Genomic DNA, 57,671 nt, shown 5'->3' on the forward strand with positions numbered 1-57,671 from the left:
AAAAGTCGCCAATATTCAAAACTTAATGGCGCAGCGCCTCAATATTTCTAAAGAGATCACCGCTCTCATTACAGAAATTGATTCTGCACGCCAAACCGACCGCGATTTTTCTTTAGCCATCAGTGAAGAAGCGAAAAGTATCTACGCTCAGGAAGTCATTTATCTGCTACAAAAAGCATTACACCGAATAGAAATTATTGCGAGTTTGCTGATAGAAAATGATGAAAAACAATTGTTCAAACAGCTTTCACCTGTACTAAAAATGTATTTGGATGATTTCCATCGGGTACAAACGGTTTCCAATCAAACAGACAGTATCGCCAAGCGAATGGTGGAGTCCGCCGTTGAGATTGATGGGGCTATTCTCGATATTCGAAATCGACGCTTTAGTGAAATGTCGCAAGCCAGAGATCTTTCCGCCTACATTTCATATGGCGCGATATTATTCGTTCTCGCCTTAATGATGCTCGGGTATCTCATTCGACGTTCTCATACCGAATTACAAGGTGTCGCACAGGTGTTAGAGCAAGCCAATGACGTGGCACAAAACGCCAACCAAGCTAAATCGGACTTTCTCGCGACAATGAGCCATGAAATTCGCACGCCAATGAATGCCATTATTGGCATGAGCCACCTTGCTTTAGAAACTGAGCTCAATAAAAAGCAGCGCAACTACATCACGAAAGTTCACAGTTCCGCAAAGTCTTTATTAGGGGTGATCAACGACATTCTCGACTTTTCCAAAGTAGAAGCTGGCAAGATTGAACTAGAGTCACTTGAATTCTCTCTTGATGAAGTAATTGAAGACTTTATCAACCTCACCGGAGATCGTGCTCGAGATAAAAACCTCGACCTACTCATCGATATTGACCCCAATGTTCCGACAGTAATGATGGGCGATGCATTACGCTTAAAACAAGTGTTAATCAACCTAGGTACCAATGCTGTTAAATTCACCGAGCAAGGAGAGATCCGAGTTCAAATCCGAACCCTTTCCTACACCAACGGTCACTACACCCTACAGTTCAAAATCATTGACGACGGTATAGGGATGACAGAAAAACAGATCAAAAAACTGTTTCAGTCCTTTAGCCAAGCTGATAGTTCAACAACCCGAAAATATGGTGGTACCGGTCTAGGTCTCGCTATTACCAAAAAACTCGTCACACTCATGGGCGGTGACATCTCTGTTGAGAGTCAACCTAACCAAGGCTCAACTTTTACCTTTACAGCGCAATTCGGCGAAATAATCAAAACTAGCAAAGCCCTCTACCCTTCAGTATTGAGTAGTAAGAAGATTCTACTCGTCGATGACTCGAAAGAAGCGTCTAGAATCATCAATGCCCAACTGCAACGTATGCAATGTGAAGTGCATTGCTTCAGCAACTTATCCGAACTCGCCACGGCGATGCAAGACAAAGCGATTGAAGCTGACCTTGTTCTTTATGACTGGCGCTTCGACAACTTCAACAACATCGACGAAATCTATAAGCTGCGTGAACAGTTCTCTGAATTACTCGTCAGTAAATTGGTCATCTTATCTTCCAAGGGATCGGATGGCATTTCAGAGGCACTTCAAGACACCGATATTATGGTGGCCGATATCCTAGAGAAGCCATTTACTAACTCCTCTTTGGTTGACTTACTTATGAATACTCTGATCTCTAAACAACGCTCCCCTCATCGTCGGAAGCGGGATATTCAAATGAGTAAGGATATTGAAAGTTTAAAAGGGGCCAAGATCCTTCTTGTTGAAGACAATGAGATAAACCAAGAGGTTGCCTGTGAAATACTCGAAATGAACGGCATGTCCGTAGAGATTGCTAGTAACGGTGAAAGTGCTCTGAAAAAACTCGCTACCCATCACTACGACGGCGTGTTAATGGACTGTCAAATGCCAGTGCTTGATGGCTACAAAGCCACAAAACGCGCCCGACAGGAGCTGGGACTTAACAAGTTACCCATTATCGCGCTAACTGCCAATGTTATGGTTGGAGACAAAGAAAAAGTACTCGCAAGTGGCATGAATGATCTCATCGGAAAACCACTTCTGATTGATGAGATGTTTCGAATCATGGCGAAATGGATAACCGTGAATAAAGACGGCACGCCAATCATACCTCCACAACACCGTTCGGTAGAATCGTCTCGTAGTGATGAGCGTCGACAACTGCTGTCTGACTTACAAGCCATTGAAGGGCTACAGTGTCAAAATGGGCTAAAAGCCGCCAGTGAAAACACCGTGCTCTATCTCAAACTATTAAATCAATTTTGTCAGCAATATAGAGGGACAACATTCTCCCTCACGCAGCAAACGCCCAAAAGCTACCAACTGGATATTCACACTTTAAAAGGCGTCTCCGGAAATTTAGGAATGGTGACAATCACAACATTATGCAGTGACATTGAAGCATTATTGTCGAATGTAGGCTCGAGCAACCTTGACTCACTAGAAACAGAGCTTAATGACTGTATTCAAACAATGGTCGAGCAATTAACACCGCTACTGCCGTTTTCCGCCCACACATACTCAACACAGCAAACAACAAGTGATACAGCCAAATCCGTGCCTAACACTCCAACGACAGATAACAGCCAGTTAGAAATGATTATTCAATATGCCGCTGATTTTGATATGAAAGCGATATCTTTACTCGATAACCCTGCTGTCATTGAATCTATTGGACTAAATGAACATCAACAAGCTCTACTGACAACAGCGATGGAACAGTACGACTTTGAAACTATCACACACATTTTAACGCAACACTTGAACCCATAAGGTGCTAGGCGTTCAACGCAATGAGTGGCGGTATAATGAGTGAATGTCACACACCAAATATTCACCACAATGAGACGCTCATTGCCAAAATAAAATGCCCTAAGCATATCGCTCAGGGCATGAGTATTACGTCATCAACTCTCGAACGTTGACTACAGCTTTAGCTCTGCCTCCAGAGCCTGTTTCAATTGTGGGTAAGGCAAATAACCAGGAATAATCTGATCATTAATCACCAATGCTGGCGTACCACGCAAACCTAAATCGGCAAAGAACTGATAATTTCTGTCTAGCACTTCATCAGAGACTTTTGATTTGACTAACTGGCGTTGTGTGCCCGTTTTTTCCGCAATTGCTTTCAACGTGCGCTCATTGTGCAAACGAGGATTAGCCACCAGAAAATCATGTACTTGCTGGTATTTATCTGGCATTTCCCTCCACACATTTAATGCATAACTCGCGGTTGTGTATCCCAATTCATTGTTACGTTCTTTAAGTGGTAGATAAATGTTCACCACCTTAACTTGAGGGTAATCTTTCACTAATTTCTCAAGCTCTTTGTCTAACTTTTTGCAATAAGGACAATTGTAATCGGTCACATTGAGAATGGTTAACTCAGGGGCTTCTATCGCCCCAAAAGCACTATGCACTGCACTATTGGTATGAGGTTGATAGCGTTGTAGTGTTGTACTAACCCCTTGCTGCTGTGCAATAAAAGCCATCAGACTTTGATGAAGGTTATCCACCACTTCCGGATTGTCATGAAGCATTTGGGTGATGTCATTAATTTTTGTCTCTGTTTCACTAGAAACAGGACCCGCAACACTATGTACACTCATTAGACCGAGCAATAAGGCTGTGGCTATCTTTTTCATTTTATTCATTTTATTCATTTTTGTTATCCGTAAAAATAATCTAAAGCATCATCATGCGAGCAAATAAACCCATTGGGGTTGTCACCCCTGTTGTCATCGACTCGATTTTCCCATTGTTGATAATAACGATGGTAGGCGTGACACTAATACTCCAGCTATTCATTAACTCTCCTTTCGGATCGTTAATGTTTGCAAAATCCCTATCTTGGCTCGCCATAAATCGATTCACCCGAGCATCTGAACCAGAGCTAACAGAGACACCAATCACCTTATAGTGATTGCTAAACCAATCAATCGTAGGCGTGACAAACTTACACGCCGGACACCAAGTCGCCCAAAAATAGACGATAACAGGCGCTTGCTTACTTTCTTCCAGCACATCAACCCACTGACCATCTAACGTCTTGCCACTTAAGGCTGGTAAGTCAGACTGAGGCATATCACGAGTACGGTAGCTATCAATGACTATCGTCACCACCACCATAACCATGATTATTGCTGCCCACTCTCGGACATGCCGGCGCCAGCCTTTAACTGACGCCTTATTTGATTTTTTACGAGACCACATCACTGCTCACCTCGCGCCGCCGAAATAGCATTAAGCACAACATCATCAGTCAGAATGACAGGCAAAGGGATGCCTTCTGGCGCACTGGGACCAAACACGATGTTAAAGGGCACACCATATCGGCCATAAAAGCGTAAAAACGCGGTGACGTCATCACTTGGAGTAGTCCAGTCACCTTTCATCGCAATGACATCCGTTTGTTGCAGCGTGTCATAAACCGGTGGTTGGAGAATAACCCCAATTTTGTTGGCCTTGCAGGTAATACACCAATCGGCCGTCACGTCTACAAAAACCACATTGCCAGCGGCTACTTCATCGGTGATCCGAGTGGTCGATAACGACACCCAGTCAGGCTCAGGCGGCAATGGTGTCGCCCAACGTTCTGCTGTCATACTGCCAATAATTAAGCCACCCGCCAGAGCAATGATACTCACCCCACCGAGCAACAGTGCTGCCCTATCGCCATAACAGGCTTTAACACGTAAAAATAACCACACCATTGCTGCTACGGCTAAGGCTCCAATCCAAAACGCTGGTAAGTGATGGCTGAGTAACGATAACAACCAAGTAGACGTTAGCAACATCATCGCACCGAATACGATTTTCACTCGGTTCATCCACGCCCCAGGTTTGGGCAACCACGATACCAAACGCGGAAACATCGCGATGAGGATCCACGGCAACGCCATCCCTAAGCCAAGTGCCGTAAAGATGGCGAATGTCGCACCAGTGCTAGTTGCAAGCGCAAAAGCCACCGCCGTGCCTAAAAATGGCGCAGAACATGGCGTAGCCAAAAGCGTGGCAAACATACCTTGCACAAAATGACCGATATAAGAATTGTCTCCTTTTGTTGCCATCCAGGTGTTCATTGAACTCGGTAAGCGAAGCTCAAATAAACCCAGCATATTGGCACCAAATAACCCGGTGACCAGCACCATAAAAGCGATAAACCCACCACTTTGAAACTGGATGCCCCACCCAATGCTAGACCCTGACCATTTCAACACGGTAATAAATAAAGCCAGTAGCAAAAATGACGTGATTATTCCCATAGATGAGGCAACAAATTGGGCGCGTATTTGCTTTTTCTCTGCCGTTGCAGCGGAAATAACATGGCTCAATTTCATCCCTAATACCGGGAACACACATGGCATAATATTGAGTATCAAACCACCCAACAATGCAAAACCAAGCATCGATAACATAGAAGCAGACGACAAAGAGCTGGCGATGTCATTGCCTGTGATAACTCCGCTATTTACCGTTATCGCTTGCTCCGCTAGTAGGTTTTCATCAATCATCGTGACCAAGATCGAACGTGAATCCAAATCGGGGTCACCTAACCAACTCGTGACCTTAAACGTCGCCACGACTTTATCGCCATCTATATTAATTTTGGGCGATAAAAATGAATAGTCCTCAACCACATCATCCTGACTATCAATCAACAGATCCGGTTTCACCCATCCTCTCGCGTTAAGCACGGTGACTTGAAGCTCTTGACGAGATGCGTCCCAAATGGCATCGACATCATCAATCAAAGGGGACGCTTTAGGCACAAGACTCATCGCTTGCGCATATTGATACATCGCCGTTTCTGATAAGGACAGCTCACTGGGCACAAACGTCATATCAACCGGGAAGTCAGTCAATACACAAACGGTAGTACAGCTTGAAATCGTTGCTGTCGCCGACAAATTGACGGGTGCGTGAATATCGTTAACTTCGATATGCAGTGGGAAGACGACATCGTGTTTATAGCCTAACGTCTCTAAATCCAAAAGTTCGAAACGATGGGGATAAGGCCACTCCCATTTTATCGCCTTGATATTGCTTGATTGTTGCCAGTCCAGGGAAGGAGCAATGCCGCCCTCACCCGGCGATCGCCAATACGTTTTCCAATCACCCGATAAACGGACTTCTAGAAAACCCTCTACGGTTTGAGTTCGCTCATCAACTTGTCCAGTGAGGACTACGCGTGTTTCAACATGTGGATGGACTTCGCTTGTAATCCAGCCAGTCTCCGCGCCTGCCTGCTGATGTTTTATTGATTCGCCTTCGAGCGCAACGCTTGCTGCAATTGAGCTAGCAGACGCAGAAGGAGGGTTAGCTAATGCCAGAGGACTGAGTATTAACGTACTCAAAAACCAAAGGCCAAACACAAATGACGCCAGTCGCTGTACGACGGAGCGCAGGTATGCTGTTTGCTTTTTCATTGATATTCCTAAAATAAAATTACGACGTGTTAAGTTGTGTTAACAACCGAAAACGGAAATGTCTCTTATTCTGGAAGCGTTATTCTTGGAAAGTGCAGTGCCGGAGATGAATCCGATATCGACTAAAAATCGGCGGTGCAAAGGGGACAAACGACATTCTCTGAACACGATAAATACCCAGAGCGAGAAGCGTGACAATAAGGGGAATCAGCCAAAGACTATCAAGATCGAAGATATGGAAACTCAATAACTGGCTAGACAGATGACACTCTTCGCTGGCTTGCTGATTGCCGCCTTGTAGTGGTGAGCTCGTACTCTTAGAGGCTGAACTGTCTAATGACATACTCTCAAGAGCACTGGCGTTCAGCGCGGTATTTAAACCCTGCTGTAGATTTGGCTGTGCGACTACTGGCGTTGTGGCTACGTCACTCCTGTCTTTTAGCGGCGAACACACTTGCAGCACACCACTATTTTGCAACAAACACACAAACAGCACCCAAACCGTTAAGGTCAAAGCGAATTTTGCTTTTTTGTGTAAAGACTTCTCACGAAGATCAGAGAAAAAACGTTGCGTCAAAATGGTTTCGTTACCGTTAGTCAAATGCTAGAGCACGCTCAATATTAAGCGTACGCTAAGATTATGAGCGAGCGGCGACCAGTGTAGAGAACCTCAACCCTTAACTCTAGTGAATTCTTCGCCTTTTTTCATTTGTTAACAATATACACCCACCGCTTGCGGTCATCCCGTTACTCCCCTCATATTCCACTTGTCATTCTTAACGCTCAACAAACACAATAATTCATTTATTGAAATGAATTGTTCCACTTTATGTTATTTGTAGGTATATTAAACAGGCCCAATGTTCATTCTAACCACTGGAGGTCCCCTATGGCTTATTGTCTTAACCCTAACCACGAACAATATTGTCTCATCAACGTCGCGACCTCAGAGGTGATACGGGGTAGTGTTTTTGAACTCGCTCAGCAGCTTGGTTGCCGAGTAGACACGATCCAAGCTTTGCTACTTGGTGGCGAATCAAATAGCGCATACTGGGGAGATAATGGATTTTCGGGTTATCAGCGCCATTTAAGTCTTAATGACAGCTAACTCTTGATCACAGCTAAACCTTAATGACGCCTGAATCTTCATGATCACTAAGCAGGCATTACGAGCAGCCATGTAAACTCGGAGCATGGCATTTTGGGGTTCCATTGTACTGAGCTAACAGCTGAGAAACATTGCTCGGCAAATCACGCAACCAGTGTTCGACGCTGGTTTTAAATTCACTTGATGTTGCTGTCGCAGACGTTGTTGGAAATAAGTCCACACCTGACTCTTCGAGTATTCGTAAAATGGATCTTTGATACTGACTATACGCTTGGGCCTTCTTAACCTTCGCAATAACCCATTGCACTTGCGCCTTATATAAGTCTAATTCATCCATTAATTCATAGCTCAACCTTTGCTGCCTTAACTCAAATATTTCTTCAAGAGTACGCGTTCTCTGTGACTCCATAGCCAAACGCTTTTTATCCGTTTGATAGGCGATATTGGCAGCTCTAATCTGACCAACAATGGCAACAGCATTCGCCAATGAAGCCAACTGCTCAAGTGCTTGACGCTTTTCTAACTCATCAAGTTTCGCAGGTAATGTCAGTAACTCAATCACCTTTATTGCTAGATTCAGATCAACTTGAAGCCACTCACTGTTTCTCAAATTTGGATCCGAGTCATAATAGCTCGAATAACCCACTGAGAAGTTTGGCAATGCATCCAACCAAGCTCGCTTTATCTCAAGCCCTGCATTTTTAATCTGATACATAGATTCCATCAGGTCAGAGCGATGATAAAGCGCAAAACGCTCCAACACCTTAAGCTCAGTACCATCAAGCGAGAGATTAAACGTATTTTGACCTTTATGAACAATTGACACCTCCAAGCCAGGTGCACTGATCAATGTCATGAGTTCCTGTTTTGATGACAAATAATCAAGTTCTAAATCTTCCAGTTGAATACGTAACCTAAGCAATTGCTCACGATATTGAAGCAAGACTAGTGGATCCACCAAATGACTATTTTCCAGCAGCTTCACTCGAGCTAAACTGCGGTCCAATAACATTAAAATTTGCCTAGATTGTTCTATTTCTTGCTCAATGGCGGCAAGTTCAACGTACGCACTCAGTACTTCACGAACAATGCGAGTCAACACCCGCCGTTGCTGCTGCTCTTCCATCAAGGCCTCATTCCCCAACTCTTGCGCTCTCAAATAGGCTTGCCCAAGGTCGAGTGAAGACCATGATATTGTCGTCGACGAAGAATTTTTATCCCTCGCCGGAGGCAACACATCCACGGCGCCGCCATCATTATTTCTCACGTATCGATTCGAATTCGAATTAAGTTGTGGCAAATAGCCCAACACCGAATGATTAAGCGCGGTTTGCCCGACTAATACTCGATACCTTGCTTGCTCAATTTCCAAATTATGCTTTAAAGCTAGAATAACCGCGTCAGACAGGGATAGTGGCCCCGTGATTTCCATCTGGGTATTTTCAATCCATTTGCTCTGTTGCATCACTCGCAGATCTATTTGTTCTTGTGTTACTTTAACTGGAGTGACGGAGCAAGCAGACAGTATCAATGCGCTTATAATCAATAAGGTGAATCGCATCCTAAGGCTCCCTGAAGCTTTCGTTAAATGCCTTAGCAATTGGAAAAACGAGATATGAAATGAGCGTTCGCTTGTCCGTTTGAATATTAGCTTCGAGCGTCAGCCCCGGCTGTAATCGAAAATCGCTAGGCGCATCCCGAATATCATCAAGACTCGAAATATCGATCCAACCTCGGAACGTCAGCGCTTCTTTACCGTAGACATCATCAGTAAGCGCATCTTCACTCACCTGCCGCAACGAGCCGCTCATCGTGCCGTATTTAGTAAAAGGTAACGAATCCAGTTTAATTGTGACAGAATCACCAATAGAGACCTGGTTAATGTCAGAAGGGTTTAAATCAACAACGATCTCCATCGGACTATTATTTGGGACAATCTCATATAAGAACTCATTCGCTGCGACGTAACTGCCAAACGTTTTGTCCGCGACTTTTAGTATGACGCCGTCAATAGGGGCATGAATTTCAGCTAATTTTCGTCGAACGAGATACGCAGAGAGCTGCTGCTCAAGCGCAATATATTCTCTCGTCGATTTCACCAACTGATCTGAAATATCGACTTGTTGCTGACTGATGTATCGCTTTAATTCACTAAGGGTGTTTTTGGCTTCTGTTTTTAACGACGTCATGGCGCTCACCAACGACGTGTGCTTTCTCTGCATTTCTAACAACTGCTTTTGAGCATCAAGGTAAGCTTCTCGCTTAGGTCCCGTTCGACGAAATCGATCTTTTTCTTGTTGATACAACCTTTGCTTATCAGCAACGAGCTTTTTTTGTAGTTCAATTTGCTTTAGTACCACAACTTCTTCTTGCTTCATGCTCCCTAATCGCGTGTCGAGCGAGGTCAGCATGACATTTTTAGCCGTAACCGTTGCTTGATAGGCTGAGCGCCTTGCTTTAAACAAGGAAGCTTCTAATTTTTGAGAGGATCGCGGAGGACTATCCACATCATAGGCCTCATTAGCTAACTCCGCTTCCAGTCGTCGGATGCGCGCTTTCATTCGTTGCATTTGGTATCGGGTAGAACGAATGTCTGACTCTATTGGCCTCCCACCAATGATCGCAATGAGGTCTCCCTTTGATACGGCCGTTCCCGCACTACCAAAATATTGCTCAAGCAACCCTTCAGCCTGGCTCTGAATAACAATATTTTGCGCCACGGGCTTAACATGCCCTCTTGCGACGACAAAAGTATTCACTTTGAAGATGCAAGACCACGTAATTAGCGCGACAATAGCAACCAGTAATACCCACAATGACAAATACATGGGCCGGTTCGGATAAGAATGGCGAATCTGCTGCCATTTAGGGGCATGTTCTATCAACGGATCATGAGGTTCAATCTTCATCCGACGCGCTCCTGTATCGCAAACGACGCTGGGTGCTGCCGATTCCATAGTTCTTTGTACAGTGAACATCGTGACAATAGCTCGTGGTGAGAAGCAAAATCTTCCAGTTTCCCTTCGTTCATGACCAAAATACGATCCATATAAGGCATTGAAGATAAACGATGTGAAATGTTGATCAGCGTTCTACCTTGGGCAAGTTGATACAGGTTATCCAATATGTGTTGCTCACTTTCCGCATCAAGCGCACTGGTCGCCTCATCCATTAATAACACTTTAGGATCGTCGAGCAGTGCTCTAGAAAAGTTAAGTCGCTGGCGCTGACCACCTGACAGGTTGCTGCCGTTTTCTTCCAGCATCGTGTCATAGCCTTGGGGGAGCTTGTCGATAAAGGTGTCTGCGCCCGTGAGTTGAGCGACTTGTATGATCTCTTCTAGTGATTTACTGGGGCTCGACTTAGCGATATTGTCTTTTATCGAACCTCGAAATAGGAAGCTATCTTGTAAAACAATGCCAATTTTGGAACGAAGATAATTGGGCTCATATTCCCGTAGTTCGTTATTGTCAATTCGGATAGAACCTTGCGTCGGATTATAAAAACCAAGAAGAAGCCGAGTCAAAGTGCTTTTTCCGGAGCCACTCGGTCCAACTATGCCTATTTTCTCACCTCGCCCAATATCAAAACTGAGCTGGTCAATGACTGGGGCTTGATTCGGTTCATATTGAAAACTTAACTGCTTTACCGCAATATGACCCGCGATTGGTGACGTCACGCCCCCTTCTCTTACACGCTCTGGTGCGCTATTGAGCACGCGTCCCAACATATCAACACTAATCGAAGTCTGCTGAAATTTGCTGGTCAATCCCACAAGCTGCACCAACGGGCCCGCGATACGGCTCGCCATGATGTTGAACGCAATCAAGGTACCGATCGTCATTTCTCCCGCCAGAACCAATTGCGCCCCTAACCAAATGATCACCAATGACATGAGTTTTTGTAGAAAGCCACTAATTTCATTAATGTAGCCGCTCCATCGCCCTACTCTATGTTGCCTAGACACAACATCGGCAGTGACTTCTAACCATTCACGCTTTTGTCGCTCCTCTATCGCCATGCTTTTTATCGTTTCCATACCGCGCACATTTTCCACCACAATGGACTGGCGTTCGGCTTCGGCTAGATAGAGTGCCTCCAACTGTGTTCGATAAGGACGAAGAACCGCCACTAAACTCAACATAATAACGGCTGAAAAACCAATCACTAACCAAGTTAACGTTGGGCTAAAAAACCACATCACGGGGATCAGAACGACAACGGAAGTAAGTTCGATTAACGTAAAAAGTAAATTCCCAGTAATAAACTCTCGAATACTACTTGCTTCTTGCACCTGTTTCGCCAGTTTACCTGCCGCTACCTTATGAAAAAAAGCTAAAGGAAGCCTAAATAGGCGCCGACACGTTAAGTGAGCGATTTCGATATCTAACCTTGCAACAGCATGTAAAATAATAAGATTTCGAATGAAAGATAGCACGCCGCTAATCACTAAAGCGGCCGCAGCACCGATGAACAAAACATGAAGCGTGGAATAACCGGAGTAGCCAATAACCTTATCGAAGACCACCATGGAAAATAGCGGGACAACAAACGCAATAATATGGAGAAATAACGAGACTACGATAATGTTGTATAACATCGCAGGTTGTTTCAGTGCTTCATGAAAGAGCCAGCGAAAACCAAATGGCTGCTCTAACCCTAACTCCGAGCCAATGGGACGGACAAAAATGCAACAGCCTTTCCAATACGAACGAAAGGCTTTTTCTGCGATAGGCACAAGATCCATACTCGCAGCCTTGGGATCCTGAATTAATACTTCTAACTCACCGCTTGATGATGCACGTACTCCAGCTGCAACAACAAACTCATTGTTACTCAGCTGAATAATAATAGGGAACGCCGCTCCTAACCTTATAAACTGACGCCAACGCAGTGTCGTACACTGTGCTGTTAATCCAGTTTGATTAATCAAGAGCGTTAAATCCAACGCTGTCATAGGCTCATCCTTGACCCCATGATCGCGTATCAAGGTATCAGCAGAATGATATATCTGGTAATACCGAGCGATAAGAACATACGCGTCCAATGCTGTGTTCATATCCTCTCCTTTTAACTAAAGCTCGGGGCAAGATTAGCGGCTGGCTGGTCTTCAGTGACTTCAGGTTCGGTATTCGCTTGCTTTTCTGTTACTAGCCCGCGACTTTTCAGTTCTTCCAACAGTTGCGCATGAGTTTGCCAGCTGCGTAAAAACGCATCCGGAGACATCACTAAACGTAAATTATGTTCTTTTGGCGGCTCCTTACCACTTGTTTCTGGGTCAACTGCAAACGTATAAAAGTCCATTCGAATATTCCCTGCAATGATCGCGACATTTTCAATGCCATCAATATAATGTTGATCTGCCATGATTTAATTTCCTTACTAGATAAAAAAATGCCTAGCTCAATAACCGAGCTAGGCTCCCGATCACGCAAGTCCTACTGCGCTATCAATTTTTGTTTTCGAATCGTGCATATCACCAATAATGCTATCGACCATATTCGATAAACCATCATTGATGTCGCCGAAATCGACTTTTCCAGCTTCGCCATCATTGAGCCAAGCAATGGTAGCTTGTGCGCCCTCTTCAAGTGCAGACGCAGAATCAAAGGCATCAAAACCTCTTAACTGCTCTGATACCGATGCGTCCATATTGTCCCAATGCTGCTTAAGTTGACTAAAGCTAAGGTTAGCTAACCCTTCAACATTAAAGACATCGTTATCCCCCCAATTATTGAGACCAATCTCAGCGACAGACTGACCATCAAAGACAACGTCCAAGTTTGTATAATCCGTAGATAACACCAAGTTATCCAAAGAAAAAACCACGTCGTTTTGCGTCGAGTTGGAGTTGATAAACAGCGTGTCGACTTCATTAGGCGTATCCGATTCATAAATATCAAACCGGCCACTTCCCAAGGTAAATCGATAGCTATCACTCCCGGTGCCTCCTGTGACTTGAGAGCGGCCAAAGCCCGAGACAAACACATCGTTACCGGCGTTACCCAATGACACCGATTGGTCATCAAAACTAAGCAAAGAAGCGATGCTATCTTGTTTGTCACCACCAAAGGTGCTGACAACATTGCCCATAAAGTCGGTCAACCCACCCAATACTTTGTTAATAATGGTTGCACCACTAGAGGTAAGTAAGTCAAACGTCTCCCAGCCCAGATCAAGGAATACATCGTTCCCTTCGCCACCAGAAGTCACACCTGCGAGACCAATATTAAGTACCGTGTCGTTGCCTTCTCCCATCGAGACAACATTGGCTAAGCCTAGATTGATAGCAAAATCGTCACCTAAACCAGCGGTTACGGTATTAGCGCCGCCAATCGTCGCAATAACATCATTACCGCTGCCACCGCTGACCAGTGACTTACTGCCCATCGAGACCACTAAGTCATCACCGTTACCGGCTACTACGTGATTGAATAATCCACCCGCAAACAGTCCATCGTTGCCACCGCCCCCGTCAATCATGTTGCGCAATCCAGCTGCGACAATGACATCATTATCTGCACCGAACTGATCAACATCATCGCCATAGACTTTATTATCAATGCCCATCACAAATGCCACGTCTTTCCCTTTATGCAGAGAAACCGTATTTTCCACACCGATGGAAACGATATAGTCGTCTTTAAAGGTCGTCTTAACGGTATTTTTTCTACCCACAACCACGGCTGTTGTTGTGGCAAAGCCACCTTTAACGGTGTTTTCATTACCCAGTGCAAAGATGACATTTTTAGGCGTATCGCCCGGCATCCCCGGAGAGGTGTCGCCCGTAATCGTATTTTTGTTACCTATCGCCGCTATGAGATTTTCGCCAATGCCGCCTGACAGGTTATTTTCATTGCCGATTGCCACCAGCACATCATTATCAACACCACCCGCGAGCGTGTTTGTCCCGCCGATCGCCAGAGCAATATTTGCACCGTAGTCATCACGCCAAGTATTTTCTGCGCCAACCATGAGGGCAATATCATTACCTCGGCCAGTATAAACAACGTTTTCTCGGCCAACGCCAATCGCGACGTCGTCACCACGACCTCCCATCAGTCGGTTAGTATCCCCAAGCGCCAGCATGACATCCCCCCAATCTCCCGCTTCATTTTCTTGAAGTAGGTGGTAGTTATTGTCAAAAGAAGGCAGCCGTTCAGACCAATCAATCCCAATCACATTAGGAATAGAAAATGCGGGTATATTGATGGCCTGAGCAGGCAGTGTCAGCGCATCCATATCGGTGTAGTCACCCAAGCTAAAGTCAGGAACACCAAATTCTGGGATTTCAAAGTTTGGAACCTTGAAACCATAGAACTCACGCCCACTCAAGGCTGTGCCGAATAAACTAAATCCTGACAAGTCAAAACCGTTAAGATTGAATTCTGGCACTTTTATCTCAGGTAAATGCAATGTTGGAAGCTTGACCGTGGTATAGGTCGTCGAGTCGGTTCCGTTAGAACCGCCACCACCTCCAGATGTGGTCTCAGTGTGTTTAAGTTCAAAGTCATCCGGGGTAGTCCATTGCCCAACCGATGTTTCATTGATCAAGTGATTGTCTGTACCAGCTTCGGCAGGGGTGTCCTCATCGCCGTAAAGGAAATAATTGTCAGACGCCCCTTTCGTTGCTGTATCAATGTCGCCTAAATCAGCCGATTGATAGGTATACATATTTAAGAACGCACCATTATCATTAAACCTCGGCTTAAACTCGGCTTGGGAGTTAAGGATGTTCCTGCTTTGTCCGCCGCCCGACTCGTAACCAAATAGGTCACCTAGCATCGAGTCCGCTCCACTGAATATCGATGAATTCACATCTAATTCATACGTTAACTCCAAATCAAGGCTATCGACTTCCACTCCAAATCCACTCAGTGATGGCATGCAAAGTGACGGCAACGTGATACTCGGTATCTCTATTTCTGGTGTACTGATAGTAGGTAAGTGAATTTCGGGTAAGCCATAGTTACCCAGCGAACCATATTGGTATGAAGGCGCCGATTTCAATGCTGGGATAGGTGGGATATCAAAGTCGTACTGAGGAATCGTCAATGATGGGGTCTTCCAATCCGGGACACTTGGGTCGGAGAAGTCCATCTCTGGGAATAGCAAATTGAAGTTGCCACTCATTTTCATTTCAGCTTCAAAGCTTGCTGAACCCAGCGTTCCTTTTACAGGATCACCACTACGCTCACCTTTGTCATCCTTCTCTTGGAACATATTTTCAGTGCCTTTTTTAAGCTCTGTAATTTCTTCTGTTGAAAAGGTAATCTCATTGTCTGCAGCGATCATGTTGCGTTTACCAACGGCTAGAATGATATCTGCACCACCACCTGAAGCTATCCAGTTTTCCTTACCAAATGCCGCAATCGTATCGTTACCACTCCCCGATAGAACCACATTATTTTGACCAACCGAAAGCACAACGTCGTCACCGCCTTCGGTCAGTAAAATATTATGCTGTCCAACAGCAGCCACAATATCATTGCCCCATCCCGTCAAGGCGACGTTGTAACGCCCCGCTAGAATCGCGACATCATTCCCTCCGCCTGCATGAACGAAATTCGAATACCCAAAGGCATAAATAGTATCGTTACCCGAAGCAGTAGAAATGATATTTTTCGTGCCAAGCGCGGCAACCGCATCATCCTGACTGCCCGTCAGAACAATGTTGTCCATGCCTGCCACAATGACATCATTTTCACCATCACCAGCCAGCATGACATTCAGCTGTCCTAGCGCGACCATCACATCATTACCATCGCCTGCCCAGAACAGGTTTTTCATCCCAACGCCAACCATAAAGTTGTCACCATTACCCGCAAGCATAGCGTTGACATTTCCTAGACCAATAAATGCGTCGTTACCACTGGCGCCTTGGAAAATATTATTGCCGCCTACCGCAACGGCGATGTTATCGCCCCCGCCCATGACCAAAATATTGTTTGCACCAGCCACCATGACATCATCATTGCCACCAGCACCAAGGAAGACATTGTTCAATCCTATTGCTGTCATGGTGTTATTCCCGTCACCAGCAATAAAGATGTTTGAATCGCCCATCGTACATAACGTGTCGTCGCCCGAGCCGCCCCAAACAATGTTGTAAGCCCCAAGCGTGGTAATGTCATTGGTGCCATTTCCTGCAATGATCAAATTCGCATAACCAAACGCGACAATGAGATCGTTACCTGACCCCGTTTGAACTAAATTACCTCCGCCGTATACTTTCACTACGTTGTTGCCTTCGCCCGCCAGAACAATATTTCCTGCGCTTGTTACGTTGGCTAAATTTTTAAGATGATCGACCCCTGTATCCTTGCCAAAGTCATCACCATCCTCAGTGACAATTGACAGTAACCCCCCAGCTCGAATTTTGTCGTCGCCATCGCCTGACAAAATGAAATTACCGAAGCTATAAGCACGGATTTCATTGCCTGCCACTTCGCCGTGAGCAACCTGTCCAACAGAAGAAGCGCCTGAGCCGCCGCCATTACCCGTGCCAATGATATTAAAACCACCTTCCGCTCGAATGACATTTTTTCCATCGCCGGCAAAGACAATATTCAACGCGCCTGCCGCATGAATCGTATTGCGACCATTGCCTGAAAACACGAAGTTTCCACCACCAAAGGCATCAATGGTATTTCGTCCATGACCAGCTAACACCACGTTAAGGCCACCAGCACTGTGGATGGTATTGTTATCATGGGCAACCTGCACCACGTTCATCCCACCTCGTGCATCAATCGTGTTATTGCCCCATCCCGCAGAAACCACATTCACGCCACCGTAAGCTTTAATGACATCATTGCCGTTTCCTGAGTTAATCGACTGACCGCCGACCGAGAGCGAATCAATCACATCATTACCATTGCCACTGGTAATTTCAGCACCCGCCGCACTCACTAAAATAGTGTTGTTACCATGCTTAGCATCAATCTTGACACCTATCGCTTTTACTTCAATTCGGTCATCACCATCTCCAACAAAGACATTGCCTCCGGCGGCATGCAACACGGCGTGATTGTTACCTTCACCAAGATCAAGTAGCCCTACCCCCGCACCGACATAGGCATAATCATTACCATTACCTGCCGTAATACGAGCTCCCGCGGCACGTACATCAATGTGGTTATGTCCGCCCTTAGCGTCGATATTGACACCAACAGCACGGACATTAATTCGGTCATTTCCATCACCAACGCGAACTTCACCGCCAATGGCATGAAAATCCACCGTATTATTACCGTGACCTAGATTTAGCAAACCAACCGCAGCTCCGACATAAGCGTAATCGTGACCATTACCCGCGGTAATATTGGCACCCGCCGCACGAACATCGAGATGATTATTCCCTTCCCCCACATTCATACCGACACCAACAGCACGCACATTCACTCTGTCATTACCGTTGCCCACTCTGACTGTGCCACCAACCGCGTGATAATCCACTGTATTGTTGCCGTGACCTAAATCAACCAACCCAACCCCAGCACCAACGTAGGCATAATCATGACCATTGCCCGCCGTAATATTTGCGCCCGCCGCACGGATGTACAACTTGTTGTTACCACTACCAGCATGAACGGTGGCACCAACCGCATTAATGTTGATGATATCGTTACCACCTTCGGTACGAACCTTGGCGTAAATGCCTCGAGCATCAACTTCATCGTGCCCATTGCCGGTCCATACATCCGCATGAGCGCCACCAGCATAAACGTAATTATTCCCATTCCAGCCAGTATGTGCCGTTACCGACGCGCCTTTCGAGACGATCCAGTCATCACCATCACCACTGTGAATATACGAAGAAACCGCACTGGTATAGATCGTATCGTGACCACTACCGGATTTCACACTGACCCCCGCACCTTCGGCGATAATATTATTGTTCCCGCCCCACGTTTCCACTTTGCAATTAAAGGTCCCAAAGGCGTATATCGTGTCATTACCATACCCCGTGGTTACACTGGTATTCGCGGACTTAACATTAATATCACGGTCATACCACGTACCTTTTTCGACCAATGTTGCTTTAGAGCCGACATAGTTGACCGTCACGTCTTTTTCTCCGGTACCAAGCTCAATGTAAACATTGCTACCAGACGTAACTTTATAGGTATCGTTACCCGAGCTCGCATAGATATTGACGTTCACCGCGCCAACATTGACGTAATCATCACCGGCACCATCCCAGATATAAATTTGGTTCAGTGCTTTGTTATAGTTACCAATGACATCGTTACCGTCTCCGGCATAGATCCATGATTCCCAAGTTGTATGTCCAGCACTGAGATCATCATTTCCTCCCCCTCCTGAAATAATACTTTTATGCGTGGCGTGACCAGCATGAAGCCTGTCTGCGCCGTTACCACCTTGATAATTTCGCGTTCCCATTTCATTTTCCTTCTGTTGTTTTAAACACACTCGCTACTTTCTGCGTACTGACGCGTGCAGTGTCATCGGTTTCACTCCACAGCACCCGATCAATTCAAATAACTAGCACCACTATGTTCAACATGACCTTTCCGATGTTTAAATACCCTGTCGGCCTTAGTACCAGCGCCAAGGCGTCGACACCAGGCTTGATCTTTATGGCTAAACTGCTGGCTCAAACTTCTTCGAATCGCGGTGCAATTTCCAAATGGAGCAACAAAGTCCATGAACCAAAGGTAGTTACCCCTATTCCATTCCACCTCCGGTAGCCAGACATCGTCGTCAGTCAGCTTTTCATGCCACTCGCGGGTAACTTGTGCCCAAGTCACAATGCCAATGGGACCTTGCTCATCATAAAAAAATCGACATTGCCCCATTCTTATCGCATTCAAAAACCGGCTTTCCAGAACATGCAGGGGATAATCTCGATGTACTTCTGATTGCAATAGCAACCATGAGACTTCACCAATAAGCTGCATCTCTTTCTCATTCATATATGGACGCTCTAGCTTCATATACCCTCTCCGAACTTGTTTAAATATTCACCAGTCATCCCTATTGTTAGTAACTTATGCACCTATACTCAACAAATAGTTAAATTATGAGACGAATTGTTTTAATTTTAGTGATCATGATCATCAAACTAGATGTATATGAGACCGCTTGTACTGGTAAATACAGATCGAAAAGACGTTTGAAGTAAACACTCGAGAGGTGGGTAAATGGGGTTCTAAAGAGGCAGATATTGATAAAAGGCGCTAGAAGAAAGCGACAGTCGTTATATCGTTAATTTCAGCTAAAGCATGGGCATCAATCGCAAACCGACCCAATTATGCTCTTCTTGGGGGGAATATGATTGCCCGTTATCGAGACAACCTCTAATGGTGTCTCGATAACGAGCGATGTCTGGCAGTCAGCCAAGATTAACTCATCGAGTGTAATAGCCTACCGCGACCAATTTATTATCGATGACTCGATAATAAGTATGTTTGTTCTCCACTTCACTTGAGAGCGGATTAAGCCAACGATACGAGTATTCTCCTCGACCATTCTCTCGTGCTAGCTTGAGCATCTCGGTGATAATTGGCTTATTATCAGGGCTTAGTATCTCATTATGCGATAGCCCGATGAGCTCAGGTGAAGTCCCATGGGCAAGAAATTTGCCTGAGTTCATATCCAAAACAAATACATAGAGATCACCTTCGACGAAGTCCCCATCAATATCATTAAATGCCGCAATGCTTTGCTGCTCCGATTTGACCATTGCGGTCATTGCGCGAGCAAGGAGGTGCTTAGCTTCTGCCGAACTTGAACGCTCTGGGTAATAACCAACCGCGACAATGATATCCCCTACACGCTCAAAAAACGTTCGCTTTGGTTCGCCCATTCTATCGGTAGGGTTCGTCCAATGATATTCCACTTCACCAAAACCGCTGTGCACTGCCTTAGAAAGCATTTCACGAAAAAAGGGTTTACCGTAAACATCCTGCGTATCAAGTACACTGTCGCCAATAAGCACCATAGACGAGCCACCACTGGCGAGAAATTCTCCGTCGATACCTACCGCAAACACATACAGCTCCCCATCCGTAAATTGTGCATCACGTGAAAAATCTTCCACACTTTCATCACCATTAACCTGTACATGAAGCACCGCCTTTGCCAGTAGTGTTTTGGTTCTTAACTCGGCCTCGGTCGAAACATGCGGCTCACTGATCTCCAAAACATTCGTCGCCTCTTCAGCGCGAAGGTTTAGACTGACTAACACCAGCCAAAACGCAATGCTCGTCATTATAATTTGTCGTATTTTCAATGTACTATCTCCTAGTAACCTACCATCGACGGTAACCACAGGCTTATTTTCGGGAAGAAGGCGATAACAAAAACGCCGACAATAGACGCCACCACAAACGGGTGAATCTTAGCGGTAATTTGTTCCACGGTAGCCCCTCCTATCCCTGACGCCACAAAGATATTTTCCCCCAGCGGCGGGGTTGCAAAACCAATCGATAACGTGCAGACGATAACAATTCCCACATGTGTCGGATCAGCGCCCAACATGTACATAATCGGCAATAGAACAGGCACAATGATCATAATGGCGGCAAGGGTTTCCATAAACATACCGATAAACAACAGCAACATGATTGTGAGCGCCCATACCAGATACATATTATCGGTAAAGCCAAGCAAAGACTCCGCAACAATCACAGGGATCTTTTGCTCAATCAACAGACGGCCAAATACTGTTGCCGCAAACAAAATCAGCAGTACTCTACCCGTGATCCATGTTGTTGTAGAAAGCGATTTTAAGATGTTTTTAAACGACAACTCTCGGTGAATAAACACACCAACAAACAACGAGTAGAAAATAGCGACAACCGCTGACTCTGTTGGTGTAAACATGCCAGTATAAATACCACCAAGAATCAAAAACGGCGCTAATATCGACCATAACCCGCGCTTTATCGACACTTTAACTTCATCAAAGGACCAGTTTTCAGACAGCCCCCGATACCCTTCGCGCTTAGCAATCATATAATTGGTCATGACTAAGGTAGAGGCCATAATCAACCCCGGCACAACGCCCGCCACAAACAATTTCGGAATTGATAAAGAAGCAAACTGTCCGTGTAAAGCAATGGCTTCTGGTGGTGCCATCAACCCCATCGATGAAATACCGAAGATCACCAAAGGTATCGACGGTGGAATAATAATCCCAAGTCCCCCAGAGGCTGCCGTCACCGCCGATGCATAACTTCTGTCATACTCTCTCTTGACCATCGCTGGCACCATTAACATGCCAACCGCTGCTGTTGTTGCAGGGCCAGAGCCTGAAATGGCACCAAAAAATAAGCATGCCATCACCGTGGCGGCGCCTAACCCACCCGTCACTGGCCCTGCCAGACTTTCGGCAATATCCACCAACCGTTTAGAGATCCCAGCGGCTTCCATTAATGCGCCTGCCAACACGAACGCAGGCAACGCCATTAGGGGAAAATTACCAACCGACGTAAAAGCGATTTGTACCAAGGCAATGGGATTTTTATCCAGTATCAAGTAAGCGGCCATCGAAGCGCCAGCTAAAGACACCGTGATCGGTGCACCTAGGATAAGTAGGAATAAAAAGCCACCAAAAAGAATCAGAGTTAAATAAGCTTCCATAGTAATGTCTCTTCCGTTTCGTTAAGGCAGGTTTTTTTGCATGGTCATTTTTCGCAACTCTTTCGCTTCTGGGTCTTCGTTTTCAGCCCCTTTAAACAAGCGCTCATAGTTGTTCCAGATGATTCGAACCATCATTAACGAAAACGCAATCGGCAAAATCATATAGAAGTATTTCATTGGAATACCTGTAGTTTGAGACTTCCAAAAGAGATTCATTTTATTAAAAACAAAGTCATAGCTTAGATAAACAAAATAACCATTGAAAGCTAACCAGAGTAAGTCAGCAATGGTCTCACTAACGGTTTTTACGATTGGTGGGAAAAATTTGAAATGAAAACTCACTCGGTTATGCGCCGACATTTTGGCCGCAACGACGGCACCAAGGTAGGCAAACCAAACAAACATATACGTAGCGACTTCATCTCCCCAGGGAATCGAATAATCAAAGAACTGACGAGTAATAATTTGACTAAATAACAGTAAAACAAAGCTTGCTAACAATAAGCAGCATGCGTATTCCTCGGTATTATTTAGGTGTTTTTTTATTGTGTTTGCGACCGACATATAGCCTCCTTTTTATGTTCTACATGACAACCAATCGCTCTAATTTCAAAACGTTATTGAGTAGGCATGTAATCACGCTGTCTAGCAGCAGGGGACACTGCTAGACAGCGCTAGTCCTATGGTTACTTTCTACCCAACAACTCCAGAACATTATCAAGTTTGTCTTTACCACCAATGCTGGTGTAGAACTTAGGCCAAACTTTGGTTGTGACCTTTTCGATCCACTCTTTCTCACCATTCGCAGGGTCGGTAAACACCATGCCTTTCATTTCTAACTCTTTACGGATCTTACTTTCCGTTTCTTGTAGGTACGCAAAACTGTGCTCAGTCGCTTCTTGACCCGCTTCCAAAATGGTTTTTTGCATTTCAGCAGATTGTTGCTGGAAAACGGACTCACTGACAATAAGTGGCTCTAGAGAGAAGATATAGCGCACGTTCGTGACGTATTTTTGTACTTCGTTAAACTTCATTGCGTAGACCGTGATATAAGGGTTGTCTTGCCCGTCAACCACACCTTGCTGCAAGCCAGTAAAGGTTTCAGACCAAGCCATTGGCGTTGGGTTCACACCCCATGCCTGATAAGAAGCAATCATAATTTCGTTACGAGGCACTCGAATAACAAGACCTTTTAGATCTTCAGGCGACGCCACCGGTTTTTTCGAATTGGTGATGACTCTGAAACCAGAATATGCCCAACCAACCACACGTACGTTGGCATCACGAATGGTATTTTCTACCAACTCCTGACCTACCTCTCCTTGCGTCAACAGTACCGCTTCTTCGGCACTTTGAATGACGTAAGGCATTGTTAGCAAGCCAACGGTTGGAGAGAAAGGCGTCACATTGTTAATGGCGAGGATTGAAAAATCGAGTAATCCAATCGCAGCATCATTGACCGTATCTTGCTCATTACCCAATTGACCATTTGGAAATAGGTCGATCTTGACCTGCCCATCGGTTTTCTCTTCCATCAACTCAGTGAATTTCGTTCCGAGCTCCCATTGTGTACCGCCCGCGGCATCACCGATAGCCATTTTAAATGTCGCTGAGATAGCGCTGTGCGACATGAACGTCGTCGCCATAATGGCAACAGTGGCTACGAGTTTGTTCTTTGTAAATGTCATAGTCTTAACCTTTATTATGTGTACATCTATTATTCTGTACATTGCTTTTAAGGTGACCTGGTACAACAATCCTGGTCGTCGTTACTTCCCTATTGATGGAAACAAATTCTTGCTGACAGGGGATGCCCTCTATCTATTAGATGTCACCTGTCGGAGCCTAAAGCACCTCATCTTTTAACTGATACCATTGGTAAAGAAAGTGTTGCCCTACGCGTCGAAACGGCGCAAAGAACTCTGACTCAACCACTTCTTGTATATTTGGAAATGGCAGCTTGGATTCAAAAATAGGCAGGTTGAGTTCATGCCCTTCACCTCCAATCCACTGCGCCAACCTTTTGCCTGCCTGAGCAGAGTACATGACGCCATTACCGCCATAACCCAACGCATAGAAAATGGTTTCATTGGGGTTAGGCTGATAAATTCTTGGCATCATGTCATGACTCACATCGACCCAACCCCACCATGAGTAGTCAATCTGAATCCCTTTTAAAGCTGGGAATTTTTTTGCCAAATCCGCTTTTAGCATGTCTTCATATTTTTTGTTCGGCGCATCGCGGCCTGAAATAGCACTACGGGTTCCTATTTGCACACGGTTATCCGGCAATAAACGATAGTAGTGACGCAACACTCGGGTGTCGGTAATCACCTGATTGGTTTTGAAATTACAGGCCGCTATTTCGTCTTCGGTTAACGGGCGCGTCACCATTGAATTAGACAAAACAGGGAGCAGCCGATTTTTCAGTTCAGAGTGCAAACCCTGACTGGTATAACCGCCAGTACAGACACCCACATTTTTTGCAGTGACAGTGCCATTCGGGGTCTTGATATAATGCATTCCATCACGAGTTTCCCAGCCTAATACAGGGCTAGAGGGGTGAACTTTAACTCCCAATGCTCGTGCTTTTTTTAAGTAACCAAAGGCCAATTTGCCAGCATGTATTCCAATTCCCTCAGGCTCGTGCATAGCACCCGCGGCTTCTTCATCATCGACATACTCGCGCTTTACCGTCGCTGCATCGAGAATTTGCGCGTTGTAATTAAATGTCTCACGCAACAACTTAGCTTCTTTTTCCAGCGTTCGCATCACCTTAGGGCGATGAGCAATGTATAAATGTCCACCATGCTGTGCATCGCAATCAATGTCTTTAATCAGCGCCTTAAACGTCTCCATTCCGTCTAGGCATTCTTGATGCATTTTAAGCGCGGTGTCTAAACCCCAACGGGCAATCCACTGTGAGCGCTTTAATCGACCTGTTGCGCACTGTGCCTGCCCACCATTTCGAGTACTGCAACCCCAACTCGCACGGTTTGCTTCAATTACCGTTGCTTTAATGCCATACATTTCAGCAAGATGGATCGCCGTGCTTAAACCGGTATATCCAGAACCAATAATAACCACTTCCGCTTCCATATCTTTCACGATAGGTCCATCATCTTCCGGTGGCTCTCCGGCGGTATCAACCCAATAAGTAGGCGCGTATTCTTTGCCACACCCTGGGCTGTTATCTTTTAGCGGATCGTACTGTGGATCGTAATGCTCTTTGGCTTGCGTACTTGGTGACTGACGATCAATGGCGTCAGGTACAGGCTGCTCGATGACTACACTCATAACTTCACCCTCCTTGATATACTGACACGCAAGTCACACTGACAAGTAGCTCGCAAGACTGCGTGGATAGATGTGTGCATCACGAGCATCATGCTCTAGCCGCAATCACTGGCCGTGTTTTTCGAAACGCATTCTTTACACTGATCTTGCCATCTTTGAGGGTAAAGACATCCACCATTCTTGCTTCAATCACACCACCATCTGGGTTGGTCGCAGAAAATGTCGATTCTGATACCGCACGGTCACCACAAACAAAATGGCTAGGGTCTGACCAAGCGGCATCAGGAAAGTTTTGCCAAACCAATTCGAAGCTTTTTCTAACCGCTTCTCGGCCTGCTATTGTGTTGCCTAAAACGCCATCGCCCGCTACGGTATGGAACACACAGTCATCGGTAATAAAACCCATCAGTGCTTCAATGTCATGATTGTTCCAGGCATCACTGAAAGACTGTAAAAATTCGACATCTACTTGATTGCTTTCGATTTCTGGAAATGTTCCTGTTTGCATGTTCATATCCGTATTCCTTTGGTTCGCGTTATTTGTTAGTTGCCACTAGTCGCATTTAGAGCGTTCTTTGCCACCTTTGATACCTAGATTATTCAATCGAAACCACTTAATATTTACAACCCATTAACATTCACCCGACTGTAACGTCGCGCTATTTCACATTCAAACGTCAAGCTCACACATTTGAGAGTTTGTTGACCATCTAAACATAATATTTAGTCTCATATTCCTATAACTTCTAATGACTCGGCTTATATTCAAACTAGTGTTTACATTTTTATTATTTAGTCTAACTTCTTTGTAAGAAACTAATCAAAGTCGAAGTCAGCATGATATTTACGTCCATATTGCTCTAACGTATCCATCGGGTTTTCTGTACTTAAATCCTTATTTTCTAATTTACTTTCTTTAGCTTCTTCGATCTCAACCGACTTAGTCGCATTATCATCCATATCTATTCCCTCCATTAATATTGCGCTTGATGTTATTTTAGGTGCAATCAGTCCAGGTTTTACTCTGCGTATTTCAGAGCAACACTCCTCAGACAAATAAATTACTCCCAGTACTGATTCATTTTCTAACTCATCACTTAACGATAAAACTTCGTTATTATTTTTAATCGGGTGGCAGGTAAACCACTTGCAACTATCCTCTTCAGCAATATTGCAATCCATTGACTTGAAGACTGTTATTTTATCTAGTTTTTCATGGCACTGTGTAAAACACACCAAATCGTCTGAACTGACTTTTAGTATGTAAATGGCATCAACGCAATCCGAATAAGATACCGACCAAAGTGCTTTCTCTGCGTCACTTGTCCACTCTAATAGTCGTGTATCAAAACCTAGTTCCTGTGCTATGCACATTAAACGCCATTTATTTCCTCCATCAACCCCTAGTATGTTGCCACCATAAGTTAACACGGAAGATAATATATCCCTCTCTGCAGACAATATGCTTGCTTTATTTCTATTCGCAATTTCCGGAACTAGAGCATGTTCATTTGATACATTAGACCTAAATATAACCACATCATCATGGGTCGTAAAAGAACCAATTAAATGATGATATTCCTCTATAGAGCCAACGTTATATTCATTAATCATCTCACCACTCCAGCTAAATTTAATAATAATTCGCTTACATTTGAAGATAGATAACTAGCAACATATATCCCGCAATAAATACCGTATTAGAGAAGAGTAATACGATTGGCTTCCAGCCTAATGAAAACAGTTTCTCAAACGAGGTTTTAACGCCCAGTGCCGCTATGGATATCACCAAACACCATTTAGACGCATCTGACATCGTATTGACCGCAGACTCTGGAACCAGATTAAAGCTGTTGGCGACAATAAGTGCGATAAACACCAGTAAGAAAAACGGTATTATCGGCGTTGATAATGTCGATACGCTGCTTTCTGACGAACGGTTAAATCGCACCGACAGCGCCAAAATAACAATAACGGGCATCAACATCGCTACTCTGAACATTTTCGCTAATGTCGATGCATCACCAACCTCTGTCGACAGCATAAAGCCCGCCCCGACTACCTGCGCGACATCATGAATCGAGCCACCTAAGAACATCCCTGCTTCCGCTGGCGTCAAACCTAGCGAGGTCACGATCAATGGATATGTCACCATTGCTAAAGTAGAAAATGCTGCCACACCAATGGCGGTCATCAACGTAAACTGTTCGTTTTCTTTGGTTTGTGGCAGTGTTGATGAAATGGCCATCGCAGCCGAAATACCACAAATTCCAGTGGCACCTCCCGCGAGTAGCGCAAAAGGTCCCGGTACGCGTAGCAAACGAGCAAAAGTAATACTAAACAATATGGTCAGCACAACAGCGCCTGCCAAAATCCCGACCCCGTGAACCCCTATTGTCGCCACATCGCTATAAGCAATTCTTACGCCTAACAGCGCCACACCAATACGTACTAACTTCTTCGCGGCAAACTCAATACCAGCCACGCACTTACCATGTTCAGACAAAAAGTGTAGCGAGATCCCAAGTAATAATGCGTATAAAAATTTTGGCCCGCCGTAGTGATCTGACACAAATGTTGCCGCTGCCGCAATCACGATACTCAATAGCAGTCCTGGAGCAATCATCGTCGATTCGAGATACAGATTTCTTGGGATTTGTACTGATTTTGAAACCATCGCTTTGACTTCCTCATGCCCACAGTGAAACTTCCAATGTGTCCGGCCAATTCAGGCCGGACAATCTGTACTCGACTTAAACGTAATCTTTATACTTATCTAAGAAGCGTACTGGTTTGGATAAAGCATCACGACGGAACGGGTCACCCAGCTCTTGAGTACACATGATTTCAAGAATGGTGGTTTTCCCTTCGTTCATCTGCATATCAATCGCTTTTTGCAATGCCGGACCAACATCTTCCAGTTTGTCGACCGTTATACCTTCAGCGCCCATCGCTCGGGCAATTTCAGCAAAGCTTTCATTTTCAAGTTCACCAGCCACAAAACGACGGTTATAGAAATCCACTTGGTTTTTCTTCTCTGCTCCCCACTGCCTATTGTGGAAGACAACCGCCGTAACTGGGATGTTATGGCGAACTGCAGTCATGGTTTCCATTAAGCTCATCCCCCAAGCACCATCACCCGCATAGGAAATCGCAGGACGGTGAGGCGCAGCGGCCTTAGCACCAATAATGGTTGGGAAAGCGTAACCACAGTTACCAAAACTCATTGCAGCAAAGAAACTTCTTGGTTTCTCAAATCGGAGGTAACTGTTGGCAACTGAGTTAATGTTACCGATGTCCGTCGATACCATGACGTCTTCAGGCATCGCTTTTTCTAACTCTCGTAACACTTGACGTGGGTGCAGATACTCACCACCAGAAAATGGCGTTTCTTGGGCATTTTCTTCAATCATATCTAGGCTGAACGGGTCACGCTCATGAGTCCATTCATCCAGCTCTTTTTCCCACTGCGCTTTTTCTGTCGCCACGGTATCTAGTCGGATAGCTTTGTTGCCATCACAGGTAAGGTTTCTACCTTCCAATCGTTGGGTGATTGCCACGGCAGCCGCTTTCGCGTCGCCGCAAATACCCACAGAGATTTTCTTCACCAGACCTAGCATTTTATTGTCAGCGTCAATTTGAATGATCTTGGCATCTTTCGGCCAGTAATCCATACCGTGCTGAGGCAAGGTGCCAAATGGCCCTAAACGCGTACCTAATGCAATGACAACGTCAGCCTGAGACATCAGTTTCATCGCCGCTTTCGATCCTTGGTAACCAAGCGGACCACACCAAAGTGGATGACTTGCTGGGAAAGAATCATTATGCAAATAACTATTTACGACGGGTGCACCGAGTCTTTCTGCCAAAGCAGCGCACTCTTCAACCGCATCCGCCATCACGACGCCACCACCAGAAATAATGACTGGGAATTTCGCCTGTGCAATCAGGTCTGCGGCTTCATTCAGTGACTTTTCACCACCAGGCCCTCGGTCAAGTCGTGCGGGTTGTGGAATTTCTGTTTTGCTTTCTCCGTAGAAATAATCACGAGGAATGTTAAGTTGAGTTGGCCCCATTTCACTCATTGCACGGTCAAAACAACGTCCTGTGTATTCTGCCATTCTGTCAGGGTGAGTAACGTGGCCTTGATATTTTGTAAACTCTTGGAACATAGGAAGTTGGTTACATTCTTGGAACCCACCTAGCCCCATCGTTTTCGTACCGGTTTCTGGTGTCACAATAACCACAGGGCTATGTGCCCAATATGCCGCTGCTATTGCCGTCACACAATTACTAATACCCGGTCCGTTTTGACCAATAACCACACCGTGACGACCAGAAACACGAGAGTAGCCGTCTGCCATGTGAGCAGCGCCCTGTTCATGTACCACAGGAATGAGGCGTATCCCAGCAGGTGCAAAAATATCCATCGCGTCCATAAATGCAGACCCCATAATGCCAAACATGTCGGTGACATCATTTGCGACCATGGTTTCAACAAATGCTTCCGACGGTGTCATCGTAGTTATACCGGAAACAACCGTCCTTTTTTCTTGCTCGCTCATCCTTCGCTCTCCTTGACTTCTGATAATAATTTCAATTTTCGGAACAAAACGTCTCTTTTTTGACTTCACAATCACCTTAGTTGCTGTGATTTTGTTCGTCAAAATTTTTAATATAAAACGGAACATATTATTCCAATAAATAAAACCAGATCACATTATTGATAGTTTTTCGTACAAAACTTGTCGTTAATTACGCCAGTGAGTCTCTATAATCAAAACCAGAAGCCTATAGTCAGAACCACAAGCTTATTGCCAGAACCAGAAACCTATAGCCAGAACCAGAAACCACTTCGTGGTTGCGACCATTGTCATTAAGGAAGGATGATTCAGATGAGTGAAAAGCAAGTAACCCCACAAGTAGACCTATCGGTTCGTGATGTCTTTGGTATTGAAAGCGATTTAACGGTGACTGCTTTTGCCGAGCGAGGTGATTATGTCCCTGACATTGATCCCAGCTATTGCTTTGACCCTGAAGTCACACTCGCCATTTTGGCCGGCTTCACGTCAAATAGAAGAACGTTGATTCAAGGGATGCACGGTACAGGCAAGTCATCACATATAGAGCAGGTCGCAGCGCGACTGAATTGGCCATGTCTTAGAGTGAACTTGGATGGGCACTTAAGTCGGCTCGATCTCATTGGTAAAGACAGCATCGTGCTAAAAGACGGCCTACAAGTTACCGAATTTAGAGAAGGCATATTACCCAAAAGCATTCAGCAACCCATCGCACTCGTGCTCGACGAATACGATGCAGGTCGCCCTGATGTCATGTTTGTGATTCAACAAATTTTGGAGCAAGACGGGAAATACACATCACTGGAACAAAATCGCGTGATCACGCCACACCCGTACTTTCGCTTATTTGCTACCTGCAACACGGTCGGACTCGGCAATTTTTCTGGCTTGTATTCAGGTACTCAGGTACTGAATCATAGTCAGTTAGATCGATGGAATATTATCGCCACCCTAAACTATCTCGACCCAAGCCATGAAGCTGATATCGTGTTGTCGCGCGTCCCTGTATTACAAAATGAACTTGGTAGACTGACGGTCGATAAAATGATCGCCACCGCAGGACTGACGAGAAAGGGCTTTGTTGCCGGCGATCTTTCAACCGTGATGTCACCACGAACTGTTATTACTTGGGCGGAAAATATCGCTATTTTTAACAGCGTAGCGACGGCCTTCAGACTCTCTTTTGTGAACCGCTGCGAAGAAGAAGAGAAGCATTTGTTGGAAGAATATTTCTATCGGTGCTTTGGTGAAGAACTCATACCAACAAACCCGTCGACCGCAGAAGGGAAATATCATCGTGTCTAACACAACCTCACAACCGATCACGCCTTTACAGAAGCGCCTTCTCGATAGTAGCGTTGCTGTCGCTCGTGCCATTAGCCATGATGCGAACCTAAACTACCGTGGTCATCGCTTATATCAAGGAAATCACCCTTGCTATTTTCTTGCTGCACACGTCAATGATTTAACCTTCCACTCTCGGCATAATCACGATGTTGATCATGCTTCTACCCGCGGTAAAATTGACTCCGCCGCCATACGGATTCTGTTTTCAGACAGAGAATTGCACCGTTCTTTGCGTCCAGATTCTGAAATTGAAAGGCTACTGTTCGATTTCTGCGAACAAGTTCGCGTGGAGTCAATCGTCCCTAATCACCTTCAGGGCGTTATCAACAGTACGCGACTCAATTTTCATCATTGGAGTCAGCTCTACCATCAAAATGGCTTTACGGAATCTAAACTTGGCATCTTATTATTTACTCTCATGCAGGTGCTCTATTCTCGCCTGCATGGTTTAGCGGTTCCTGAGGCCATTGCCGATAGCATTGAAGCCACCCGCGCCGGGATCGCTCCAGCGATCGGTCACGCCCTAAAAGCATTGCGTGAATCCAAAACCGATCAACCTAACTTTGCACAGCATTCGTTAATACTTTGCCAACTCACCTCCGAGTTGGTAAACGCAGAAATGTCTAATGAGGAGGAAGATGGTGGCGATACCATTGAAGAAGACACTAAATTACTGTCACAACTGGCGCTTTTTGTGGATGGCGACATCGAAGATAACCCTGTCGCGACCGACATCACTGGAGTCAGTCGTGTATTTCAAGAAGACCATAGCCAATATCAAATCTATACTGCTGAATTTGATAAGGTGATTCCGGCGGAATCCATGGTCAGGCTAGCACTGTTACAAGAGCTGCGCCAACAAATCACTGACGACGCCTCCCGATTACATATTAATGCTCGCCGACTTGCCGCTTTCATAAGTAATATTGTCAAAGTCTCTGAAATAAAAGGGATTCGCGATAGGCTAGAAGAAGGGATTATTGATGGAAAAACTCTGCCTAGCATTGTTACGTCACCACAAAACACGCAGGTCTTTTATCAAGCAGAGTTCAGTACAACCAATGATTGCGCTATTTCAATCCTAATGGATTGCTCAGGCTCAATGCAGCAGTACGCGCACCAACTAAGTTTAATATTCGACACACTACTCAAGTCATTGGGACTGGCCGGTATTCCCCATGAAATACTGGGATTTACTACGGGTAAATGGAATGGCGGTCAGGCCTATAAACAATGGCTAAAACAGGGGCAACCCGCACACCCTGGCCGACTCAATGAAGTTCGACATATTCTGTTTAAGGACTTCAATACACCTTGGAGGAAAGCGCGCCTCGCCATTGCTGCACTCCGCAAAGCGGATATCTACAAAGAGGGGATTGATGGTGAAGCGATTCAATTTGCCAGCCAACGACTCAAATCAAGACCAGAGAAAAGAAAAATTCTCTTCGTTTTTTCTGATGGTTGTCCGATGGATACCGCAACCAGCACCGCTAACGATCAATTCTACTTAGACAATCACTTAAAACACGTTATTGAAATCGAGCAGCAGTCCGCTGAGATAGAAATCTACGGCGTAGGAATGGGGATTGACTTAAGCACTTACTACCGAAAAAATCTCACCATTGACGTCCGAGAGAGTTGCATCTTCTCCGTTTGCAGGCACATATTTTCGGCTTTAAGGTGACCATAACTAGCTAAACACGCTAAACCTTGTTGAAACCACGGTAATTTATTAGACCGCTATGCCTTATTAAACCGCCATGCCTTGTTTAGACCAACAAGGCTCTCGCGTCCCATAACGCAGACAAGAGGAGCTGCGCACCAATAAGCATCAATACGCTAAACACTATCGACCTTAAAGTTTGGCTACTAACACTCGGTGGATAACGTCGAGCCAATCCGGTCACTAATGCCACTAAGGGTATTGCTAACACTGATAAAATGAGAATCTGCGACTCTAATGCTCCACTGGCGTAGACATATATCGTCCGAGAAGCGGAAGTACACGCAAATACCATGAGTAAGATGCTACGTACCACTTCAATCGTAAACGGTTGTCGATACAGATGAAAAACAATAGGCGGGCCAGCCATGCCAAACAAGCCACCAGCAAACCCAGAACCAAAGCCAGACAATAAAAACGAGGCTGGCATGGATCGGTGAGCGAGGGTGCTGGGCTTAAACATAAAATTAAGACCTGCTAGCATAATCATCGCCCCCAGTAAGCCACGCAATACGTTCGTCGACGACTCACTCAATTCGCCCAACAAAAAAACGCCAACCACGACCCCAGGAATGACCCCTATGACTAAAGCGGTCATGATCTTCCCTTCACCAGTAAAGGGCTTGCCGGCGAGCGCAACGAAGCAATTAAAAAAGGTGACAATACTCACAACCGCTGCAATGACAGGGAGCGACGTTAAATTGAAGGTCACACAAATGCCAATAACAATGATGCCAAGACCGAATCCTGTCACCGTTTGAAAATAGGTACCCAACACAATCGTGGCTAAAATTGCAGCCAGTAACACAACGTCCATCGCGACCCTTTATTTCATACACCAGTAGGTTATCGTTTAATTTGTAATGATTACGAAATCAAGAAACGCTAAGTTCTGGTTCAAATAGTTCAGCACCAGCAGACTCCTGGGCCTGCACTGCGGTCACCGCAATCACGTGCATAATATCCGTCACACTGCATCCACGAGATAAGTCATTGGCTGGTTTGTTGAGCCCTTGCAACAATGGGCCAATCGCCACCGCACCGCCCAATCGTTCGGCCAATTTATAGCCAATATTGCCAGCTTCCAAATTAGGGAATATCAAAACGTTCGAGCGACCTTTCACGGTGGAATCTGGCACTTTTCGCTCCGCAATTTCAGTAACAATTGCCGCATCGAGCTGCACGTCTTCGTCGATAGCCAACTGGGGATGTTGACGTTTAACAAGGCGGGCTGCCTCACGAACTTTATCAACCGATTCGTGCTGGGCACTGCCGTTAGTGGAGAAGGACAACATCGCAACTTTTGGCTCTTCCATCAAGAGTCCTCTTGCACTGTCTGAGGCCGCAATGGCGATCGCTGCCAACTGCTCTGCGTCTGGATTTATCACCAAGCCACAGTCACTGAAAATAAGGCCGCCTTTTAAATTGTGAAATGCCTCGCAAAGCATCATTAAAAAAAAACTCGATACCAATGGTGATTTGGCCTCAGTACCGATAATTTGTATCGCCGCTCTCACCACATCTGATGTGGTATACACCGCGCCATTCACCGTGCCATCCGCGAGCCCTTCTCTTACCATTAAATTGGCAAAGGTCAGTGGGTCGTCCACTTTTTCTAGTGCTTGAGAGTAAGACATCCCCTTCAATTTTCGCAATAAGTACAAACGCTCAGCCAAAACCTCCCTTAACGGCGAGCTCTGGGGAGAGACAATGTGGATACCTTCTAAACTTACATGACACTGCTCAGCAGCCTGCTCAACCTGCAGCTCATTACCGATTAACGTGATATGCGCAATTTGATTATCCACTACCTGGCGGGCCGCCTGCAGTACTCTTGGATCGGTTGCCTCTGCAAGGACCACTCTTTTACGATCTTTCTGTGCTTTATTGATAATCCGTTCAATCGCCTTCATGACAAAACCCTACATAGTGGAATAAATCGTTCCATAATTTAGAATTACTATAAATGCAGTGCCATTAAAGATCAAACTCTATTCGGAAAATGGATATAGATATAACAGAATTTCAGAGGTACAATCTGAGTCATAGCTCTATTGCAAGGATGAACATATATGCCAAAAGAACCCGCTCAACTCCAAGGTGACACCCCTACTCTGAGACTTTTTTCTCTTTTAGAAGTGATGGCACAAAAAGACGAATTCATTTCACTGCAAGGTCTTGTTGAAGAAACGGGATTACCGAAACCAACCCTTCATCGTATGTTACAACAGCTGGAATCTGCTGGAATCATTCAAAAAGATGGTGACGAGAAACATTACAGTTCCGGTGTTCGGTTAAGAAAATTGGCGGAAAACCTATTGCTCAACAGTACGATGCACAGTGCACGTCGTGCCATACTCGAGAACTTAAAAGCAGAAGTGGGCGAAAGCTGTAATCTGACTGCATTATCTGGCGGGGAAATCATCTATATTGACCGTGCGGAAACGGAAGCTCCATTACGATTCCACTTACATCCAGGTTCCCGCGTACCCGTTCACTGCTCTGCGAGTGGTAAGTTATTTTTAGCGCATATGTCTAAATCTCAGCGCAGAAGGCTGATTGAGAACGTACCGCTAACCCAATACACCATTAAAACGATCACCGATCACGGTGAATTAGAAAAAGACATCGATGATGCCAAAATCCAAGGCTACGCGATCGATAACGAAGAGTTTCTTCCCGGTTTAATCTGCATTGCAGTTCTCGTCCCCTCCCCATCTGGACAATCCAATATGGGTTTAGCGATTCAAGCTCCGGTTATTCGAGTCAAGCCAGATGAGGCGATTAAGTTCTTACCTGCCCTGCTAAAAGCCGCTAAAGCACTGTCTAGAATTGAAGCCGAAAGCTGGGGCAATTAAGTCTAAACAAATAGTTTGGCCAAAGCATGATTGCTATATTTGCTGCGAGGTATTGCCCTAAATTTAGTAGATATCTTGTGTAACGGCGTCATCAAACCAAGTCAACATATTGGCCAATATTGGGTTTGCTTCAGCGCCAACTTGATAAAAAAGGCTAAACGGAATTTTGATGTCGCTGGTCAATAGCGGGCTAGATAACTGGATAAGACTTGCTTGATTTGAAAGCTTCGATGCGATGTGGATGGGCAATAATGCCCAGCCTCCCGTTTCCAACATCGACATTAACAAGCTGTTACTACTGACGGTACGGCAGTGAGAAGAAAACGTCGTGATCACCCCCTTAGTCTGCAAGCTATGCTCACTCACATACTGAATTTCAAGCTGAGCATCTTCTAACGTAAATTCTTTGATCGACGCCAACGGTGATCTCGCGCCAACATAGATGCCATAACGCACATGCCCTAAATGTTTATAGTTCACTGGTGCCCCGGGACGAACACCGCCTCTGGCGGGTAAAATCGCAAAATCAATCTCGCCACTGACAATGCCCTCTAGACTGCTATCTCTTCCCCGCGCATACCAATTGATCCTAAGCTCCGGATAGCGCTGTAAAGCGCGAACTTCTATGTTGCGTACCAGTTCATGAGGTAAATCATTATCATAGACAATATTAATATTGGTCGTCGGGTAATCAAAAACTGCGTGACTAAACTGGAATAGCTTTTCATTTTGCCTCAGCACCAGCCTAACCTGTGGTAACAACGCTAGTGCTTGAACGGTAGGGTTGACGCTTCTCCCCTGTGTTTGAAACAGCCCATACCCTAAGATATCTTCATAAGCTTTAACCAATTCCCGAACAGTAGTACGGTCTTTGCCTAAAGCACGCCCAGCGCCGCTATATGACTGAGCGTCACACACCGCCACGAATGCGTTGAGTTGATCTAAGCTATGTCCCGAAGTCGCTACCATTTACCTTCCTTACCACTCTATCGTCTGCCAATTCAACGTCGGCACTATCTCGCCCACCCCCAAGCACTTGAACGTAAAACCCCATCATATGTGGTTTTCATGTTCTTAATTTCCATCACATAATAAGCCAAATTTGAACTAAAAGTAACCACTTCCAACATGAGCATTGACGTCGATTCAATGGCAAAACGTAACCGACAGGGCATATTGAGTCGGGAGCTACTAAAAAGCATTCTCGTTATTGCCATTCCTGTCACACTGCAAACCATCCTTTTTTCAAGCAAAGGATTAGTCGATCTCATTATGGTGGGTCAATTGTCAGAAACCGACATTGCTGCAGCGGGTGTTGCCAGCCGAGCACTGTTTGTTGCGACCATTTTACTATCAGGCGTAATGACGGGCGGAGCCGTTCTAACAGCGCAATACTTTGGCGCTAAACAACCACAGAGTATAACGCGCAGCATTGCACTCACTTGGCTTATGACAACCTTAGCTGCAACCATACCGTTACTTCTTTTTTGGGGGGCGGGAAACCACGTCATCGGATTATCTTCGGGCTCATCAGAGGTCATGAGCCTCGGACATGAATACCTAAAAATTACCGCACTAAGCCTATTTTTTATCGCGTTTACTGGCAGTGTTTCAGCTGGCTTGCGCTCTATCCATCAAGCTGCCGTTAGCACTTGGTTTAGCGCCATCGGCATTGCTCTCAATATGCTGCTAAATTGGGTGTTGATATTTGGCATGCTTGGCGCGCCCGCACTCGGCCTGAAAGGTGCGGCTATCGCCACCCTTATCAGCTGCGGCGTTGAAATGTTGCTGATGCTGATCTATTTACGCTATAAGCAACACTTGTTGAATTTTGGTCTCCAGGACATTATCCAAGCGTGTCAATTTTCTCATATTTCACGCTTTGCTAAACTCTCTATCCCAACCACTATTAACTTTCTAACCTGGGCGGCAGGGCTGTTTTGCTATACCGCCATAATGGGACAAACGGGCGATCAAGGGCTCGTAGCGCTGTCGGTTATCACGCCTATCGAAGCATTCTCACTGAGCTTTCTTGTGGGCATCGCCAATGCCTCTGCCGTCATCGTCGGTAATCAACTCGGTGAAAAAAATGCGTATTCGGCCTATCAACATGCGATTGCATTTACCTTCATCGCGGTAGCGGTCACTATCATCGTAGCCATTTGTCTTTGGTTACTAAAAGATCAAGTTCTTGGACTATTCTCCGTTCTGACACCTGAAACTCGCGCACTTGCAGATAAGTTTTATCTGATTTTATGTCTTGGGATTATTTTACGTTCCCTGCCAACCACTATGGTAGTCGGCGTACTGCGAGCTGGTGGAGACGTTAAGTTCTGTTTATACCAAGATTTAATGACGCAATGGCTCTTTGGTATACCGCTCGCCGCATTGGGGGCGCTATTTTTTGGATTTGAACCGGAAGTGGTATTTGCGATGTTTTTCCTAGAAACCCTATTTAAATGGTTTTTATGCGTCTATCGCTTCAGAAGTAAAAAGTGGATTAATTTTCTAACAAAAGAATAGGATTACTATGAACTTACTCAGCTTATACGAAACGTATGGTGTAACCATCGCCATACTCACCTTCTTCGCCATTTATGTGTTTATTCATATTAAATACATCCGTCATCACGCTGCGCACAAACGGTTTTTAGCGGCATTGTGGGAGCTCATGAAGAACACCATTCACGGCGAACATATCCGAACCATGGGCTATAAACACGAAAATGAACGACCACAAGCGGATAACAAAACTAAATTGCCAGAAAGCTAAATGACCAAAAAACCAAATATCCAGAAAGCTAAATAGTCAGGTAATGGTCATCGAGAATAAATAAGGCGAACTCATTGCAGTTCGCCTTAATAGACTCAATTAGAATGCGTAAATGGCGTTAAAGCCGCCGCCGTTGTCACTCACACTGCCTAGTGCTAAATCATCAACTACATTGCGTTTAAACTCAGCAGTTACCATCATTTTCGGACTGTAATGATAAGTTAAACCTAGCGCATAAACCTGTCTATCTCCCGTCACTCCAGCTTCAGAATCATCAAAATCTAGATTTGAGTAATACGCATAAGGGCGAAGGCCAATATCAAACATGTAGTGAGCATAGACATCAATACCGTTCGCATCCGCGTATTCTAAGTCAGAATGCCCGAGTAAACCGGCTTTATGTACCTTAGTACCTTTAGTGTACATGGCCGCCACTTTTATTGGGCCTTGAGCATACTGAGCACCTGCCGAAATCGCATCTTGTGTATCGCCGTCTTTTAGGTTCATCACTGGTGCGTTGCTGTCTACATACACCTTGTTTTGTAGATACGTCGCACCAATACTCACACCCGATTCGAAATCGTAACTTGCGGCTGCTGCAACGTTATAGTCACGGTCAATGTCCACGGTTTCGCTGGTACTCCCAAATCCATAATGCGCAGAAAGGTTCAATCCGCCTAACGTATTACGATACGCGACAAGATTATCGCCACGCCCTGTTGCTAAGAAGCCACCATCACGACCATCGCTGTAGATTGGTGTCGCATCTGGATCGATAATGATTAAGTTATCCATATACTTAGCCACATCATGGTATGCCGACCACTGCTTACCAACACGGACACTACCTAGTGATTCATTGTTTAACGAGATATAACCAAGACGGTTACGGAAGTTATCACCGTTCACACCATAGGAAGAAGGCGCATTGAGGAAGTTATCCCACTCCAACTTCACATCGGTAGACCAATCGTTACCTAAATCTCTTTCAAACGCTAAATTGAACGTAGAACGGCTGGTATAAAAAATGGCGTCCATATCAGAAGTTGGTTTGAAAATATCAACCACAAATGCGCCACCAATATCAAACTTGTTGACGTCATCTTCGTAAACCGTATAAGCACTGGCTTGTGCACTTAAACAAATAGCAGCAATAGTTGTCGCGAGAATATTTAATTTCATTATTATTTTCCAAATTTCAAGTACAGGGGAACGAGTCCAATATTTATTGAACGACTAGAAAAAACATATATTTCAGACACGTGACTACCTACCGTTTCAAATAAAAATTTGAATCGTTTAGATAGTGTTTAAATCTGTAAGATTGCTTTATGCTGTGTGCACAAAGCACTAACGAACGTTAGTAGGTAGGATGGTCGTGAGTAAATCGATAGTCTTCGTTATACCAAAATGATAACTGGAGGTGACTACGCAGGGCACAAAGCCCGATTTCAGATAATAAATGCGTCATTCATTGCATCTTCATGTGAGTGAGTACGACCAGTTTATATACAATTATCAATAAGAAGTAGTGATCTCCATCTTGATTTCGCATCATCATCAACAGATTTAGTCAACTTCAAGACAAGCATCACAATTACCATATCAAATACCATCTTTAGGGATAATTTAGATAACAAACAAATAACATTACAAAATATCAACGCCTTTCGCCTTACTTTATAAAATAAACCACAAGGCCGTTAACAGTGATCGTCCCTAGGAATAAAATTATGGCTAACCACCCTAAACAAATATATTTAAACACGAAAAAGTAGTTAAAATATAAATTCAACGTTTCCATTGATGGGCAGAAAATCACACTTTCACGATGGGACATAAGGAAAACTTATTAAATACCATTCCTTAAAGCCGTTTTTGTTATACGTATTGCAATCAAAAAACATTGCAATTAACATTTCAAACAATTAAACAACAAGGTAAATATAGTCGTCAGGAGGACACTATGAATATAACCAAAAAAGCAGCAGTATTAGCACTTACTATTATTAGCGCTCCAGCACTATCTAATGATGGATTCTATATTGGTGCAGAAGCATCAATTAATAATAATGTAGAATTTAAACCGTCAACAGGGGCATTGAGTGGTGATAGCGCATTAGGGTTTAATGTTAATGCGGGATATGAATTCCACCTTTCCACTCCATTCACACTTGGCGTTGAAGCGAGTTATCACAAACTTGGAGAGGCTACAATTGATCTTGCGCCAGGAATTGAAGGCAAATCAGACGTATCAGCCCTATTTATCAATGTAAAGCCTAAATATTATGTTGGCGATACGGGATTATACGTTGCTGGCACCATTGGCGCAGGTCAAGTAGATGCGACGCTTGAAGGTGTAGGTGGTAAGGGGACAGGCTATCAATACGGCGTAGAAACCGGCTATGCGTTCTCCGAAAATGTGAGCGTAGGACTAGGCTATCGTGTTCTAACAACAAGCGTATCAGACGACCAACACGGAGATATTGACGTCAGCAGTAATGGCTTTTACATCGGAACTCAGTATAAGTTCTAGAACTCAACTTAGAACCGACATATAAGCTAACCAAAGATAGTCTTTATAAAAATTGGCTTTAATTATCTACTAAATAATAAAGCCAATTATAATTATCATCCATGAGTTAACTTTGCTAACAACAGTTCATTACCAATAAACGCGAAACCCCAACCTGGTAATTTTATCATTATTATAAATAGTATCATTAATCATGTTACTACTAAGCTTGTTGCTATAGCTTAGTAGGTTACCATCTTTTATACCTGCTTCTAAGTACAAGACCGTATTAGGTGTCAACCTTGTATCCGCACCAATATAAACAAAATTAAACTCACTGTTTTCATCCGTGTACTGATCATTTTGTACGTATTCATAACCACCAAACACACTGCTCGTCTCATTAATTTGGTACTTACTTGCCGCCGTGTAAGTATATTCAATGCTTTTTTTAATACCAGAAAGATAAGTGGCATAATGTGCATTGGCACCTATGGTCAAGTCCCCTATATTATAAGCGGCTGACGCAGAATAATAGTCTGACACGAGGTCCCTAGTCTGCGTCTCTGCCGCCCCTTGAAAGTCTTCACGACCGACACCAAAATACGTCTCCAATGGTCCAACATTAAAGCCAGCATGAGCTTGGTAAAGACCCGGCATTTTACCCACCTTTTCTAGCCCTACCATGCTGTTAATAAAGAAGGTCTCTGTTTCGACAACATACTTAAATGCTGAGTTATGCGTATCATCGACGATAGGGGCGTATCGAGTACCAATACCCGCAATGTCCCACGAGTAATCGACACCGGAAGAGATATCATCTTGAGGTGTATATTGTCTTCCCCACGTAAGCTGCCCCCAATCACCTCCCAATCCCGTATAATGCAATCGAGTATACAGCGCTTGATTGTTATCTTTTAGACCAATTTCAACAAGACCGATAGCATAGAGCGTATCTGTAATATTGTAATTTGCGTCCACCCCTAATCGAGATGATCCTGCATCTAAAGAAAGCTCTTTACCTGACTCCTTGGTAAAGTTAGTTCTTAAATGTCCGTAAATACTCACTGAACCTTCAGAAGAATTATAAGCTTCAAATGCCGCGCTGTGAAAAGGGATGAGCATTGGTGCAGCGATTAATAATAGTTTAGTTTTGCGCATGGGAAAGGTTCCAAAATCTATTTTTCAGAGAAAGTCATCTATTTAATTATTATTTTCGGTTTCTAACGTTACATTATCAGACTAATCTTATTGTTTATTATTATATGTACATGTAAACCCATAAAATCAAATGAGTTAATTGTATTCAATAAATATAGGCCTCCATATCTTAAACATGAGGCCTATTATTAATATATATTCACTTAAAGATGTCTAATAAAGCTTTTTACTTTTCGGACGTAAAGAAATCGTTATAGAGCATATATAAGTGCGCCGCACTCCATGAGAAGTTCGGGGCTCCTTGTTGAGCGCCATTTAACGGGTTGTAATTCTCCCTAATTGGCCCATCTTGAACAAGACCATCGGCATGTTCAAAGAAGGTATTAGCCATTTGAACGGCATCATCACGATAGCCATATCGCTCCATCCCTTTTAAACCAAAATAGAATTGATCTACCCAAACTCGTCCACGCCAATAGATATCCGGACCAAAAGCAGGACTACTCAAAGATGCCGTGCCTAACGGCACGTAGCTATTAAACTCTTTCGGATCTTTCATGACCATAACAACCGCATCGGCATGCTGTTGAGTTGCCGCGCCATTAAAGAGTGGCGACCACCCTTCCGGCCCCTTGCCTCGCTCGACAATCGGTTTCCCGGCACAACCATTTGCCAGTGGCTTATCGTCAATACGGATGTCATAGAAGAAACCTGAGCTTTCATCAAACATGCACGTATTGATATAGTCAGATAATTGCTGAGCTTTTTCTTCAAACCTCTGCGCTTCTTGTGTTTTATTCAATAGCGTTGCCATCTGAGCAAGGTAACGATTATCGCTGTACATATAACTGGCTTGATCAACAGACTCCTGCATTAAGGAGTAGCCCAATAATGTGCCATCTTCTGCTCTATTTTGCGCGAATGACACATCCCAGTCGCTACGCTTACCGCCATTGTTTACGTATTGATCAAGCTGCTCTTTATCAATAAAACCAAACACGGCGGCATCGTCACGACCAGACTCCCAAGATGCCGCAGTTTGCGCAGGGATCTCTATATGATCCGCCTTTCCTTGTGAAAGGATTTCTTGATATTTGTCTATCCCTGCATAGGTTTGCTGCTCATCACCTATTGTTACCGTAAACAACATTTTGCCATCCACGGTATTATGAGCTTTATCTCGTGCTGCACCATATTCAGGCACACCATTGCCATTATGATCTCTATTTCTCAACCACCAGTCATGGTAAGCGACCAGCTTTGGATACATTTCCTCAATCCAAGCCACATCACCAGTGGTACGATACACTTCCCACACCGCCCACGCGGCTAAGCTAGGCTTAGTATTTCTTTCATTCCAGTTACCACCATCACCACCACGCTCCGGGCTAGTATTGTATGCGAGAAGATCTGGAATAAAGCCCTCATCCCAAGGCCTAACTGCATCATCAGCTTGGATCTGGTAAGCAAACATCGCTCGAATATTATCTTGTGCAACGGTCGGGTTAAAATGGGCCATCGCATAAGCTTGTTTCCACGTATCCCAAGGCCAGGTTTGGTTACCAGAGAACCAACGCGCCGTAACAGAAGGAGTGACGGAATCGAACTTCATCGCCCCTGCTACACCGCGCCAGTTTCCGTTTAATGTTTCTATGGCCTTAACAGCGACACGTTCTTGCGAGGCTGTCGCCGTTGGGTTCGTGAGCCCATTCGCTAAATAGCCTTCCCATCGTTGTTCAGAAGCAGTTAAATACTGAGAAGGATTGGCTAAAATAGACGTTATTATCGGTTGCTCTTGCTGATTTTCCTGCGCCGTCAATACATGAGAATAGGTAGTATAAAATGTGGTTGACCCAGTGATCGACGCTGTAGATAAGAATGTCTTTCCTTTAACGGTTGTCTCCATTGGAATCGATTTATGAACCTGATATTCCGACTCCCCTGAAGTCAGCAGATCCCAAGTTGATCGAACTTTTCCAAACGTCACTTTTAGTCCATCATCGGTAGCGACTATTTTACGCTTGTAATTTGGGTACTGTTCATCAATGGTTTGATCTGACTGAGGCACATTTTCTTTTGCATGAGTCTGAGTTAACAACTCGCCATCCCAACGAAGCGTCAACGGACCATCACTGATAATTTTGGTTTCTAGTAAAGAGGTGCGATTGGACGCAAATCTAAGTGTCAGTTCAACCGTGACATCGTCCGAAGTCAGTGTTTGAATTAACGCACCGGGCAAGCTATAAGCTTGCATAGTAAACTCAACCTTTTGCTCATCCTTATACACGGTTAGACGGTCAAAATTGGTGGCCATAAAGTTTATATATTCTTCAGTGAGTAACGCCGTTCCAGGGAACCCTCCCATACTGTCAGCATCATCAGGAAGAAGGTGTCCGTGCCACGCACCGGCATCGAAAAACGGATTGAATCGCTGATGATCATCAAAATCATAGTCTCGCATATACTCTGGAGAGCCAGTACGATCGATGACACTTTTAAAGTTTTCCGCAACCAATTCAGATTGATTCGATGCTTCGTTTTGGGTGCATCCTGAAATGGCGATAAGCGCAGAAATGGAAATGGCAATTGCTGATTTATTTAGGTTCATTGTTTAACCTTTACCAAAGCTATTATTTGTTCAAAAGAAAGGGCATCAACACTGGATGCCCTCTACACAATCGAATTACAACGTGGCAGATGACGCGCTTTGCGCACTGTTGTTCTTATTTCTTTGCTTTTTCTCGAAGCGAGAAATCCACCAGTAAGCAACGCCAGAGAACACGGCTGTCATAAACACATTGATAAAGAACGCTCTCACTAAATCAACACCTGTAGGGAACGCGGAAGCCGTCATACTCACGATAAAAATCGCGATTAATACCGACACAACACTCATACCAAATGTACGCGACCCCATACGAAAATCGCGTGGTGTTTCATCATGTTTCCAGCGGAAAACAAAGTAAGCTACCATGATAAAGATGGGCGGTAACATTGCCGTACCCGCCGTTAAGTTAATCGCGGTATTCATCATTTCTTGTACAGACTCAGAACCAAAGCCATTAACAATAAGCATGACCACAACAAAACCAAACTGCCACCACGCTGCACGGACAGGCACGCCGTGTTCATTAAGCTCTGTGGTTTTTTCACCGTAAACACCTTGAGGAATTTCAGAAAAGTGGATTTTCACTGGTGCCGCCGTCCACATCATCATCGAACCAAACATGGCAATGAACAATACGATGCCGACAAAACGACCGACAATCGACTCTGACACGTCAAAGTACTGCGCCATACCAGTAAAGATTTCCACCATACCGCCGGCGTAAGTTAACGATTCACGCGGCACAAAAACATTCACCAGCAATGAGCCTACGGCGTACATTGCACCAATTAACACACCCGCCCAAATGATAACCTTAATAAACGTTTTCTGACCGCCCTTCACATCTTTTAAGTACGCCGCTGCTGTTTCAGCACCACCTGCCGCTTGGAAAATCCAGCACATGATACCCAACGTCGCCCAGTTAATCGTCGGGCTCATCGCTTCCATGGTAATTGGCTCAGCAGGCACATGATCGCCGCTTAGTGCCATCAACGCACCTAAAACATAAATGCCAAATAGGGCAAATACGCCATATGCCACCAGCTCGGATATTTTCCCAAGCCACGAAGCGCCTTTGGTTGAAATGTGTGTTGCGGCGGCAAACAGAATAATAGAAATTAATGAGGTGACCATTGGAGAAAAGCTGTACTCATACCCCAGCATGGCGTATGACGCATACGCAATCACGTTCGGCAATAAAGATACAAACCAAAATAGATTCACAAACCAGTACAAGAATGAGCCAAGGTAAGCGGATTTCGATCCTAATGGTTTTTTCAACCAATCATACATCCCCGACTCCGAATCCTTATTCGCTGATACAAATTCGGCAATAATAAATACGAATGGAATAAAATAGACAATTGTCGCAAGTAAAAAGATAGGCGCAGAGCTTAAACCAAGCTCAATGTTATTGTTAACGATATTTCGAACGTTAAATACCGCTGCTAATGTCATAGACAACAAGGCAAACTTGCCAATGGTGCCACGTACTGATTCAGACATTTTATCCTCCAAGGAAATCACGTCGTTATATGCCAATTCATTTGGCATTGAGTAGGGTGAAGGCCAGATACTTTTGCCTGACCTTTAATAATTAATGCGTTATTTATTTAAGAAATAACCATCTTCAATCGTCACTCTAATGATGACTTTTCGAACCTGTGCGCTGCCAATGAAGCGATACGCTTCATTGTTATCAAATATCACAACCTGCCCTTCATGCACGTCACGTTTATCTCCTTCTCCAAGCAAGTATTCACGATCCGTTTCATCACTATATGGCTGGTGCGGCGTTAACGCCGACTTACTTGCAAACTCTATCGTTTCAGTACCTTGCAAATAGTAGTGCACATCAAGATAGCGGCGATGCCCTTGTAACGCAGCTTGCGCTTTAGGGATACCATCTACAATCATGTAGACGAGAGAGTCACCAATGGAGTGCATCACGCCATCTTTAATCGAATCAATATTTTCAATCGCTTCTACACATCGATTCCACTTACGGCCATCACGATAAACGCTTTTAAATTGCGTCAAATTATCCAATACGATCATGCTCTATGCCTCCAATTCTGGGTTTGTCGTGAAGACGCTATCATTGCTGAAAAAATCATGGCTAAAGTGATGCTTTGCTAACGTTTGTGCATCGCAGTTGCCCGCGTGGATTGGCAACAACGTAAAGCCATAACAGAATGTTTCCATGTAAACACGATAGGAATCGAGCACCTCACTTCCCCAGGAATTGGACCCTAGCCCCATGAGTTTATGGTCAATGTTAAGGGTAATATGTCCGCTTTTTTCCAGTTCATTCGTATGCTGCGCTTGGTGAATGTTTTCATTGGTGTAATGCCAAGCACTCACGTTTACTTCACCTTGAGGCTTAACGAGTAAACCTGCGCCACTTCGGTCAGTGAACGCCGCCCAGCGAACGTGCTGACGGTTGCCGTTATTTTGTGGAAATGGATAATTTTCAAACATCTCCTCAACGGTTGTTCGATAAACATCAATTAGGTTGGCTTGCCGACTATCTTGGTAGTTCTCTTCTGGGCCACGACCGTAGTAGTTCACTTGTTCAAAATCATTATCAATACCAAGTTCAAAACCAATCGTAGGAATAACATGGGGGTAATCACCATATCGCTCACCGCTGAGTTCAATATTCAGTTGCCCATTGGCGTCAACTTGATAGCGATAAGTACAACGCATACCAAAATCAAACACTGGTGGCGCAATAATACTCGTTGTTGTGATAGCGACACTTCCCGACGCTTCTACCACGTCGAGTGAACGAAAGTGCTCTTGCATAATCGCTAAATGAGCAGGTTCCCACAGACCATCGTGCTCTTGCTTATGGTTATCAATCATAGGCTTGAAGAAGTTAAGCTTAGGCTCTGAGACAATCAGCTCTTTCCCATCGACCACCCAAGAAGCTAACTTGCCATTGAGCTTCGAGAAAACCAGAGCAAAGTTCTGCCCCACAATTCGGTACGCTAATTGGCTCTCTTCCACATTAAGTGCGGTGGCATTGTTACAGGTAAATGCTGGCAGTTCTTCAGTACTGTCTTTCAGTTTAAACTGATAGTGAGCAATGACATGATGCGCTTCACTGTAGGACGTTCGAGAATCTTTACGTACGGTGAAAGTAATAAAAATTTCACGTGAATCTAACGGCGGTAATGCGATTTCAATCTGCCTTTCTGAATTCGCTGCAAGCTCTATCACCTTAATTGGTAATGTTGCCAACGTGTCGCCTTCTGCTCGAATATCGGCAGTGATGGTGTAGTCATCCATATCGGAGAACCACAATTTATTTTCCACCATAAACACGCCGTTCTGTGCATCCACTTCACGGATTTTGATTGGCGCAATGACCTGTTTATACTCTTTTAGGCCCGGTCCCGGTGTTTGATCTGAGTAGACGAGTCCATCCATACAGAAATTATAGTTGTTTGGGTAGTCACCATAGTCACCACCGTACTTCAGAAACTCCGTGCCATTCTCGTCTTTTGCCAAAATACCGTGATCACACCACTCCCACACATAGTGTCCTTGAATGTGGTCATGTTGATAAAACACATTTTGATACTCACTGAGTCCACCAGGGCCATTGCCCATTGCATGCGCGTATTCACAAATAATACGTGGCTTTTCATGAGGGTATTCACCAAAGGCATTCATCTGCTGAACCCGCGAATACATGGTCGAAATGATATCGACCACTTCTGCATCTCGGTCTTCTTCATAATGAACTAAACGCGTATCATCAATGGACTTCGTAGCGTCGTACATAGCGCGGATATTACACCCGTAACCAGATTCGTTTCCTAGCGACCACATAATGATAGATGGGTGATTCTTCTGTGCGTGAACGTGGCGAACCGCACGGTCAACAAACACCGCTTCCCATGCTGGATCATTAGTAATACGGCTTAGATCGCCGACATTCGCAAAACCATGAGTTTCTACATCGGTTTCAGCCATCACAAACAAGCCATAAATATCACATAGCTCATAAAAACGAGGGTCGTTGGGGTAATGCGCCGTACGAACAGAGTTGATGTTATGTTGCTTCATCAAAATCAGATCTTTCTCAACACGATCCAACCCCACTGCCCGGCCTTTAATATGGTCGTTATCGTGACGATTCACGCCATGGAGCATGACATAACGGTTGTTGATATAGAAAAGTCCATCGCGAACTTTAATGTCTCGAATACCAACACGCTGAGGAACAACCTCGACAATGTTGCCAGCGCCATCTTTTAGCGTCAGCATGAGTTGATAAAGGTGCGGATTTTCTGCTGTCCATGGAGTAGGAGAACTCAACGGGATAGACACTGTAGAGCGTAACGAAGATTCAATGTTTAAATGCGTTAAAGCCCCTTGAGATACAAGGTCGTCGCCATCGTACAATGCATAGTCCAGTGAATAGTCCAGTGAATAGTTGGCCGTGTCGATGGAGGGGTTTGTTGTATCAATAGAAGGTAAGTTTTCCATATCAACATGACAGGTGACCGTCGCGTTTTGATAATCGTCAGAAAAATCCGTACGAACCGTGACATCTTGGATATGAACCGGCGATTTCCCCACTAAGTAGACGTCTCGGAAAATACCCGCCGTCCACCACATATCTTGATCTTCAATATAAGTTGAGTCCGCCCATTGCATGACTCTCACAGCCAATAAGTTTTCGCCTTGCTGAACATAGCTGGAAACATCAAATTCTGCGGTTAAACGGCTGCCTTTGTTAAAACCCACATACTGTCCATTGATATAGACTTCAAAATAGGTTTCCACACCATCAAATTTGATGATGGTTTGCTTATCTTGCCAGTTGCTCCCCAGCGTAAAAGTACGTTGGTACGCCCCCGTAGGGTTATCAGTAGGAACAAAAGGCACGTCAATTGGGAATGGGAACCCTTCATCGGTATATTGCAGTTCACCATAGCCTTCCATTTGCCACATGCTAGGAACCGTAACGTGTGGCCACGCAGACATTGGCGTGGTGTAAAAATCATCCGGTACAAGCAACGGGTTAGTAAAGTAGTTAAACTGCCACTGGCCGCTGAGCATCATGAAGTGGCTGCTCAGTTCACGCTGGAACGTTTGCGCCTTATTAACTGAATCATAGGAGAAGAAGTATGCGCGCGGCGCCATACGATTCTCATGTAAGTGAAGGAAATTCTCCCAGTTATTCACGTCTAACCTCCGGGTCTAAAACGACCGTGCTTTCATTAATCTAAAAAGAGCCGATTTGATGCGCTCTGACTTAATCATGTAACCTGACACGGATATTAGTAAAAGTTTTAGTAAAACATAATAGGTAAAACTCCCCAATATTAACCCGATCACATTTTTATTGATGAGTGCATCAATTCTGTGAGTTAGATTGCAGAATTTTAGTAAAACATGGGATGGTAAAACGACAGGAGTGCAGGTTCTGAGGTAGAGGTAGAGGTAGAGGTAGAGGTAGAGGTAGATTAACAACGGTGTCTACGAGTGAATACGATATCTTTATTGAATAATGGATTCACTATAAAGATATCGTTAATGACTCGCCATAGACGAAGATACGGCTATTTGGTGGTATTACGCAGCTTCAGCTTACTTGGCACATACACTTGTAAAGGAAGGGTTCGACCATCTCTGGCCCGCTCCACTAAAAGGTTAGTTCCTTGAATCCCCATCATTTCTGAATGAATTCGCACCGTCGATAGTGATGGGTAGGTAAATCTTGCTGTTGGAATATCATTAATACTAATGAGTGCGATGTCATCTGGGATGGTTAAACCATGTTCATGTATTGCTCTTAAAACCCCAATAGCAATAGAATCGGATGCAATAAACAACGCACTCGGAAAAGACGGTTTGGCTAACATCTCCTTTGCAAGCTTATACCCTGAAGCACTAGAAAAATCGCCGCGATAGATGTCATCCGGCGAAACCACTCCCTTTAAACAGCCGTATTCAGCAAAGGCCTTTTCACGAATATCCGCGGTATTTGGTTGGTCTTGCCCACCAATAAAGCCAATTCGCTTGTAACCCTGTTCAATGAAGTAGTCCGCAATTTCTTTACTAATTCGCGTCAGATCGATATCTACAGAGTCGTAAGGAACACTCGAGTCACTAAAATCTACAAAGCAAATATTGTCGGTATACTTTGTTACCTTATCCAACAATGCTGCACTATTACGACCGACAACAAGTACACCTGTCACCTTCATATTTTCAGTCGGTAATTTATTGTTATAACAGTTCGTTAGCTCTATCCCCAGCTTGTTACATTGCATTTCGATCCCATGACGAATCGAGAGATAGTAAGGATCATTCACTTCTGCTTCTTGCTTGTAATTGTAGACCGCTAAAAAATGATGCTGCTGTTTTTTGCTTAACACTGATTTTTTTGAGCTACTGGTTTTGTATTCTAACTTTTCTGCGATTTCCAGTATGCGAAGCTTGGTCTCTTCTTTCACACTCAACGTGGGATCATCGTTAAGAACACGTGATACGGTAGCTAAAGACACATTCGCTTCATTAGCGATTTCTTTTAACGTTGCCATTCCTTAATACCTTTTGGCAAGGCTCACTATTTTGTGGGCGACTATTTGACTTTCATTATTGTAATCAAATCGACAAGAAATGTACGCATTTTTAGTAAAATTTGATTTCACCAGTAATGAACCTATTGAGCCACTTCCCCAAAGAACCCATCAACCAGGCATCAGGACGGCGAACCACCACAAACTTAACCCTCGCATGCAACTTGCAATATTGAGTCAAAATGATAACGTAAGTAAAACTTTACTAAAACAAGCAGGAATGACTATGAAAACGATTAAATTCTCCGATTTTTCAAAATTGGATATTAAAACCGGAACAATAACGGACGTAAAACGCCATTCGAACGCCGATAAGTTATACATCGTCCAAGTCGACGTCGGCAGTAAAACGCTACAAACGGTGACAAGTCTTGTGCCCTACTACCGCGAAGAAGAGTTAACCGGAAAATCTGTCGTCGTGCTATGTAACCTAGAAAAAATGAAGATGCGCGGTGAAGTCTCTGAATGCATGCTGCTTTGCGCTGAAACGGATGATGAATCAGAAAGTGTCCTATTAACACCAGAGCGACTAATGGGAAATGGCGTTCAAATTGTTTAAGTAAGCTTGGCAGAAAGTTATCAATAGAACACACCCCCAAGGATAATGAGTTAGAGGCTAATAGAACGGCTTGCCAAAAGCTATCGCCAAAAAACCGTAAAATCTCCGTTTTTTTGACGGGGATATACGCCTCTTAATTGTCAATATTACCGTCTCTTACTTCACAATTAATAGTCTCTATCTTCACAATCCATAATAATCAGACCATATTCATCCCCCCCCCCCAAACAACACAGATATTATTAAACATTACCGTTTTATGTCCTAATCTAAGGGGTATGCCAATGATGACAGGACAAAGGCCATTTCACCCTTTGAACTATTATCAAAAATGTCAATGCACCACCTCTTGGCTACACTTAATAACGTTTCGCCACAAACATTCGGTGCTTTTAATGAACTTTGATGACGACCAGACTCATAACAAGAATAAGCCGACAACGTTAAGCTCATTATTTCCTTACCAACACAGTTCCGTTTTTTCTAACTATGCCTACGTCAGCTTGTTAGGCCTTTATGTCGTATCAGCGTATCTCTTTTCTTTATTGAGCCCTCAAAGCCAAGTCGTGTCATTATGGCCACCAGCAGGTATCGCTCTTGCGGGGTGCCTACTATGGCAAGCCAGATTCTTACCCGCCATTGTGGCAGGCTCAGTTATTTTCAACCTTGGCATTACTGTCTTAAACAGCCATGATTTAGAATTCTCTACGATACTGTTATCCATTGGAATTGGAATGGGCTCAGCGCTTCAAGCTTGGGTTAACTATCGTTTATTAACCTACCTGTCGCTGAATATTGTTGACGCACCAGGTCTACGTAAAGTCGTCCAATTTATTGGCCTTGCTCTAGTGTGCTGTCTAATAGCGAGCTTAATCGGCAATGTATTAATTGAGGTACCATTAACAGTAACCCATCGCGAAACTTATTGGACCAACGTCGTTATTTGGTGGTTAGGGGACTTCTTAGGCGTCATCATCGTCACACCTATCATATTGGTATTGTTTCGTTCTAGAGGCGATTTCCCACACACTTTAAACCATTATCAAGCGCTTGTTTTTCCAATGTTTTTAGTGCTTATGGCTCTTATTTTCATTCAAAAATACACCGATGAATCCATAAAAGAGAATAGTATCAACCAAACCCGCATCCAGTCAGAACTCATGGAGAAAGCACTCAATCATCAGGTCGAAAATTATCTGCATTCGCTCGCCCAACTCGCCCTAAACCTCTCCGGTAACAACGACATCACCCGGGATGAGTTTCAACACATAGCGCTACCGCTCATCAATCAAACTCAAGGTCTCAAAGCTTTTTCCTGGAACCCAGTCATCGAGCAAGCTCAGATTGCCACACTTGAAGAGGATGTAAATAAACAGACTTCCGCAATATTTAAAGTACGCGGCACTCCACTGCAACCAGAGGATCCTTTTGTTGTCGTTAAATGGATTGAGCCTTTTGCCTCCAATGAAAAAGCATTTGGCTTTAACGTTTTTTCCAATGCCGCTAGACGAGAGGCTATGATTAAAGCGCAAAATCTCAACTCCCCCATTGCCACCGAAATTATTCAACTGGTTCAAGTCGATACCCAAGAGTCTGGATTTTTAATTTTTACCCCTATCAATCAAGGACCATCCCTCAACAATAATATTCTCACCCGCTCTTTCAATCTATCAGGCTTTGCGGTAGGCGTTTTTGTGGTGCATGATATTGTTACAGCTAGCCTAGCCAACACTTCCACGCACTATATGAACGTAAAAATACTGGATACTAACGCTAATGATGACGTGATTTATTTGTACAATCCTTCCCACGATACGCCAACAAAAAGTGCCATCGAGTTTTCATTTATTCAGCAGGTTGCGACACGAAATTGGAGGGTAATTCTATCAGTTTCTCCTGAAGCACTAACATTATTACAAGCCACTGACTCCGTTACCTTCCTTATCTATAAATCGGCATTCGGGGCCCTGTGTGTGTTGCTTATTATTACCTTATTCAGCAACCATAAGGTTCTGTTAACCCAAGTGAAACAACGAACAAAAGAACTGGAGACATCAAGGGATCAACTCAAAAAATATGCATTTAATGACTCGCTCACCAACCTACCTAATCGCCGTATGTTCATTGAAAAAACGACCCATGCACTGACTTTAGCCGAGCGCTCTGACAAAGTGGTTGCGATACTCTTTTTAGACTTAAATCGCTTTAAACATGTCAATGATAGTTTTGGTCATAATTTTGGTGATCGATTACTTCTCGAAGTCGCGAATATTTTTGCGACAAAACTACGGTGCGGCGACACTCTCGCTCGTTTTGGCGGTGATGAATTTACCATTCTTCTAGAAAACCTCACGAGTATAGACCAAGCGGTTACCGTCTCTAAAAAACTGATTCACGGTTTGCGTACGCCAATAAATATTGACAAGGAGTCGCTTATTATTTCCACTAGCATTGGCATCGCTATATACCCCAAAGATGGCAATAATGTCCAAGACCTTATTCGCTCGGCAGACACTGCCATGTATAAAGCCAAAGAGTCATCGGTTGGCTATTTTTGTTATTCCGACATATTAAGAAAACAAGCAAGAGCAAAATTATTTATTGAATCAGAGCTGCCTCAGGCACTGGAAAAGAACCAGTTAGAATTGTACTACCAACCGATTATAGAGCTTGCCTCTGGAAAACACATCGGCTGCGAGTGCTTACTTCGCTGGAATCACCCTCATTATGGTGTGATTTCACCAGACTCATTTATCCCTATCGCAGAACTATCGGGCGAAATCATCCCCATCGGTGCTTGGGTCATTGAAAAGGCTTGTAGAAAAATTAAAGAGTGGCGAAACCAAGGTATTTACCACCAAAAAGTGTCCGTCAACGTGTCCGTTGTACAGCTCATGTCGGGTAGGCTGATAAAGGACGTGACAACTCCCCTACAACAGTATGGTGTAGCCGCTGATTCACTCGAACTGGAAATCACCGAAAGTGTATTGATGAAAAATATACACCATGCTATTGATCTGATTACTGAATTAAAAAAGGTCGGCGTCAAAATAGCCATCGACGACTACGGGACAGGATACTCATCACTTAGTTACCTCAAACAATTACCAGTAGATAGCCTCAAAATAGACCGTATTTTCATCAATCAGCTCAGTGCCGATGACATGACGATCGTCACTTCAACACTGCAGATGGCGAATGAGTTGGGCATCAATGTCATTGCAGAAGGCATCCAAACAACCGAGCAAATGCATATTCTTCTACAACATGGTTGTCGTTGGGGGCAGGGATTTCTGTTTAGCTGGCCTCTTCCCGCTGCCAAATATAGCGAATTTTGTCAACACGATAGAAACCGCCAAATAGGTAATGTAGGGTAAATTCTATATTTAAGGCTTATCGACGTCGTTCATCGATAAGCCTTTTTTAATTCGTTCAAATAGACCATATATGAGTGAAGGTGCATCCGTGTCGCTATAAGGCAGACCTATAAAGGCCAAATACATCTTCACCAGTCAATATGCGCGGGTTGCCTCCCATACACACATCATCCATGGCTTTTTGCACCCAACCATCAATATCGGAATCCTCTATTCCAAGGCAAGCAAGTCCTGACGGGATACCAACTTCAGTCGACAGCTGCCGAATACATTCAACCGCTAATGAAGCGGCATCACTATCATTTAGCTGTGAGGTATCTCCCCCCATCGCTTCTGCTACCGATCTAAATGCACTTGGCGCGGTTTGAGCATTGAATGCACTCACCACTGGTAGCAAGATCGCATTACAAACACCATGCGCTAAGTTATGCGTCGCCGACGGCTGATGTGACAACGCGTGAACGGCACCTAACCCCGCAGAGTTAAATGACATCCCCGCTAAAAACTGCGCATCCGCAAGTGCTGCTCGTGCTTCGATGTTAGCTCCCTCCTTTACCGCAACAGGCAACCATTTCGCAATCAACTTAACCGCCTCAAGCGCCGTGGGGAGAGTTAGACGATGTGCGCCTGGCGTCACAATAGACTCGATGGCATGCGTAAGCGCATCCATGCCCGTCGCCGCAGTGACGGATGATGGCAAACCCACCATTAACGAGGGATCGTTGACCGCAACGTCTGGAATTTGCTTTGTATCCACTAAGACCATTTTAACTTGCTTCACTTCATCGGTGATCACCGAGTTAGACGTCATTTCAGCCGCGGTCCCCGCCGTTGTATTAATGGCAATAAAGAACGCCCCTTGGTTCTTAACCAAGCCGACGCCATTATAAGCGGTAATATCACCTTCATTTGATGTGACAATACGAATCGCTTTTGCGCAATCAATTGGGCTACCACCACCGACAGCAATAAAGCAATCACAGGCATGTTTGTTATAGAACTCAGCACCTTCATTTACAAGGTTAACGGTTGGATTGGGGGTGACATTATCAAAGGTTACATAGTCGAAACCTTTGTCATCGAGCGCCCGATAAAGAGAATCTAATATACCTAACTCAATCAGGTTTTTATCGGTCACTATCATCGCTTTTTTCACGGGCTGGGCGTCTAAGACAGCCACAGATTCTGCCACTGCACCTACGCCAGATAATGATAGCTTAGGTAAATTTAATGCAAACACCATAGTTATTCCTTTATGGTAAGAGCCCGACCGATCGGGCTAATCTCGATTACTTCTCAATTACTTCTCAACGCGTAAACCATACGTTTTGAATTTATCTAAAACATGGTTCATTTCTTGGGTTGGAAGAACCGGAACATTTGATTGAATCGCCGCGCATTTGAGATAGAGCTCCGCTAACACCTCCGTTTCATGAGCTAACCACAGCGCTTTTTTCAGGTTTTCGCCTACCGTGATCATGCCGTGATGCTGAAGAAGAATGGATTTACTTTGACGAATGCCACCATCTACATAGTCAGCCAACTCAGGAGAGCCAAAGGTAGCATAAGGAACACAAGGTATTTCCGTTGTGCCCGATGCTGCGACCATATAGTGGATCGCTTGGATTGGACGATTGAGTATAGAAACTGCTGTCGCGTTAATGGCATGGTTGTGAACAACGGCATGACAATCCTCTCTTGCGTTATAACATGTTAGGTGGAAAGCCCATTCACTCGATGGAATTTTACCTTCCTCAAACTCGCCTTCATTACTTACAAAAACAATATGATCCGGCGTTAACTTCTCATACTCAATCCCTGTTGGCGTGATCAGTAAGCCATTTTCAAAACGAGCGGAGACATTACCTGCGGTGCCTTGGTTCAATCCCAACTTCGTCATCTCTAAACATGTATCGATAATGTCTTGTGCTATTTCAGTTCTTGTTATTGTCATCGTATTACTTCCTTAAGCAGGCGTTACGCCTTTCTTTAAAATGATGTTTCCGTATTTGGCGGTTTCGCCCGTCAGTACAATTGCAAAGCATTTTTCGGCACGGTCGTAAAAATCAAAACGATCCATTTGCTCTAACGCGGGTCTGTCTACAGTGGTCTTTG

Annotated in this window: 42 protein-coding genes (2 of these 42 cut by a window edge); 10 read left to right on the forward strand and 32 right to left on the reverse strand. The window is 44.5% G+C overall.

Features of this window, described 5'->3' with window-relative positions:
• Window positions 1-2,782 carry the 3' portion of a response regulator gene (locus tag L4D05_RS07495; protein WP_428793494.1) on the forward strand. The gene continues 902 nt to the left of window position 1, outside the view, so 2,782 of the gene's 3,684 nt are visible here — the last part of the coding sequence; its start codon lies off the left edge, out of view; its stop codon occupies window positions 2,780-2,782.
• Window positions 2,783-2,934: 152 nt separating this feature from the next.
• Here L4D05_RS07495 and L4D05_RS07500 read toward each other — a convergent pair whose 3' ends face one another.
• The 4 genes from L4D05_RS07500 to L4D05_RS07515 form a co-directional block, all read right to left on the reverse strand.
• Window positions 2,935-3,672: a DsbA family protein gene (locus L4D05_RS07500; RefSeq protein ID WP_428793495.1), complete on the reverse strand. Its 738-nt coding sequence runs from the start codon at window positions 3,670-3,672 to the stop codon at window positions 2,935-2,937.
• Between the two features lie 22 nt (window positions 3,673-3,694).
• On the reverse strand, window positions 3,695-4,222 hold the full coding sequence (locus tag L4D05_RS07505) for a protein disulfide oxidoreductase (protein ID WP_428751640.1): 528 nt from the start codon (window positions 4,220-4,222) through the stop codon (window positions 3,695-3,697).
• Entirely contained in the window at window positions 4,222-6,438 is a 2,217-nt protein-coding gene (locus tag L4D05_RS07510; RefSeq protein ID WP_428793496.1) for a protein-disulfide reductase DsbD family protein, read from the reverse strand. The genes L4D05_RS07505 and L4D05_RS07510 overlap by 1 nt, the downstream gene beginning before the upstream one ends.
• Before the next feature lie 79 nt (window positions 6,439-6,517).
• On the reverse strand, window positions 6,518-7,015 hold the full coding sequence (locus L4D05_RS07515; protein ID WP_428793497.1) for a hypothetical protein: 498 nt from the start codon (window positions 7,013-7,015) through the stop codon (window positions 6,518-6,520).
• A 312-nt stretch (window positions 7,016-7,327) separates the two neighbouring features.
• Here L4D05_RS07515 and L4D05_RS07520 point away from each other — a divergent pair, with 312 nt between their 5' ends.
• Complete coding sequence (locus tag L4D05_RS07520; RefSeq protein ID WP_428751637.1) at window positions 7,328-7,546, forward strand: hypothetical protein; 219 nt, start codon at window positions 7,328-7,330, stop codon at window positions 7,544-7,546.
• 58 nt (window positions 7,547-7,604) lie between these two features.
• Here the strand turns inward: L4D05_RS07520 and L4D05_RS07525 are convergent, their stop codons facing one another.
• The 15 genes from L4D05_RS07525 to xsc all read right to left on the reverse strand — a co-directional run bounded on the left by L4D05_RS07525 (window position 7,605) and on the right by xsc (window position 30,018).
• Window positions 7,605-9,107: a TolC family protein gene (locus L4D05_RS07525; RefSeq protein WP_428793498.1), complete on the reverse strand. Its 1,503-nt coding sequence runs from the start codon at window positions 9,105-9,107 to the stop codon at window positions 7,605-7,607.
• A gap of 1 nt (window position 9,108) precedes the next feature.
• Window positions 9,109-10,455, reverse strand: a complete 1,347-nt coding sequence (locus tag L4D05_RS07530) for an HlyD family type I secretion periplasmic adaptor subunit (protein WP_428793499.1) — start codon at window positions 10,453-10,455, stop codon at window positions 9,109-9,111.
• The gene (locus L4D05_RS07535; protein WP_428793500.1) at window positions 10,452-12,605 is read right to left on the reverse strand and encodes a peptidase domain-containing ABC transporter; all 2,154 of its coding nucleotides are present in this window, start codon (window positions 12,603-12,605) and stop codon (window positions 10,452-10,454) included. Before L4D05_RS07535 ends, L4D05_RS07530 begins: the two co-directional genes overlap by 4 nt.
• An 11-nt stretch (window positions 12,606-12,616) precedes the next feature.
• A complete protein-coding gene (locus L4D05_RS07540) occupies window positions 12,617-12,913 on the reverse strand; it encodes a hypothetical protein (RefSeq protein WP_428751633.1) in 297 nt (98 codons plus the stop codon).
• A gap of 60 nt (window positions 12,914-12,973) precedes the next feature.
• Window positions 12,974-18,952 (reverse strand): hypothetical protein, encoded by a 5,979-nt coding sequence (locus L4D05_RS07545; RefSeq protein ID WP_428793501.1) that lies wholly within the window; start codon window positions 18,950-18,952, stop codon window positions 12,974-12,976.
• A gap of 89 nt (window positions 18,953-19,041) precedes the next feature.
• Window positions 19,042-19,506 carry a toxin-activating lysine-acyltransferase gene (locus L4D05_RS07550; RefSeq protein WP_428751631.1) on the reverse strand — a complete coding sequence of 155 codons (465 nt, stop codon included), beginning with the start codon at window positions 19,504-19,506 and terminating at the stop codon, window positions 19,042-19,044.
• A 413-nt stretch (window positions 19,507-19,919) separates the two neighbouring features.
• A complete protein-coding gene (locus tag L4D05_RS07555) occupies window positions 19,920-20,804 on the reverse strand; it encodes a cache domain-containing protein (protein ID WP_428751630.1) in 885 nt (294 codons plus the stop codon).
• A gap of 11 nt (window positions 20,805-20,815) precedes the next feature.
• Window positions 20,816-22,156: a TRAP transporter large permease gene (locus L4D05_RS07560; RefSeq protein WP_428751629.1), complete on the reverse strand. Its 1,341-nt coding sequence runs from the start codon at window positions 22,154-22,156 to the stop codon at window positions 20,816-20,818.
• A 21-nt stretch (window positions 22,157-22,177) separates the two neighbouring features.
• On the reverse strand, window positions 22,178-22,720 hold the full coding sequence (locus L4D05_RS07565; protein WP_428751628.1) for a TRAP transporter small permease: 543 nt from the start codon (window positions 22,718-22,720) through the stop codon (window positions 22,178-22,180).
• 122 nt (window positions 22,721-22,842) lie between these two features.
• The gene (locus L4D05_RS07570; protein WP_428751627.1) at window positions 22,843-23,844 is read right to left on the reverse strand and encodes a TRAP transporter substrate-binding protein; all 1,002 of its coding nucleotides are present in this window, start codon (window positions 23,842-23,844) and stop codon (window positions 22,843-22,845) included.
• Window positions 23,845-24,001: 157 nt separating this feature from the next.
• Entirely contained in the window at window positions 24,002-25,453 is a 1,452-nt protein-coding gene (locus tag L4D05_RS07575) for an NAD(P)/FAD-dependent oxidoreductase (protein ID WP_428751626.1), read from the reverse strand.
• Between the two features lie 88 nt (window positions 25,454-25,541).
• The gene (locus L4D05_RS07580) at window positions 25,542-25,967 is read right to left on the reverse strand and encodes a nuclear transport factor 2 family protein (protein ID WP_428793502.1); all 426 of its coding nucleotides are present in this window, start codon (window positions 25,965-25,967) and stop codon (window positions 25,542-25,544) included.
• A 302-nt stretch (window positions 25,968-26,269) separates the two neighbouring features.
• On the reverse strand, window positions 26,270-27,067 hold the full coding sequence (locus L4D05_RS07585) for an FRG domain-containing protein (protein WP_428793503.1): 798 nt from the start codon (window positions 27,065-27,067) through the stop codon (window positions 26,270-26,272).
• Between the two features lie 34 nt (window positions 27,068-27,101).
• Entirely contained in the window at window positions 27,102-28,130 is a 1,029-nt protein-coding gene (locus L4D05_RS07590) for a YeiH family protein (protein WP_428751623.1), read from the reverse strand.
• Between the two features lie 76 nt (window positions 28,131-28,206).
• Window positions 28,207-30,018 (reverse strand): sulfoacetaldehyde acetyltransferase, encoded by a 1,812-nt coding sequence (gene xsc / locus L4D05_RS07595; protein WP_428751622.1) that lies wholly within the window; start codon window positions 30,016-30,018, stop codon window positions 28,207-28,209.
• A gap of 330 nt (window positions 30,019-30,348) precedes the next feature.
• On the opposite strand from xsc, the gene L4D05_RS07600 reads away from it, so the two are divergent.
• Both L4D05_RS07600 and L4D05_RS07605 read left to right on the forward strand, forming a co-directional pair.
• Complete coding sequence (locus tag L4D05_RS07600) at window positions 30,349-31,338, forward strand: AAA family ATPase (protein WP_428793504.1); 990 nt, start codon at window positions 30,349-30,351, stop codon at window positions 31,336-31,338.
• The gene (locus tag L4D05_RS07605; RefSeq protein WP_428793505.1) at window positions 31,331-33,064 is read left to right on the forward strand and encodes a cobaltochelatase CobT-related protein; all 1,734 of its coding nucleotides are present in this window, start codon (window positions 31,331-31,333) and stop codon (window positions 33,062-33,064) included. The genes L4D05_RS07600 and L4D05_RS07605 overlap by 8 nt, the downstream gene beginning before the upstream one ends.
• Before the next feature lie 85 nt (window positions 33,065-33,149).
• Here the strand turns inward: L4D05_RS07605 and L4D05_RS07610 are convergent, their stop codons facing one another.
• Both L4D05_RS07610 and pta read right to left on the reverse strand, forming a co-directional pair.
• Window positions 33,150-33,920, reverse strand: coding sequence for a TSUP family transporter (locus L4D05_RS07610; RefSeq protein ID WP_428793506.1), 771 nt, complete (start codon window positions 33,918-33,920; stop codon window positions 33,150-33,152).
• Window positions 33,921-33,978: 58 nt separating this feature from the next.
• On the reverse strand, window positions 33,979-35,016 hold the full coding sequence (pta, locus tag L4D05_RS07615; RefSeq protein ID WP_428793507.1) for a phosphate acetyltransferase: 1,038 nt from the start codon (window positions 35,014-35,016) through the stop codon (window positions 33,979-33,981).
• Between the two features lie 159 nt (window positions 35,017-35,175).
• On the opposite strand from pta, the gene L4D05_RS07620 reads away from it, so the two are divergent.
• Window positions 35,176-35,961: an IclR family transcriptional regulator gene (locus L4D05_RS07620; RefSeq protein ID WP_428793508.1), complete on the forward strand. Its 786-nt coding sequence runs from the start codon at window positions 35,176-35,178 to the stop codon at window positions 35,959-35,961.
• Window positions 35,962-36,024: 63 nt separating this feature from the next.
• Here the strand turns inward: L4D05_RS07620 and L4D05_RS07625 are convergent, their stop codons facing one another.
• Complete coding sequence (locus L4D05_RS07625) at window positions 36,025-36,930, reverse strand: LysR family transcriptional regulator (protein ID WP_428793509.1); 906 nt, start codon at window positions 36,928-36,930, stop codon at window positions 36,025-36,027.
• Window positions 36,931-37,089: 159 nt separating this feature from the next.
• Here L4D05_RS07625 and L4D05_RS07630 point away from each other — a divergent pair, with 159 nt between their 5' ends.
• Together L4D05_RS07630 and L4D05_RS07635 are read left to right on the forward strand one after the other, a co-directional pair.
• Window positions 37,090-38,484, forward strand: a complete 1,395-nt coding sequence (locus L4D05_RS07630; protein ID WP_428793510.1) for an MATE family efflux transporter — start codon at window positions 37,090-37,092, stop codon at window positions 38,482-38,484.
• A gap of 7 nt (window positions 38,485-38,491) precedes the next feature.
• Entirely contained in the window at window positions 38,492-38,734 is a 243-nt protein-coding gene (locus L4D05_RS07635) for a hypothetical protein (RefSeq protein WP_428751614.1), read from the forward strand.
• A 99-nt stretch (window positions 38,735-38,833) separates the two neighbouring features.
• On the opposite strand, the gene L4D05_RS07640 is transcribed toward L4D05_RS07635, so the two are convergent.
• A complete protein-coding gene (locus L4D05_RS07640) occupies window positions 38,834-39,916 on the reverse strand; it encodes a porin (RefSeq protein ID WP_428793511.1) in 1,083 nt (360 codons plus the stop codon).
• A 784-nt stretch (window positions 39,917-40,700) separates the two neighbouring features.
• Between L4D05_RS07640 and L4D05_RS07645 the strand changes: the two genes are divergently transcribed.
• Window positions 40,701-41,270, forward strand: a complete 570-nt coding sequence (locus L4D05_RS07645; RefSeq protein ID WP_428793512.1) for a porin family protein — start codon at window positions 40,701-40,703, stop codon at window positions 41,268-41,270.
• A gap of 129 nt (window positions 41,271-41,399) precedes the next feature.
• Here the strand turns inward: L4D05_RS07645 and L4D05_RS07650 are convergent, their stop codons facing one another.
• From L4D05_RS07650 to ebgR, 6 genes are all read right to left on the reverse strand, one after another.
• Window positions 41,400-42,410 (reverse strand): porin, encoded by a 1,011-nt coding sequence (locus L4D05_RS07650; RefSeq protein WP_428793513.1) that lies wholly within the window; start codon window positions 42,408-42,410, stop codon window positions 41,400-41,402.
• A gap of 226 nt (window positions 42,411-42,636) precedes the next feature.
• Window positions 42,637-45,018 carry an alpha-glucosidase gene (ygjK, locus tag L4D05_RS07655; RefSeq protein WP_428793514.1) on the reverse strand — a complete coding sequence of 794 codons (2,382 nt, stop codon included), beginning with the start codon at window positions 45,016-45,018 and terminating at the stop codon, window positions 42,637-42,639.
• 75 nt (window positions 45,019-45,093) lie between these two features.
• On the reverse strand, window positions 45,094-46,524 hold the full coding sequence (locus L4D05_RS07660) for an amino acid permease (RefSeq protein ID WP_428793515.1): 1,431 nt from the start codon (window positions 46,522-46,524) through the stop codon (window positions 45,094-45,096).
• A 99-nt stretch (window positions 46,525-46,623) separates the two neighbouring features.
• Complete coding sequence (locus tag L4D05_RS07665; protein WP_428793516.1) at window positions 46,624-47,076, reverse strand: beta-galactosidase subunit beta; 453 nt, start codon at window positions 47,074-47,076, stop codon at window positions 46,624-46,626.
• A 3-nt stretch (window positions 47,077-47,079) separates the two neighbouring features.
• A complete protein-coding gene (ebgA, locus tag L4D05_RS07670; protein WP_428793517.1) occupies window positions 47,080-50,178 on the reverse strand; it encodes a beta-galactosidase subunit alpha in 3,099 nt (1,032 codons plus the stop codon).
• 419 nt (window positions 50,179-50,597) lie between these two features.
• The gene (gene ebgR, locus L4D05_RS07675; RefSeq protein WP_428793518.1) at window positions 50,598-51,581 is read right to left on the reverse strand and encodes a transcriptional regulator EbgR; all 984 of its coding nucleotides are present in this window, start codon (window positions 51,579-51,581) and stop codon (window positions 50,598-50,600) included.
• A 265-nt stretch (window positions 51,582-51,846) separates the two neighbouring features.
• On the opposite strand from ebgR, the gene L4D05_RS07680 reads away from it, so the two are divergent.
• Together L4D05_RS07680 and L4D05_RS07685 are read left to right on the forward strand one after the other, a co-directional pair.
• A complete protein-coding gene (locus L4D05_RS07680) occupies window positions 51,847-52,179 on the forward strand; it encodes a tRNA-binding protein (RefSeq protein WP_428793519.1) in 333 nt (110 codons plus the stop codon).
• Between the two features lie 395 nt (window positions 52,180-52,574).
• Entirely contained in the window at window positions 52,575-55,556 is a 2,982-nt protein-coding gene (locus L4D05_RS07685; protein WP_428793520.1) for an EAL domain-containing protein, read from the forward strand.
• Window positions 55,557-55,650: 94 nt separating this feature from the next.
• Here the strand turns inward: L4D05_RS07685 and L4D05_RS07690 are convergent, their stop codons facing one another.
• The 3 genes in view from L4D05_RS07690 to fucU are tightly spaced (at most 57 nt apart) and all read right to left on the reverse strand, a layout consistent with a single transcriptional unit that may run on beyond the window.
• Window positions 55,651-56,799, reverse strand: a complete 1,149-nt coding sequence (locus tag L4D05_RS07690) for an iron-containing alcohol dehydrogenase (protein ID WP_428793521.1) — start codon at window positions 56,797-56,799, stop codon at window positions 55,651-55,653.
• Between the two features lie 57 nt (window positions 56,800-56,856).
• Window positions 56,857-57,510 carry an L-fuculose-phosphate aldolase gene (locus L4D05_RS07695; RefSeq protein ID WP_428793522.1) on the reverse strand — a complete coding sequence of 218 codons (654 nt, stop codon included), beginning with the start codon at window positions 57,508-57,510 and terminating at the stop codon, window positions 56,857-56,859.
• Window positions 57,511-57,522: 12 nt separating this feature from the next.
• Window positions 57,523-57,671, reverse strand: partial view of an L-fucose mutarotase gene (gene fucU, locus L4D05_RS07700; RefSeq protein ID WP_428793523.1) — the 3' end only. The gene runs 286 nt beyond the window's last position; 149 of the gene's 435 nt are visible here — the last part of the coding sequence; the start codon falls outside the window, past its right edge; its stop codon occupies window positions 57,523-57,525.

Source organism: Vibrio nomapromontoriensis, from assembly GCF_050337205.1.
Classification (GTDB): domain Bacteria; phylum Pseudomonadota; class Gammaproteobacteria; order Enterobacterales; family Vibrionaceae; genus Vibrio; species Vibrio nomapromontoriensis.

What these genes read in the sequence shown, in the direction of transcription:
- L4D05_RS07645 (WP_428793512.1), top strand. Translation starts at nt 40,701, where the DNA reads ATGAATATAACCAAAAAAGCAGCAGTATTAGCACTTACTATTATTAGC.
- L4D05_RS07635 (WP_428751614.1), top strand. Translation starts at nt 38,492, where the DNA reads ATGAACTTACTCAGCTTATACGAAACGTATGGTGTAACCATCGCCATA.
- xsc (WP_428751622.1), bottom strand. Translation starts at nt 30,018, where the DNA reads ATGAGCGAGCAAGAAAAAAGGACGGTTGTTTCCGGTATAACTACGATG.
- ebgR (WP_428793518.1), bottom strand. Translation starts at nt 51,581, where the DNA reads ATGGCAACGTTAAAAGAAATCGCTAATGAAGCGAATGTGTCTTTAGCT.
- L4D05_RS07560 (WP_428751629.1), bottom strand. Translation starts at nt 22,156, where the DNA reads ATGGAAGCTTATTTAACTCTGATTCTTTTTGGTGGCTTTTTATTCCTA.
- L4D05_RS07545 (WP_428793501.1), bottom strand. Translation starts at nt 18,952, where the DNA reads ATGGGAACGCGAAATTATCAAGGTGGTAACGGCGCAGACAGGCTTCAT.
- L4D05_RS07535 (WP_428793500.1), bottom strand. Translation starts at nt 12,605, where the DNA reads ATGAACACAGCATTGGACGCGTATGTTCTTATCGCTCGGTATTACCAG.
- L4D05_RS07505 (WP_428751640.1), bottom strand. Translation starts at nt 4,222, where the DNA reads ATGTGGTCTCGTAAAAAATCAAATAAGGCGTCAGTTAAAGGCTGGCGC.
- L4D05_RS07585 (WP_428793503.1), bottom strand. Translation starts at nt 27,067, where the DNA reads ATGATTAATGAATATAACGTTGGCTCTATAGAGGAATATCATCATTTA.
- L4D05_RS07540 (WP_428751633.1), bottom strand. Translation starts at nt 12,913, where the DNA reads ATGGCAGATCAACATTATATTGATGGCATTGAAAATGTCGCGATCATT.
- L4D05_RS07685 (WP_428793520.1), top strand. Translation starts at nt 52,575, where the DNA reads ATGAACTTTGATGACGACCAGACTCATAACAAGAATAAGCCGACAACG.
- L4D05_RS07590 (WP_428751623.1), bottom strand. Translation starts at nt 28,130, where the DNA reads ATGGTTTCAAAATCAGTACAAATCCCAAGAAATCTGTATCTCGAATCG.
- L4D05_RS07550 (WP_428751631.1), bottom strand. Translation starts at nt 19,506, where the DNA reads ATGAAGCTAGAGCGTCCATATATGAATGAGAAAGAGATGCAGCTTATT.
- L4D05_RS07680 (WP_428793519.1), top strand. Translation starts at nt 51,847, where the DNA reads ATGAAAACGATTAAATTCTCCGATTTTTCAAAATTGGATATTAAAACC.
- L4D05_RS07620 (WP_428793508.1), top strand. Translation starts at nt 35,176, where the DNA reads ATGCCAAAAGAACCCGCTCAACTCCAAGGTGACACCCCTACTCTGAGA.
- L4D05_RS07630 (WP_428793510.1), top strand. Translation starts at nt 37,090, where the DNA reads ATGAGCATTGACGTCGATTCAATGGCAAAACGTAACCGACAGGGCATA.
- L4D05_RS07520 (WP_428751637.1), top strand. Translation starts at nt 7,328, where the DNA reads ATGGCTTATTGTCTTAACCCTAACCACGAACAATATTGTCTCATCAAC.
- L4D05_RS07650 (WP_428793513.1), bottom strand. Translation starts at nt 42,410, where the DNA reads ATGCGCAAAACTAAACTATTATTAATCGCTGCACCAATGCTCATCCCT.
- L4D05_RS07570 (WP_428751627.1), bottom strand. Translation starts at nt 23,844, where the DNA reads ATGACATTTACAAAGAACAAACTCGTAGCCACTGTTGCCATTATGGCG.
- L4D05_RS07575 (WP_428751626.1), bottom strand. Translation starts at nt 25,453, where the DNA reads ATGAGTGTAGTCATCGAGCAGCCTGTACCTGACGCCATTGATCGTCAG.
- L4D05_RS07660 (WP_428793515.1), bottom strand. Translation starts at nt 46,524, where the DNA reads ATGTCTGAATCAGTACGTGGCACCATTGGCAAGTTTGCCTTGTTGTCT.
- L4D05_RS07695 (WP_428793522.1), bottom strand. Translation starts at nt 57,510, where the DNA reads ATGACAATAACAAGAACTGAAATAGCACAAGACATTATCGATACATGT.
- L4D05_RS07690 (WP_428793521.1), bottom strand. Translation starts at nt 56,799, where the DNA reads ATGGTGTTTGCATTAAATTTACCTAAGCTATCATTATCTGGCGTAGGT.
- pta (WP_428793507.1), bottom strand. Translation starts at nt 35,016, where the DNA reads ATGAAGGCGATTGAACGGATTATCAATAAAGCACAGAAAGATCGTAAA.
- L4D05_RS07565 (WP_428751628.1), bottom strand. Translation starts at nt 22,720, where the DNA reads ATGTCGGTCGCAAACACAATAAAAAAACACCTAAATAATACCGAGGAA.
- L4D05_RS07530 (WP_428793499.1), bottom strand. Translation starts at nt 10,455, where the DNA reads ATGAAGATTGAACCTCATGATCCGTTGATAGAACATGCCCCTAAATGG.
- ebgA (WP_428793517.1), bottom strand. Translation starts at nt 50,178, where the DNA reads ATGGCGCCGCGCGCATACTTCTTCTCCTATGATTCAGTTAATAAGGCG.
- L4D05_RS07640 (WP_428793511.1), bottom strand. Translation starts at nt 39,916, where the DNA reads ATGAAATTAAATATTCTCGCGACAACTATTGCTGCTATTTGTTTAAGT.
- L4D05_RS07610 (WP_428793506.1), bottom strand. Translation starts at nt 33,920, where the DNA reads ATGGACGTTGTGTTACTGGCTGCAATTTTAGCCACGATTGTGTTGGGT.
- L4D05_RS07500 (WP_428793495.1), bottom strand. Translation starts at nt 3,672, where the DNA reads ATGAATAAAATGAATAAAATGAAAAAGATAGCCACAGCCTTATTGCTC.
- L4D05_RS07525 (WP_428793498.1), bottom strand. Translation starts at nt 9,107, where the DNA reads ATGCGATTCACCTTATTGATTATAAGCGCATTGATACTGTCTGCTTGC.
- L4D05_RS07625 (WP_428793509.1), bottom strand. Translation starts at nt 36,930, where the DNA reads ATGGTAGCGACTTCGGGACATAGCTTAGATCAACTCAACGCATTCGTG.
- ygjK (WP_428793514.1), bottom strand. Translation starts at nt 45,018, where the DNA reads ATGAACCTAAATAAATCAGCAATTGCCATTTCCATTTCTGCGCTTATC.
- L4D05_RS07600 (WP_428793504.1), top strand. Translation starts at nt 30,349, where the DNA reads ATGAGTGAAAAGCAAGTAACCCCACAAGTAGACCTATCGGTTCGTGAT.
- L4D05_RS07510 (WP_428793496.1), bottom strand. Translation starts at nt 6,438, where the DNA reads ATGAAAAAGCAAACAGCATACCTGCGCTCCGTCGTACAGCGACTGGCG.
- L4D05_RS07665 (WP_428793516.1), bottom strand. Translation starts at nt 47,076, where the DNA reads ATGATCGTATTGGATAATTTGACGCAATTTAAAAGCGTTTATCGTGAT.
- L4D05_RS07580 (WP_428793502.1), bottom strand. Translation starts at nt 25,967, where the DNA reads ATGAACATGCAAACAGGAACATTTCCAGAAATCGAAAGCAATCAAGTA.